The following is a 57671-nucleotide window of genomic DNA, read 5'->3' on the forward strand; positions in this document are numbered from 1 at the left end:
CAAGCGTATGCTGCTGATCGGACATAGCGGCGGCGGCGCGGCAGCGTATCAGGCTGCGAGGATGATGGAGGAATACGGTGAGGATAACGACATACGCATCGTACAGGTCGGATCGCCGAAGACGCCGATTCATCCTAAGCTGCAAGCGCGCGTGAGCTACTTCCATTCCGTTGACGGTACCGGCAAGCTGAACGATCCGATTAGCCGGATCGGAAGCTGGGGAGGCTGGACGGCGGCGGGGCGCGCGATGCCAAGATGGAACCGGTTGAAGTTCGCTCCCGGTTATGTTGAGGGCATTCCAACCGTTGGCGGGCATGCCGATTATTTTCGCCATACTAAGCCCTATACGGACGAGCAAGCGATCTGCAACTTGGACAAAACGATCGACTCCGTCCGGGGATGGTTGAAAGGGTGGCTATGATGCTTTAAACTGATAATCATCAAGAAAGGTTGGAGGTGGTTGTCACTATGGCCAATACGCATACGTATACGAAGCGCGAGGAAGTCGCGAATGCGGTTACGCATGGCATCGGCGCAATCTTAAGCATAGCGGCGCTCGTGCTGCTTATCGTGTTCTCATCGTTGAAGGGGACAGCCATGCACGTCGTTAGCTTCACGATATACGGCTCGGCGATGCTGCTGCTCTATTTGGCGTCAACGCTCGTACATAGCTTCCCGGCAGGGAAGGCGAAGCGGGTATTCGAGGCGCTTGATCATTCATTCATATATGTATTCATTGCCGGTACGTATACGCCAATTCTGTTTCACATCGTGCAAGGCACGCTTGGTTGGGTCTTGTTCGGGATCGTATGGGGCGCTGCGGTAGCCGGCGTTATATTCAAGTCCTTCTTCGCATCGAGGTTTCTGTTCACTTCTACGCTCGTCTATATCGCAATGGGCTGGATCATCGTGTTCGCCTGGAAGCCGTTAACGACGCATTTGGCGCCAGGCGGTGTGCAAATGCTCATAACCGGCGGCTTATTGTACACATTCGGAACCGTGTTCTATATGTGGCGCAGCTTCCCTTATCATCATGCGGTATGGCATCTGTTCGTACTAGGCGGCTCGATCGTCCACTTCTTTGCGATATTGCTTTATGTGTTGCCTGCTTAATTTTAAAAAAACGCATTCTCCGCAATTCAACCAGTTTGCTGGCTGATGGCTTCTGCGGAAATGCGTTTTTTTGTAGCCAAAAAAAATTTATTGCTCAACAGCCGGGCACCAGCCTGGGGGCTCGCTGCAGACCAAGACGGCAAATGCGGGATCTTCTTTCACTAGATCGGCGAAATAACTGGATAAGATATGATTCCCGGATATAGAACCCATTCTGAACGACCGCTTCACTTCGCCTTTGACATGGAGGTAATAATACGTTTGCTTTGTCTTCGGCGATTGATAGACGTGCGGAGGCAAATGCGGGACAATATCGAATTCGTTCTGGAAGCGCCAATGCGTATCGATAATCGTATTATAGGCGCGGACGAATTTCGGATCGCCTACCCTTGGGGCCCCGAACGTATATACGATGGGCGAGCGGATCGCCGTATTGCTTGCTATATCGATGGCTGCGAGCGTTGCGAGCGCACCGCCGAGACTATGCCCGGTAATAAACAGAGGCTTGTCGGCAGGCAGCGTCTGGATGAGCGCAAGCACTTCATTGCGCGTCGACATATAGATGTCGGTGAAGCCCTTATGCGTTTGCCCGGCATTTTTGACAGGGCGGTATACCGTTTGCTGAGCGATGAAGTCGGCAACCCAGTCTTCTGCTGAGCCGCTTCCGCGGAATGCAAGGACGGAAGCTTGCTCGCTCGTCAGTACAAAGCCGAATCGTTCTTCGTTGCTGTCATACGCACTGGCCTTGAATTCTCCAACTAAGCTGTATCCTCTTGGAGCTAGAAATAAGCCATCCGCGTAGTTGTTGAACTGTACATAGGTTTGTCCGCAAACCGCAGCTAGAAACATGGCGGTTCGCAAATCAAGCTCCTGAGCTCTCGTTGACTTACTCATCGTGACTCCCATCGGCATCCCTCCGTTCACTCATTCCGGTCTATCGTTGTTGTATAGTATGAAGCGGAGCTGCAATAGGTACCTGCGGATTTATTGGGTAGGAAAAGAGAAACGTTCATGTTCGATTGGTTGTACATCTTGTGTGCGGCACGTATAATTTAAAATATAGGAAAGAAGCCGTTTACGCTTGACCATATCAATAGGCGAGAGGAGCCATATCGATGACATTGAACATTGGAATCGTCGGCACGGGCTGGTTCGGCCGTATGCATGCCGAGAAGCTGGCGAAGCTTGAGGGCGTTAAGGTGGCCGCATTCACGGCCACTTCACAGGAGAAAGCGGATCAGGAGGCGGCCAAATACGAGGACGCTAGAGGTTATAGCTCTATTCATACGATGTTGGATGACCGCAAGCTGGATGCCGTATACATATGCGTGCCGCCATTCGCGCATGGTGAGATTGAAAGAGCGTTAGTAGAACGGGGCATTCCGTTCCTGGTGGAGAAGCCGCTTGCTGCCGACGAACAGACACCTGCAGAATTGCTTAAGGAAATCGAGAGCAAGAAGCTGATTACGTCTGTCGGCTATCATTTCCGTTATATGGACGGAACGAGCCGTGCGCAAGAACTGCTGCGCGAGCGTACCGTCGGAATGGCTCTCGGCTACTGGATGGGTTCAATGCCAGGAGTAAGTTGGTGGCGTAAGATGGAGGGCTCGGGCGGTCAATTCGTGGAGCAAACTACGCATATCGTTGACTTGCTGCGCTATACGGTTGGCGAAGTAAGCGAAGTGTACGCCGCATATGGCTCGCGCATAATGGCTGATGTCGAGCAAGGCGTTACTGTACCGGATGTAGGCACTGTTACCTTGAAGCTTGTGAACGGGGCTGTGGCAACAATCAGCAACACTTGCGCAATTCCGGCGGGAGACCGGGCAGGTCTTCATATTTATACGAATAAAGGCGTACTAGAGCTTAGCCATGGGGGACTTCTCGATGTCGAGGCTGGACGCAAAACGGAATACGCGAATCGAACGAATCCATACGAGCTCGAGAATGAAGCATTCCTCCACGCGGTAAGGACGGGCGATGTATCGCGCATTCGTTCCACCTATGAGGATGCATGGCTGACGCACCGCGTTACGATAGCGGCGAATCAGTCGGCGCTGACGGGCTTGCCCGTGAAGCTGTAATAAACGATTAAACGAAGAAGAGTCCGGTTAGCTGCGAAGCGCAGCGCCGGACTCTTCTTCGTTATCGTTAAGGGCGTTTCTTGCGGGATCGGCTGAGCGGCGGCTGCGAAGACGGATCGGAAGACAAAGCAGCCAGTTCCTGAACGGTCGAACGGGGCGACTGGCTGCTAGACTTCATCCGATGCCGATTAGAGCGGCTAAGTCGGCTCGGCGGCTCTTGTCCTGTAATGGTCTGAGGCTTGCGGCCGTGAAGCAAATCGCCGGTCCAGCCTTTCTTCCATAACCAGACGTAGATAATCGCCGTGATTACGACGATTATCGTGACCATCAAGGCGAAGCCCCAAGAATCATCCTTCCATGGCAGCTTGATGAAGTTGCTTCCCCAGAGCGAGCCAGCAATCGTAGCGGGCAGGAAGAGGACGGTGAAGATTGTCAGCGTCTTCATGATGTCGTTGCCGCGGAAGTTGGAGATCGCATCGTCCATCGAGATGAGCGTATCGATCTCCAGCGCATAATGCTTGAGCAGCAGTTCGATCCGATCAAGCTTATGCGTAATCCGCTTAAAGCTCTCCGTCTCCATAAGATCGTTCATGAATGCTTCCTTGGCAGCCCCGTGCAGCTCGCGGATAGGAATGAATAGATGGCTCCAATGGAGCAGATCGTATCTCCGTTCGAAAATAATATCGATCAGGCCCGTACGGTTCTCGTTGCGCATCGACGATTCAAGCTCGCCAAGCCTTGCTTCGAAGCCGTCAAGCCCTTCATGGAACGGTTCCAGGATGACGCTCATCATTGCAAACAGTGCTTCCGGGGCTGTATCGCATTCGCCGAGCTTCTTCGTCAATGCATCTGTCTGCAGCCGCAGCGGCAAACGTATATCGTCATGAATGGTAATGAGCCGTCTGCTTGTCAGCCAAAAGTGGAACGGCTGCACATCGTCGGAATGCTCGGATATTTGAAACATAAGCGTGCCATAAATGACCGGACCTTGCTCATGCGTATCCTCTACGATAATTTGGTTCGTCCGCCGCTCTTCACAGACGTCCATCCAATTGGCGCATTCCGGGAACAGCTTCTTCGTTTGCTCTATATGTTGTTCGGCTTCCGATTGCTCTGTTGYAGGTTCGGCAAGCTCTAGCGCGCTCTTATCCAATAAGGCTGTGGCCGTTTGTTTGGCGGAATCCTTGCGGCTCGGCAGAGGCTCCTTCTGTAGTGGACGATGCCCTGCTTGCTGAAGGACATGCCACTCCCAGCCTGAGGGGTAGCGAAGCATCCGATGTATCATCGTTTGGCCTCCTGCTTGTCCGTTTTTTTCCATACTCATTCCTTCATCATAACCTGAACCGCAAGTATGCACAACCTGCCTCGGACAATATGCGAGCAATAGTCAAAATATCCATTCATATGCCAAAATACGACTCAATCCCACCTAAGAGGGGCATAACAAAGATAGCTAAAGCAGCAATGATTCAGGTGCATAGGCAGAATCCTTGCTCAATTCTTGCGAATTAGGAGGTCATGAAACGAAATGGCTAGAAAAATCGGCGTGTTCGAAAGCCAGCAGCAAGTTATTGAAGCAATAGAACAGTTGGAACAGGCAGGGTTCGTTACTGGAGAATTGAAGGTGCTTGCGAAGGATGCGGAGCATTCTAGACGCATCGAGGCGGAGAGCGATGTGCATGCGGACGAGATGCGGGAGCTGGAGGACACGGACGGCAATCGATTCGGGCATGGACTCGGGATTGGAAGCTTGGCAATGGGGGAAGCGGCAGGCTTTGGCGGTGCTGGAACGGTTGCCGCCTATGGGGCAAGCACCTGGGGAACGGGAACGGCGCTCGGCGGATTTCCGGCTGCGCTTGCCGCGTTAACGTTATTCGATACAGACGAGCATTCGAGCTCTCTTCATGCGCTTGGACTTGATGACGAAGAGACCAAAATATGCTCGCAGGCGATAAGCGAGGGCTCTCTCGTACTGATCGTCGAAACGGATGAGAGCAAGTCGTTGCTGGATAAGGACGGCGGTCCAGACTTATCCCGTCTTGGCGCTGCGGAAGCCGTATTTCGCGGCTGCGGCGCATCATTAATTGTGGCCGGCGCTTAATGAAAAAAACCGCTTGATTGGCCGCGTTATGAACGGGGCTAATCAAGCGGTATTTTTAAAATTATAGAATTACACACGACTCAGCGACTCGCGGTCTAGAGCCACGATCTTCGACAGGTCATTGGGGATGCCTTTAATTTGATCGCGCAGCAGGTGGGAGGCTATCATGCTATAGATCGAGCCGTTGCCTCCATATCCGAGGCAGTAGTACACATTTGGCCAAGCCGGATCTTCACCAATAAACGGCAGATTGTCGCGCGACTCCCCGAAGGTCGCATTCCATTCATATTCGACAGGCGCTTCAAGCATTGGGAATAGAGACCGCATCTGATCATAAAGCTTCTCGCTATGTTTTTGTTGCTTTTGCGCATCGTGCAGCGGCTGCTCAATCTCTTCGTCAAGCCCCCCGACTATGACTCGGTTATGATCATCTGTACGCATATACAGATAGGGACGAGCGGTCTCCCATAGGAAGAAATGTTGATGCCAATCAGCAAGGCTTTGCTGAACACCTGTTACGATTGCGAAGGAGCGGTTCAAGCTTGCTTTGATCAACTTGCCTCGGAGCTCTTCCGGTTCATAGCCAATCGCATAGATAACATGCTTCGCTTCGACTTCGTAGCCGTCTGCAGAGCGAAGCAAGTGAGCGCCGTTCTCCAGCGTACGATGGTCTACAATATCGGTATGCTCGTACGCCTGCAAGCCCGCGTCTACAGCATGTCGCGCCAAGGTGCTGACGAATCGGTACGGATTGATTGCCGCATCTCCGTGGGTGACAATGGCCCCTGACTTGCGGAAAGGAAAATGCTTCGCAATCTTGTCGCCATCCCAGAACTCAACATCGAAGCCGTTGTGATGAAGAGCTTCGTATTCCTTTTTCAACTTTGGCAGATCCTGTTCGCTTGAAGCGTAATACAAGCTGCTTCTTCGCTTGAAACCTACGTCGACGGCAAGCTGATTGGCAGTTGAATCAATCTGATCGACAGCTTCCTTGCAGGCTTTGTAAAAAGCAACCGCGTCCTTGTGCCCAATCTGATCGATAAGATCACATAACATGACGTCATTGCAAAATTGCAGCATGCCCGTATTCGCGGATGTACTCCCGCCGGCAATTTCGCCGCGTTCGAGCAAGGCGACGGATAAGCCGCTTTGGACAAGCACATGGCTGCAGATCGAACCCGACATGCCGCCTCCGATAACGGCGACTTCGACTGATATATTTTTGTTAAGCGCAGGCTGCTCCAATGAGTCTCCCATTGTTCCAGGCCAATACAAATGTCCTGTATACAGCTCCTTCATAGATCATCACTCCCGCTCGTAGTATGCCCGAATAATGGCTATTATGATCGACATTAAGTTTGATGAAACAACGCTTGCGCAAGTGTCTTGACTTAGGATTGGCGCATATTTCTCATGGAATCGCGGTAGGCGGTTGGCGATTGACCGTATAGCTTGCGAAATTGCTTGGAAAAATACAAAGCATCCTGAAGGCCGACAGAAGCTGATATTTGCTCAACGGTGAGTTCAGGTCGCTCACGAAGCATATGCCGCGCTTTGTCGATGCGCAGCTTGAGCAGGAAGGTGACCGGTGATACACCTGTCCGCTGCTTGAAGAAGCGGGACAAGTATGCGCGGTTATACCCCAGCGACTCCGCCATTTGCTCGATCGATACAGGGTGCGTGTATTGCGAAGACAAGTAATGGATCATTTGCTGCAGCAGCAAGTCTCCTTGGCCGTGAGCGGTACGAACCGAGTCGTCGCCGCCGGCAGCATGCAGCGCCTTCATATATTCGGCCAGCAGCAGATGCAGATGGCCTGTTGCCGACAGCTGCGCATCAGCTCCGCCGACCTTGAACGTCTGGTAGATGCGTCGGAATAGGAGGGCTGCCCGCTTCCACTTCGCCATGCCGATCACTTGCTGATCTGCTTGGAAGCCCGCCGCGGCAACGAGCTCGGCAGCATGCTCGCCGCTGAAGGCGACCCAGCGATAGCGCCATGGGTTGGCACTATCCGATTCATAGCTGATGAGCTGCTTCGGCTCAATGAGGAACGTATCTCCCGCGGCAAGAGAATGTCTCTTCCCTTCCAATTGGAAGACGCCTTCTCCTTCCAGCACAATATGCATGAGATAGAAGTCGTACACCTTTGGACCAAGCCGGTGGGACGGCTTCGTCTGGCTCTCGCCTGCGAATAATACGTTCAGCCGCGCATGCTCGCCTTGCGCGTGTACCGGGTTGGACGCAACCACATACATTTCTTGCTGCATCTGACTTTACACCTGCTTTACCCATTTAGTTGAAATCCGTAACATATAACGCGTTAAGATCATGATAGCATGTCCGGATAGAGGTACGAAAGTCACATAAATCCATATAAAGAGCACTTCGAGCCATTTTGTTTTCGGGGTAGTTATTTTATACTAAGTTCAGAAACAAACGGTTGACCCGTCAAACCGGCGGCCACGCCGACCCAGCAATAGCTGAACTACATTCGAGGAAAAAGGATCGTGATAGCAAATGGCAAATCTCCAAGCGCTGACACAACAATTTATACAGCAATACGGCGAAGGCAGTAATGAAATCGCAGTATTCCACGCACCGGGCCGCGTCAATCTTATTGGCGAGCATACGGACTACAATGGCGGCTATGTATTTCCGGCGGCATTAACTTTCGGAACGACGCTAATTATCCGCAAGCGCGACGACAACAAGCTCGGTCTGGCAACGACGAACTTCCCGGCATCGAAGCAGTTCTCCATCGATTCGATCGCATACGATGACGCGGACGACTGGATGAACTACCCGAAAGGCATTGTCTATATGCTTCAGCAGAGCGGCGTAACGTTCAAGAACGGCTATGACTTGCTCTACCATGGGGAGATTCCGAACGGGGCAGGCTTGTCCTCCTCGGCTTCCATCGAGGTCGTAACGGCATTCGCCCTGCAAACGTTGGAAGGGCTCGAGATCGACAAGGTGAAAATCGCTCTTCTGTCGCAGAAGTCGGAGAACGAATTCAACGGCGTCAATAGCGGCATAATGGACCAGTTCGCCGTCGCCAACGGCAAAGCGGACCATGCCATTTTGCTTATGTGCGATACGTTGGAATACGAGCTCATCCCGTTCCAACCGGGCGGTTATCAGCTCGTGATCGGCAATACGAACAAACGCCGCGGTCTCGTCGATTCCAAATACAATGAGCGCCGCAGCGAGTGCGATCAAGCTGTAGAAGAGTTGAAGGCGGCTTATCCGGAGCTGACATTGCTCGGACAGCTCAGCCTTGAGCAGTTCAATTCGGCCAAACATTTAATTAAGAGCGACATCGTACGCAATAGAGCGCAGCATGTCGTGGAAGAAATCGACCGCGTGCTTCAATCGATCACGGCGCTTCGCGCCAACGACCTGAAGCAATTCGGACAACTGATGAACGGTTCGCATGATTCGCTTCGCGATCTGTACGAAGTGACGGGACATGAGCTTGACTCGATGGTAGCGGCGGCACGCCAAGTGCCTGGCGTTCTCGGATCGCGTATGACGGGAGCGGGCTTCGGCGGATGTACGGTTTCGCTCGTTCATGAAGACAGCATCGAAGCGTTCAAAGAAGAAGTGGGAAGCAAATATACGGAGGCTACCGGCCTGAAAGCCGACTTCTATGTATGCTCCATCGGCAACGGCGTAGAGCGCTTGGTGTAACGCTATATAAGGTACGGGCAATAACAATTAACGGGCTGTAGAGAGGGGAAATGAACAATGGCAGTATTAGTAACGGGAGGAGCCGGATATATCGGTTCCCACGCAGTAGCGGCATTGCAGGAGCGCGGCGAAGAAATCGTCGTAGTGGACAATCTGCAGCAAGGGCATAAGCAAGCTCTGCTTGGCGGCAAGCTATATGAAGGCGATCTTCGCGACGCGGCATTCCTTGACCGCGTATTCCAAGAGAACGAGATCGATGCGGTCATCCACTTCGCAGCGAACTCGCTGGTCGGCGAAAGTATGAAGGACCCAGGCAAGTACTATCACAATAACGTATTCGGTACGTTGTGCCTGCTTGAGAAGATGAATGAATACAACGTCCGCAAAATCGTATTCTCGTCAACTGCGGCTACTTACGGCGAGCCCGAGAGCGTGCCGATCGACGAGTTCGATCGTACGCTTCCGACGAACGCATACGGCGAAACGAAGCTTGCGATGGAAAAAATGATGAAGTGGTTCGATGTGGCCCACAACATCAAGTTCGTATCGCTGCGCTACTTCAACGCGGCAGGCGCTCATGAGAGCGGCAAGATCGGCGAGGATCACAGTCCGGAGACGCATCTGATTCCTATCGTGCTTCAAGCAGCGCTTGGACAGCGTCCGCATATTTCGGTATTCGGCGAAGACTACGCCACGGAAGACGGAACTTGTATCCGCGACTACATCCATGTAAGCGACTTGGCTGATGCGCATGTGCTTGCCGTAGACCGCCTTCGCAGCGGAGCGGACAGCGCCGTCTACAACCTAGGCAACGGCCAAGGCTTCTCGGTTAAGCAAGTAATCGACATCGCGCGTGCCGTAACGGGCAAAGAGATTCCAGCAGTTATGGAAGCTCGCCGCGCAGGCGATCCTGCCGTGCTCGTCGCTTCGTCGGATCGCGCTCGCAAGGAGCTTGGCTGGAATCCGAAGCGCAATAAGCTCGAAGATATTATTCAAAGCGCTTGGAACTGGCATTTGGCTAATCCTAAGGGCTATAACGACAAGTAATACGTCAGCTATCGCCGTCTCCAGACGGCGATAGCTGTTTCAGATAGAGAAGGGAGCAATACCGTATGACAACCGAACTGCAAGCGCAGGCACCAGCTGTGAGTGCCGAAGATGCGCTGCTGCTTATAGAACGTCTGCTTCAATTCGCGAAGCAGCGGGGCATGATTGAATCGCTTGATGTGCATGCTGGCCGCAACGCCCTGCTGGATCTATTCCAATTCACCGAGCCAATGGAGGGAGAGGTCCCTTCCGAGCAGTTGGAGAGCGCCGTGGAACTGCTCGAGCCGCTGCTTGATTACGGCTATGCCACCCGGTTAATTCCAGACAACACGACGACGTTCCGTGATTTGCTTGACGCGAGAATTATGGGGCTCATCATGCCGCGCGCTTCCGAGGCCGCTGCCGCATTCCAGCGTCTGACTGCAGCGGAAGGCATTAAGGCGGCAACAGACGCCTTCTACCGTCTGAGCATCGATTCGAACTACATTCGAATGGACCGCATTCGCAAGAACAACTACTGGCTTCACCCAACCGAGTACGGAAAGCTGGAAATTACGATCAATCTGTCGAAGCCGGAGAAGGATCCGAAAGAAATTGCGCTGCTTAAGACGCTTCCGCAGTCGAAATATCCGAAGAGCCTGCTCAGCATCGCCAATGTAGGTTATGCCGGCCGTGCCGATCATCCCGCTCGCCAAAACTTGCGAGTCGTGCCGCTCTCGCTTCAAGGAGAGGAATGGTTCTTCCAGTATTCGCCTTATGTGTATTACAACGAGCATAGCATCGTGTTCAAGGGCAAAGATGAGCCGATGGTCATTACGCATACCTCATTCGCGAGACTGCTTGATTTCGTTGAACAGTTCCCGCATTATTTCGTTGGCTCGAACGCCGATTTGCCGATCGTTGGCGGCTCGATTCTTAGCCATGACCATTACCAGGCTGGACGTCACGTGTTCCCTATGGAGGTTGCTCCCGCTGACAGCAGCTTCACCGATCCGAAACATCCGGGTGTAAGCTATAGCATCGTGAGCTGGCCAATGTCGGTCGTTCGTCTGTCTGGCGCCGACAAGACTGAGGTGCACGGCGCAGCTTGCCGCATGCTCGATGAGTGGCGGGGCTATAGCGACGAGGCAGCCGATGTTCGGGCCTTTACGGAGCAGGACGGCGGTGCTCGCATTCCGCACAATACCATCACGCCGATCGCCCGTCTGAGAGATAACGGCGAATATGAGCTTGATCTTGTCCTTCGCAACAACCGTACGAGCGAAGAGCATCCGGACGGCATCTTCCATCCGCATAAGCATCTGCATCACATCAAGAAGGAAAATATCGGACTTATCGAAGTGATGGGGCTTGCGGTTCTTCCGGGACGATTGAAGGAGGAGCTGGAGCAGATCGCTGCTTATTTGACGGGCGAGAGCGACGCTGGTGACGCGGGGCTGAACGAAGCAGCGCACCCGCTGAACAAGCACGCAGCATGGCTGAGAGAGCTTGTAGCGCGGTTCGGAACGGCTTGCACGCCTGAACAGGCGCAACAAATCGTGGAGGCAGAGACCGGCGATAAGTTTCTTGAGGTGCTGAAGGATGCCGGCGTCTTCAAACGGACAGCCGATGGCGCTGCCGCTTTCGAAAGATTCCTTTCTTCTATGGGCTTGCAAAAGGCTTAAACAATATTTGAAGAAGCATGCCAATCTGGTTGCTTCTTCTTTTTCGTTTTGCAAAAACTGACCTTTAATATACAGTTGTCTGTTTAATAATAAATTATTAATTTGTAAACTGCAAAAATTTATGGTATTTTTTATATGAAAAACATTGCTTATTGCATAATTCACTTTGTTGACGTTACTTACAATTTAATCAGGAGGATCGATATGACCGAGAAGATGATTCCGTTAGATGAGTTTTTGGAGCTGAGCACAGACGAGCAAGTAGAGAAGTTGAAACGCTGGAAGATGGATTACACGCTGAAGGACATTCGAGAGGCTTGGAATTTCAAGCATTCCGCTCAATATTATATGCTGTTGAAGAAGCTGCGCATTTACGAACGCGTAGTGAACAAATCCGATAAATTCTATCCTGTTCAGGAGCAATTATTGAACCAAAGCGGTGCAAATGGGGAACGCGGCTGGAGAGGCCAACCGTCTTACCTGCAGGAGACAAGACTGCCTGCCGACAGTTTCGACTATCACTTGAATACGACGCTTAGCGGGCCGCAGCTTGCGGATAAGCTGGAGCGAATTGCTCACTTCCTCAAGGGAGAGCTTAAGGACGTTACGATTAAGCTGTCTATTGTAGCTGCTGAAACGACGGCAGATGAGCAAGAATAGGAAGCGACCACAAAGAACCGAGGCAGTCATGTCATAACTGCGTTCGGTTCTTTTGTCGTTTTCTGTGATATATTGTCTGTTAATGGTATAAAATGTAAGTTAAAAAATGGAGACGTAATAATTAGTTGAAAATAAATGCTATTTGCCCCGCAGTTTGCCTAGCTCAGACACGAGCGCTTCCACTTCGCTAATGCTGAACTTTTCTTTCGATGCGACAACATCATATAGATCTTTAATATCCTCATACTGTTCAACTTTAAAAGAAGAAGCCTGCATCGCGGCTGCGGAAGCCATCTTGAGCTTGGCTTTAATGGTCTCGATCATGAACTCGATGTTTTCTTCGGTTGGGGATTCCAGATTGTTCATCATAATGCCTCCTTCAATTGCTGTGCCGCTCGAATTGCGACACATGTCTTATATAGGTGTTTCCGACATTGTATCATTTTTTGAGACGGGATGCTCATCAATTGAAGCGAAGCCCGAAATTGGATACAATCAATGCAATACCTGAATAGAGGAACGATAGAGTGCGAGGCATTAATATGACAACTGAATTTGACCATAACGAACTTCTTGAATTTTTCCAAAGCATTGCGAAGCATCAGCCTGATCGGAATCGCATCGTATTCGTCTGTATCGGTACCGATCGATCGACGGGCGATGCATTCGGTCCGCTCGTTGGTACGCTGCTTCAAGAGCGCGGTTGGCCGCGAGTCATTGGCACGCTGGCAGAGCCTTGCGACGCGCATTCCGTTTCACAGGCACAGGCTTCTATAGCTGAAAGCGATACGGTAATTGCCGTTGATGCCTGTCTAGGACATCCGAAATCGATTGGAAGCTTCATCGCAGCCGCACGAGCGCTGCAGCCGGGCAAAGCGATAGGCAGACAATTGCCGTCGGTAGGACATTATAGTATTGCCGGCGTCGTGAACATGAATGGCCCGAAAGCGTATTGGAAGCTTCAGACAACGTCGCTGCACCTCGTTATGCAGATGGCTGGCAAGGTAGCCGTAACGGCAGAGCAAGCCTGGAGTCAACCGGGGGCCAGGGCGATAAACGAAGATGATGAAACGATCAAGCTGTCTATTCCATACTAGAAACAAACGTATAAAGGAGCGTGTCTACGATGAGCAACGGAGAAGAACAACAGTTGATTTCGATAGCAAATGCTAAGGTTGAACTGATTAATGGTATTGAGCTTGCTTATTATGACTCTTCCTTGTCGTCTGAGGTTGAAGTTGCCGAGAGTGGCAATGTAATCGTACTGCTGCACGGGTATTGCGGCAGCTCTGCCTATTGGGAACGCGTGGTTGGCGATCTGTCGCGTACGGCGCGCGTTATTGCGCCTGATGCAAGAGGACATGGCTTAAGCGCAGCATCGGACGATGAAGTGTATGCGATGGAGACATATGCAGGCGATGTGGCAGGACTGATGGAGAAGCTGGGTATCGACAAAGCATGTCTGCTCGGTCATTCGCTTGGCGGTTATATTACACTTGCTTTCGCAGAGAAATATGGGGAGCGTTTAAGCGGATTTGGCCTTATCCATTCAACAGCCAAAGAAGACAGTGAGGCGGCTAAGCTTAATCGCGACAAAGCTGCGGCGTCGCTTCAGCAAGACGGAGTTAAGCCATTCGTGGATGGACTCATTCCGAAGCTATTCGCTCCGGAGCATGCCGCGGCTCGACAAGCGGATATCGAGCGCGGCAAGCAGATCGGTTATGCAACCTCGCTTCAAGGCGCGATCGGAACGGCTAGAGGCATGAAGCAGCGTCCGGACCGTACAGAGGTTGTGAAGTCAACGTCCTTGCMGGTGCTGCTTGTTGCGGGAGCTGCCGATGGGGTCATTCCCGCGGAGAGCACGTTCTCGGCTGCTGGCGCGCATGCTGTTCAGCATCTATTGGAGGCATCCGGTCATATGGGAATGGTGGAGCAGCCGGAAGAACTGACTGCGATCATCAGCAAGTTCGCGGATACGTTGAAGAAGTAGGGAGTGAGGGTCATTGTTCCAACGGGATTATTTCATGCGGATGATTGAGCAGATGACAGAGGCTGTCGGTCAGATCCTGCAGCTCAGACGAGAGAGGAAGCAGGAGGAAGCGCTGCTTGTGCTTGATGAGCTGCTCGATAAGCGATTTCGTCTCAGCAGCAAGCTCATTCGATCGTTATCCGATGAGGATTTGGTTCGCATGATGACAACGAACGGTTTGCTTGAGGCGGATCAATTAGGTGCGATTGCAATACTTGTGCGGCAGGAGGCAGAGCTTCATGCCGAACTTGGACGAGAGGACGAGAGCTTCGTGCTGTCGATCAAGGCGCTTCATCTTTTTCTAAGGCTATCGTTAGCGGATACGGAGACAGTCATTGTGAATCCGAACGAACAGATCGCTGAGCTGCTGGAGGAGCTTCTGCCCTACGAGCTTCCGGTGCATACGAAGAAGCTGCTGTCATCTTGGCATGAAGCGGAAGGACGTTATGATCTGGTGGAGAATATGATGCATGAGCTGTTAGATGACAGGGTGCTCTCGGCAGCGGACGCGACAGACATTTATCGCCGCCTGCTGCTGCAGGACGATGAACGGCTTATTGCCGGGGGATTGCCAAGAGCGGAGATTGAGCAAGGACTTCGCGAGCTGAATGACCCATATAAGCTGGGCTGAATAGAGAAATAGTAGGAGTGGATCGACAGCATGACAGAGCAATGGCAGCAACAGATATATGATTGGATCGGCAAGGACGAGCTGATGCAGGCTACGCTGAGCGGTTTGCGCCGCAAGGATGGAAATGCAGCACCTAAGACCGTCATTCGCAAGGTGCAGCTGAAGAGCGGCATGCATTACCAATTTGAATCCCATTTCGCGAGCAAAGTGCTGCATGAGAATGTTGCGGAGGGTCAAGCTGCGGAACGTATAACAGGATTGCTAGAAGAGCAGTACAAACAAGCTCTTATTAAGACTCCTTCCGCTGATTTTCAAATGCTTTTCAACAAGAAAGGCAAGGCGACGATCCTGTCGAATGCTCCGACTGGGGCGGTGAAGCAGGCTAATCTCGATCATAACCGACAGAAGCAGCGCATTATCGAGGAAGGCAACGCTGCACCGTTCCTCGTTGAGCTGGGCATTATGACTCCTGACGGCAAAGTTCATGCGAAGAAACAGGACAAGTACCGTCAGATCAATCGGTTCCTCGAGATGGTGACGGATGTGCTCGATTATTTGCCTAAGGATCGCGAGCTGACGATCGTTGATTTTGGCTGCGGCAAGTCGTATTTGACGTTCGCCTTGTACCATCTGCTTGCAACCCAGCAGAAGCGGAGCATTCAAGTTGTCGGACTTGATCTCAAAGCGGACGTTATCGCATTCTGCAATGAGCTTGCCGGTAAGCTTGGTTATGACAAGCTGCGCTTCCTCGTTGGCGATATTGCAGAGTACGAAGAGCTGCAGTCAGCCGATATGGTCGTTACGCTGCATGCGTGCGACACTGCTACGGATATGGCGCTTGCGAAGGCCGTGAACTGGAATGCTTCTGTCATTATGTCAGTACCTTGCTGCCAGCATGAGCTGTTCCGGCAGATCGACAATGACGTGCTTTCGCCGATTTTGTCGCAAGGCTTGCTGAAGGAGCGATTTGCTGCGCTTGCCACTGATGCCGCAAGAGGAACGCTTCTCGAATCGCTTGGCTACAAGGTTTCGATGCTGGAGTTCGTTGACCCGGAGCATACGCCCAAAAATTTGTTGATCCGTGCCGTGCGCGGAGAGAAGCTCGCCTTCTCGGACAAAAAATGGGAGCAATATGAACAGTTCAAGAGTTTCTTACATGTATCGCCAACTTTGGAGAGAGCGCTGTCTGACCGCTTGCCTGGACGATAAGCCAACTGTAAGCGTTGCACACTTAAATTAGTAGATTGTCGTTCCCAATTAGATTTGATACAATGGAAGAAGATGGCTATTACGATGGATGGGTGAACCGAATTGGGATGGATGTTCTGGATAGACCCGGCAATGTTTCTCATTTTGTTCTGCTTATTTTTTTATGTTTTTTCTTCCAATTCCATTACTGTGCTGCATCGTATTTATTTATTGCTCCACATCATCTTCATGATATGGCCGATATGTCAATTTGTAGCGCAGACTGCCAGTAACTCTGGATATCAGCTTTTGTATTTATCGGGCTCCTATGTTGGTCTCTCTTTGCTTGGCGTCGGTTGGTTCGTATTAACGGTGTTTTCTACAGGCCAATCGTACGTCGTTAGGAAGAGCCGTATATTCATGATGGCTATACCAGCCCTTGTTTCGGTTGCGGCAATCGTAATCAACCCAAGCGGCATGTTTCTTTCCATTAACGATACAATTGAATCCGAGAAGCAGCTTCAGCATGGTCCGCTTTATTGGGTCATGATTGGACAGCTTCTCGTTTATGTGGCTGTTTCATTCGCGATTATGATCTATAAGCTTCGGACTTCTGATTCGAAGAGGTACCGGACGTTAGTTAGAACCGTGTTGATCGGACTGATGACGCAGCTGCTGTTCTCGCTGGCCGACCTATTCGTTAATGTTATGTTCATAGACCACCTGGATCACTATGTGCCTCTAATATCGGTCGGTATGGCGCTTACTGCTATTTATTTGGTTCACGCGATAGGCCGGAACAAAGTGTTGGATATTATCCAAATTGCCCAGCGCGATGTGATCAATACAATGTCGACGGGTATTATCGTCCTGGACGAATTCGAGACGATTATTGAAGTGAATAAGGTCATTAAGCCGATTATCAGGCTGCGCATCGGTGATAAGCTGGACACCGCAATGATTGCTGCCACGTTCAAGGAAGAAGCGGCGAAAGAGTTCGAAGCGTTCTTCAATGAGGTTCGCAACCGTCCAATGGATCGCGTGGAATTCGAGCTGGAGCTGGAGCATGATCGTTTCCGTCACATCATCATTCAGTCGGCTCCGATTTTGGACCAAAGAAGAGCGGCGATCGGCCGAGTGCTTACGTTCCAGGACGTAACGGAACTTAGGCTTCTAGTGGAAGAGTCGAATCGTCATAACGCACAGCTGCATGATCGCAACAGGGACTTAATGCTTATGCAGGACGAGCTGTCTCAGGCGAATAAGAAGCTGGAGCAGATGGCGATCACGGATGGCTTGACCGGCTGCTACAATCGCCGCTACTTGCTTCTGCAATTGGAGCAAGAGGTGCTGATGAACTTGAAGTTCGGCATTTCATTCTCCATTTTCTTGTTCGATTTGGACTACTTTAAATTAATTAATGATAAATACGGTCATCTCGTAGGCGACGAGGTGTTATGCAGCACGGTCAATGCCGTGAAAGGCGCCCTGCGAAAGACCGATATACTTGCGCGATACGGCGGAGAGGAATTCACCGTATACTTGCCGCATACGAATCGCGAGCAGGCAGATCTTATTGCGGAGCTAGTGAAAGAAGCCGTTGAGAGTAACAGAGTACATATTGGAACAGGAGAGCAGTCTATCTCCGTTACGATTAGTATGGGCGTTGTGACCATTGAGCACTTCGAACCATCCGTCATTGAAGATCCGAAAGCTTACTTGAGGGAAATATTAGCTCAAACCGATTCCGCTTTATATGAAGCTAAGTACAGCGGCAGGAACAGAATCGTCAAGCGCAAGCTGGCTTAATCATGTAGTCCGAAGGCAGAGCTTTCGGACTATTGGTCTTTCTTCTTATCGTAGTCAATCTGACCGATTTCTGATAAAATAAAAATCTACTAAGAGCTTTATAACTGTTGAAAGCGGGAACTGGTCGAAATGAGAAAAGTGCAAATTGAACTGGTAAAGCCCGGAGATAAACTGGCAAAACCTATTTTTCAAGAAAATGGAAGCGTACTCTTGGGCGAGGGTATCGAATTGAATGATCGCTATATTGATCGATTGCGCGGTTTGGGCATCGATTTTTTGTTCGTTGAGGACGGGAAGACGGTCGATCTTATCCCCGAGGAAACGGTCAGAGACKAGACGCGCAAGCAAGCGGTCGATGCGATCTACAAAACGATGAACGCCTTCAAGGAGCCTAACAACCTAAAGGGAAGAACGATTGCGCCGGATATGGGACGGACATTCCGCTCTGTGTTCGGGCAGATTATGTCCGATCTTAGCACGCGGCCGAACCTGCTCGTCAATCTGACAAGCATCCACTCCAAAGACAATTATTTATTTCAGCATTCGTTCAATGTTGCTGTTCTTGCCGGGATCATGGGGATTGCCAAAGGATTTAACCGCAATCAGCTTGAGGAACTCGGTATCGGGGCGCTGCTATTCGATATCGGAATGACGAAGGTGCCTGCAAGCATCCTCTCTCGAGAAGGCAGGCTGACGCCCGATGAGCATGCTCTTGTACGGAATCATACAACCGAAGGGTTCGAAATTTTGCGCAAATACCACGACATCTCCATCGTATCGGCACATTGCGCTTTGCAGCACCATGAACGCTTCAACGGTACGGGCTACCCGCGCGGTCTTAAAGGAAACGAGATTCATATGTATGCCCAGATCGTTGGACTAGCTGATACATTCGATGCATTGACTTCGCCTAGGCCGCATCGTAAACGGTATACGTCCAGCGAAGCGATCGAGTTTTTGTTCGCGGCTGGCGGCACATTTTTTGATATCGATTTAATTAAGCTTTTCTGCAAGCATATATCGATTTATCCGGTTGCGACTACGCTGCAGCTTAGCACAGGGCAGATAGGCGTCGTTTCGGTAAATAACGAACTTGCCGTGCACAGGCCTCGCGTTCGGATCATTACGGAAGCGGATGGCACAGAGCCGGCGTCTCCTTACGAGATCGAGTTGAAAGATGAACTGCATATTACGATTGTGAAAGAGCTGTAGCCTTTCGCAAGCAATGAATAAATATAGGTTCTGTCCTCTAGGAGCCTGACCATACGCGCTTCGTCCTCTCTGCATATTTTATTGCATATGGATGCAGAGGAGTGAGAGAAATGGCGAATAGAGTGAGGCCGCCATTTTACGGCGCGAAAGGCAAGAAAAAGGTTATCAAAAGAACGACTGGCGCGACACAGCCGCTCGGACCGTATCTGAATCGGTTGACAGTGCTTTGGGTCGATGGAAATGGCGTGCCGTTCAATACTACGGGATTCAATGCAGCCTTATATCAAGGATCGACGCTCGTGCAGACTGCGTTCTTTGATCGTTTCGGAGTCGTATTCTTCAGTCGCGTTGAGACGCTGACAAGAGTTCCGTATACGGTACAGCTGTATGATAACAGCGGCGTCGTGTTCCGCACGAGGACGATTCCTGCAGGCGTAGAGGCATTTGCGGTTATTGGTTAACATTTGTTTGGAACATGCGAGGGCCTTCCGGGCAGTACGGCAACAGCCGTATACTTGGGAGGCTTTCCGTTTTTTCTTTGAATATGTAGGAGGATTAAGGTAAAATAACGAGTAAAGACCGATAGGGGATGTGCGTGCGTAGATGGCAACATTGCAGCATCATAAGCTCTCCAAGCTGGACTTGCTTAGACGAGTGCTGTTCATTACACTCGGAGCTTCTTTAGTCGCAGTGGGGCTTGAAATTTTTTTGGTTCCTAACCACATTATTGATGGCGGTATTGTGGGCATTTCCATCATCGCCTCTCATTTGACGGAATGGCCGCTCGGACTTTTCTTATTTATTCTTAATCTTCCCTTCTTGTTTCTTGGCTACAAGCAGATTGGCAAGACGTTCGCGATGTCTACCCTATATGGGGTATCGGTTATGTCGATCGGAACGGCGCTTCTTCACCCCGTGCCTCCACTGACTGTTGAGCCCTTTCTTGCCGCCATATTCGGCGGGGTTATTCTCGGCGTTGGCGTCGGCATGGTTATCCGCTTCGGCGGATCGCTCGACGGTACCGAGATTGTAGCGATTGTGTTCAATAAGCAGATTCCCCTCTCCGTCGGCGAAACGGTTATGTTCCTTAACCTATTCATTCTAAGCAGTGCGGGTTTCGTGTTCGGTTGGGATCGGGCGATGTATTCGCTTATTGCCTATTACATTGCTTATAAGATGATCGATATTACGATCGAGGGCTTCGATGAATCGAAAGCGGTATGGATCATTAGCGAGGAATGGAAGGAAATCGGTGACGCGATCATGAACCGTCTTGGCCGAGGCGTTACTTATTTGCACGGAGAAGGCGGCTTCACAGGAGGCAGCAAGCGCGTTATCTTCTGCGTCATCACGCGACTCGAGGAAGCGAAGATGAAGTCGATCGTGAACGAGCTCGATCCTATCGCCTTCCTCGCAGTAGGCAATATCCATGACGTGAAGGGCGGACGGTTCAAGAAACGCGATATTCATTAACAGGCAAGAGGGGCAGCGAAGGAGCGCAAAGCATTGGATGAATTTGCAAGCATTCATCATTGGACTGGGGCGCGGCAGAGCGCCGAGTGGCAGCAGCGGCGAGGCGTCGTGCTTGGGATCGGCGACGATACGGCAATCGTCGACGCCTGGCTGGCAGAGGACGGCGTTGCCGCGCCGAAGCAGATGCTGTTGGCGGTTGACACGATGGTGGAAACCGTCCACTTCAATGATGTGACGATGCGCGAAGAGGACATCGGCTACAAGGCGCTGGCCGCGAATGTCAGCGATATTGCCGCCATGGGCGGCGTGCCGTTGCATGCGCTCGTGTCAGTCAGCGTACCTCGTACATGGGGGCCGGAGCGGATGCGGCGGCTGTATGACGGGTTGTACGCGTGCGCCGAGCGCTACGGGGTTGCCGTGATCGGCGGCGACACGACGTCGGCGCCGGCGCATATGGTTATATCCGTGACCGTGACGGGAACGGTCGAGGCAGCGCTTGCGCTGCGCCGCTCGGGCGCTAAGCCGGGCGACGCCGTATTCGTGACCGGCGCCGTCGGCATGTCGGCGGCCGGTCTGCATGCGCTGCTTGCACAGAGGGAGGATGGCGCTGCGGAAGCTGCGCATCCCGCTATCGTGCAAGCTCACCGAAGGCCGGCGCCGTCCGTAAGGGCTGGCCGGCTGCTTGCCGCGCATGGCTCCTGTCATGCGCTTAACGATGTAAGCGATGGACTCGCCAGCGAAGCGTGGGAGATCGCCGAGGCGTCGGGCGTGCAGATTGTGCTGCGCGAGACGGAGCTGCCGCGAAGCGGCAGTATGGCGGCTTATGCCTCGGAAGCAGGCATAGATCCACTCGATTGGATGCTTTATGGCGGAGAAGATTACGTGTTGCTGGGAACAATAGACAAAGCGTCAGTCAAAGCGACCCTGGATTCATTCCGTCAGGAAGGTATTCCGTTCTTTATCATCGGCGAGGTCGAAGCTGGCGATGCCAAGGTTGATCTAGTGCGCGCCCGCGCAGCGGGCAGCAGTCATAGCAATATACAAGAGAAGAGAGTCGCGCTGGAGAAGCGCGGCTATAATCATTTTGAGCGATAAAAAAAGCAGGTGACATCGATGCAGCAAAGGATAGGACAGGGAAGTTGGCTTGCCCATACCGAGCAAGATACAATCAGGCTGGCGGAACAGCTGGCCGCATGGGCGAACCCAGGTACGATGATCGCGCTGGACGGTGATCTGGGCGCGGGCAAGACGAGATTCTCGCAAGCGTTCGCCAAGGCGATCGGAGTTGACGGCGTTGTGAACAGCCCGACCTTTACCATCATTAAGGAATATATGGGGGAAAGCCTCCCTTTTTATCATATGGATGTATACAGGCTGTCAATGGAAGAGGCGGACGAGCTTGGTTTGGACGATTATTTCTACGGCAGCGGCGTGACGATCGTGGAGTGGGCGAGCTTAATTAAAGAACTGTTGCCGCCGGACAGGCTGGAGCTGTTCATTGAACATACTGGCGAGGAATCTAGACGCATCGCATTAACTGGGTATGGTGAGCTGTATGCAGATTGGTGTGAAGCTTTACTTGAGATAGGAGCAAGCGAATGAGATTGGTACAGCAGGATATGAAATCGATCGAAGGGCCTGTCATTGCGTTGGATACGTCGACGGCATCGATGGCAGCAGCGGTTGTTCTTGGCCATAACGTTCTCGGCGAGATACAGTCGTTAGCAGAACGCAACCACTCCGTCCATGTCGTTACGCATCTGAAGCAGCTGCTGGCAAGCTGCGGCGTGAACGAGCAATCGCTGGCCGGCATTGCGGTAGGCAAAGGACCGGGCTCGTATACGGGTATGCGGATCGCCGTGTCCGTCGCCAAGACGCTCGCATGGGTATGGAATAAGCCGCTTATCGGTGTCTCAAGCCTCGAAGCTGTCGCTTATGGCGCATTACAGCATGTCAGCGAATCATCGCAGGCATTGTTGCCTGCTTCCGGCGAGAAATGGGTGCTCCCAATAATGGACGCGAGGCGCGGACAGGTATACACTGCGGGCTTCCGTATGACTGCAGGCGGTGCTTGGGAGCGATGGGAGAATGATGCTGTTAAGCTTATGCACAATTGGGTGGATGACGTTATTGGACGGGCAACTACGGTGACGCAGCAGTCTTCCTCGCCTGTAAGCCAGATATGGCTGGCCGGCGATCTCTCGCAGCACGAAGCGGAAGCAGAACGTCTGCATCAATTAGGAGCGGCGAATGGAATTGAGATCATTAGGCAGCCCTATGTACTAGAAGGGCGCTGGATTGCTTATCTAGGCCAGCAGCTGTTGGCAGCCGGTGTTACTGATGATGTTCACACCTTCGCTCCTAATTATACGCAGCTTACAGAGGCTGAAGTGAAGCTGAAGGCGAAGCAAGCGGAAGAGGGCGTAAAAGGATGAGTGTAGACGTCAATCAATTAGAATTCCGCTTCATGGCGCTTGCCGACATTGCTGCAATTGTGGCGATTGAGGAAGAGGCATTCTCCAGCCCGTGGACGACTGAGGCGTTCACGAATGAGCTGATGAACAATATGTTCGCCAAGTATATGGTCATGGAATTAAGCGGCGAAATTATTGGTTACGGCGGTATGTGGATCATTATGGATGAGGCGCATGTGACGAATATCGCCGTGCGCGATGACTACCGCGGACAAGGTCTGGGAGATCTTCTGCTTGGAGAGCTTCAGCGGACGGCTGTGTTTTTTGGCGCTGCCAAAATGACGCTGGAGGTTCGGGTGTCGAACGAAATTGCGCAGCGACTATACCGAAAGCACGGTTTCGAGCCTTCCGGCATTCGGCCGCGCTACTATTCGGACAACGACGAGGATGCGCTCATTATGTGGGCGGAGCTCGATCGTGAACGGCTGAAGACAGAGGAGCTGTAACAGTGAGTCATCTAGAGAAAAGAACAAGCCTCGTTTCAGAGGATCAGATTATATTAGCCATAGAGACGAGCTGCGATGAGACATCCGTAGCTGTTATTCGTAACGGCAAACATATATTGTCGAATGTCGTATCGAGCCAAATCGACATACATGAGCGTTTCGGCGGCGTCGTTCCGGAGATTGCTTCCCGTAAGCATGTAGAGTCGATTACTGTCATTATGGAGCAGGCCGTCAAAGAGTCAGGCCTGACGCTAAACGATATTTCGGCGATTGCGGTTACCCAAGGTCCTGGCCTTGTCGGTGCATTGCTCGTTGGAATCGTAGCAGCTAAGACACTTGCGATGGCGCTCGATATTCCGCTTATCGGCACGCATCATATTGCCGGACATATCTACGCCAATGAGCTTGTCGCCGAGATGGTATATCCATGCATGGCGCTTGTCGTATCGGGCGGACATACCGAGCTCGTATTGCTGGAGAGCGAAGGCAGCTTCCGAATGATCGGTCGAACGAGAGACGATGCTGTCGGCGAAGCGTATGACAAGGTGGCGAGAGCTTTGCGTTTGCCTTATCCGGGAGGACCTTATATTGACCGTTTGGCAAGCGAAGCGGAGGAGGCTGTCCCGCTTCCGCGCGCATGGCTTGAAGCAGACAGCTATGACTTTAGCTTCAGCGGTCTCAAGTCCGCCGTGCTTGCTGTCATTAACCAGACGAAGATGAAGGGGCTTGAACTGAACGAAGCAGCGCTTGCCCGCGGCTTCCAAGAGTCCGTCATCGAGGTGTTGGTTACGAAGGCGCTGCGTGCGGTTAATCAATATGGTGCCAAGCAGCTGCTGCTTTGCGGCGGTGTAGCCGCTAATCGCGGCTTGCGAACTTCCTTGCAAGCGAAGTGCGAGGCAGACAATGTACCGCTTCTTATTCCGCCGTTGCCGCTTTGCACGGATAATGCAGCCATGATCGGTGCGGCTGCGAGCCTTAAGCTGAAGCGCGGCGAATACAGCGATCTTGATCTGAAAGCCGATCCGGGCTTGTCACTGGAAGAGTGGTCGGTGGGAGCAAGCTAGCTCATTTTTTCTCCAGATCTGAATTGACAGATAACTTACCGAAGCATATAATAAGCAACAAACCTTTAACAACATATTAACAAACGCAAAGATCAGGATTAGTAAAGTTCATCCGGGATCGTTCGTCAGCCTCTAAGGGCGGCGACAACAGAGAGCTGCGGGGCGGTGTGACGCAGTCGATGGAAACTTGAAACTCACCTGGGAGCGGAACAATGGAAGCGCAGGAACGATGCTTTGCTGCATCGATGTACTCGCGTGTACATCGTTACGGTTAACCTCCGTAATGGGGTGCATGGCGTCAACATCCGGAGTTGACCTATGCTTAAGGTGGATATCCACGCTCGACTAGCAGGTCATGTTGTCGGGGAATGGATGTCAACAAGGGTGGTACCGCGCGGGTTATAATAGCCTGTCGTCTCTTGAATATAGAGACGACAGGCTTTTTTTGTTTTCAACAAAATAAAAATTCAACGCAAGGAACAGGAATAGTAGAACGTAAAGCCGGCAAAGCGCAAGAGAGCTGCGGGGAGGTGCAACGCAGTCGAGGCTTAAGGTTCGAAGCTCGCCTGGGAGCGGAACGTCAGAATCGGATGAAGCGGCATGCGGCTTAACCGAATAGGACGTTACGGCTGGCCGCCGATATCGGGCAACGAGCGGGCTTGGATGCGTACATCCAGCCAATTAGAGTGGTACCACGGCAGCTATTAAGTCTGTCGTCTCTTGTATAGAGACGGCGGGCTTTTTTTGTACCCAAAAATCAACTTTAGGAGGTCATTCTCATGACAAACGAAATGAAAAAAATTCAAATTTTCGATACGACTTTAAGAGACGGCGAGCAATCCCCTGGTGCATCTATAGCACCAGAACGCAAAATCATTATCGCAAGACAATTGGCGAAGATGGGCATCGACGTCATTGAGCCGGGTTTTCCTGTCGCAAGCCCAGGCGAGTTTGCTGCCGTGCAGCAAATATCGAGGGATATGCAAAACGTCGAAATAGCAGGCTTTGCACGCGCCGTTAAGGGAGATATTGACGCTGCGGTTAAGGCGACGCAAGATGCAGCGCGCAGAAGGCTGCATTTGTTCATCTCCTCCTCGGATATCCACCTGAACCATCAGCTGCGCAAATCGCGCGACGAGGTTGTGCAGATTGCCCGTGAAATGGTCGCTTACGGCAAGCAGTTCGTAGACGAGATCGAGTTTTCGGCTATGGACTCAACTCGTTCGGGCCGCGATTTCGTTATCCAACTGGTAGAGGCGGTAATTGCCGAAGGAGCCTCCATTATCAACTTGCCTGATACGCTTGGTTATGCAATGCCGGATGAAGTAACAGAGCTGTTCCAGGCGGTACGGAGGCAAGCCAGAGGCGGCGAGACTGTTAGATACAGCGCGCATAACCATAATGACCTGGGACTGGCGGTTGCCAACAGTATAGCCGCTATCAAAGGCGGAGCAACGCAAATCGAGGTAACCGTCAACGGAATTGGCGAGCGCGCAGGCAACTGCTCGTTAGAGGAATTGGTGATGGCGATTGAGACGCGTAAGGATGCATTGCAGGCTGAGACTAACATCCAGGTCAAAGAAATTTACGAATCCTCGCGGTTGGTTAGCCGCGCAATGAACTTTCCTATAGCCTATAACAAGCCGATTGTCGGCCGCAATGCCTTTCAGCATGAATCGGGCATCCATCAGGACGGTTTGCTGAAAAACCGCAGCACCTATGAAATCATGGAGCCCGAGGCAATGGGTATATCTCGCAATATGATCATACTGGGCAAGCATTCCGGGCGTCATGCCATTAAGCATCGGTTATCGGAATATAACATCATATTGACGGATGTCCAGCTGCAGGATGTGTATGACCGATTCAAAGAGAAAGCCGATGAACAGAAGATCGTTACGGATGCCGAGCTGATTCGTATTGCCGGCGATCTGACGCAGACACAGCCAGACCCATACGTGCTAATTGATTTGCAGGTGCAATCGGGCACGCAGCGGTCGCGTACAGCAACGGTAACGATTCGTGAGAATGAAGGAAGCCAGGAGAACGCCTATATGGCGATTGGTTCAGGGCCGGTCGAGGCTGTTATCCAAGCCATTCAACAGGCTATTCCTGTAGCGTCCGAGTTCGAAGACTTGGAGCTGCATTCGTTATCAACAGGTGAGGATGCGTATGGTGAAGCGGTCGTATCCATCATTCATGAAGGGCAGCGATTCCGCGGTACATCTATTCACAAAGATATCATATTGGCAGCGGCCCAGGCTTATATCTCGGCATGCAATCAAGCGGTCATGACGACAGGCAACAGAACGGTCGCAAGAACTAAGGAGCAGAAAGCGAACTGACGAGGCGAAGGGGGCGTATAGGCATGAAGGAAGTCATTGATTATTACAATAGGTTTGATGAATGGGGGCGGTTGGAAAGAGAACCGCTAGAGCTTCGCATTTATTGGCATTATATGAGCCGCTACCTGCCAGCATCCGGCCATGTTTTTGATAACGGCGCCGGACCAGGACAATATGCGCTTAAGCTGGCTCAGCAAGGTTACGAAGTGACGATCAATGATCTTACGCCTCGACTCGTGGAGCAAGCCCGACAGAAGGCAAAGGAGTTGGAAGTGCTACGTAAGTTCAGAGGTTTCCATTCCTTCAATGCAACCGATCTAACAGGACTAGACGATCAGCAATTTGATGCTTCGCTTATGCTCGGCCCCTTATATCACCTTCAGAGGGAAGAGGATCGTTGTCTGGCTGCAACTGAGCTGCATCGCGTTACGCGAAGCGGCGGCTACGTGTTCGTTGCGATGATGACGAGAACGAGACATGTTATGACATCGCTACTGTATCCGCAGTCTTGGAAGCCGAACGATACGATTGAAGGGATTAGAACTTTTCTTGAGACAGGTGTGTTCAACCATCTTGATCAAGGTCGGTTCACAGGTGCTTACTTCTATAAACTCGAGGAAATTGAGCCCTTCATGCAGGACCATGGCTTCCAATGTGTCAAGCTGGTTGGTTCATCAAGCACGGCCGGTATATTCCAACAAGAGCAACTCGATTATTGGCGTAACCAAGGGGATTATGCGTACGATGAGGCTATAAAGCTAATGGCCGAAATGGCGGGTGAACGGAGTATTCTAGGTCTCTCCCCTCATGTGATGTACATTGGCCGGCGGATATAAAAGGATGTTTTCCCAGCGGACAGGGTTATCCACATAGATAAAGCGAATTGTGCATAACCTTTCAAAGCCTTGGTACAACAACGTTTTCGATGAATTGTAAATGTGGGGTAAACGGGGATAGTTTTTTCACAGCCTTGCTGTGGATAATGTGGATAACGTGGACAATTAAGAAGGGAATTGTTAACAGTTACCGTAGAGTGATATTTTTCGTGAAATTATAATATGTCGAAATAGTCGGTATCGACTGAATTAACTAACAATTTATGCAGATATGTGGATAACTATGTGCATAAGTCTAATGGCGTTCGGTATCCAATTTTGGCCTCTGATTTGCGCATTTGTTGCGGAGCGCAAAATTTTTGCGGAAATTACGAGATAGGTTTTCGGTGAAAAATAGAGATGTATACGTTATCTTAAGAGTATGATTTCTATGAAAACGAGCATCTCAAACTGCGCTTAAGCGTGAATGGAGGCCAATCATAAATGGATACGCAGACAGTCATTCAGGTAAGCTCAATAAGCAAGTATTATGGGTCGAACACAGCGGTTGACAATGTATCGTTTCAAGTGAAGAAAGGTGAGCTGTTCGGGATCGTTGGCACGAATGGAGCCGGTAAAACAACGTTGCTCGAAATGTTGATGGGCTTGCGAATGCCTGATTTGGGCACGATTCACGTGCTCGGACGCGATGTTTTGTTTGAGGCGGATTTGCTGAAAGAGGACATTGGCATTCATCTGCAAAGCACGACGTTGATCGATAAAATGAATGTTCGCGAGGCGCTGGAGCTGTTCCAATCCTTTTACAAACGAAAAAATGATCTCGATTTTATTATAAATCAATTCGGTTTAGAGCCTTATGTTGACAAGATGGTCAAGCGTTTATCTGGCGGCTGGAGGCAGCGTACAGCGCTTGCAATTGCACTTGTTAACGATCCTCATATTATATTTCTCGACGAGCCGACGACCGGGCTTGACCCGGCAGCCAAAAGGGATTATTGGTCGCTTCTGCTTGAACTTAAGCGTCAAGGGAAGACCATCGTGGTAGCTTCACATGATATGGAGGAGCTCCAACGCAATTGCGATCGCATTGCCGTCATGCGCAAAGGGGAATTGGTTGCATGTGATAGCCCGCCGGCTCTTATATCCAACTTGCCGGCTGGTGGAATGACAATGGAGGCCGTATATATGCAGTATGCGGTTGAATATAAGAAAGAACAACAACATCATATTACGGATGACAGCATTAGGGCGCTCAATTTGCTTATGTAAACCTCAAGGAGGGCTTTGCGCACATGGATCATGGCGATCACACCAGTAGTCCGTCAGCCCGCAAGACACAGTTATATCAGAAGAGAATGGAGATGATATCGCGTTTAATGAATCGACCAGATGAGGAGGAGAATGACGAACAAATTAAATTAACAGCCGAAGTTTGCAAAGGGAAGAAGAAGGCAGGGATTAGGGAACGTCTATCGAAATCGATTGGGCTTGAAAAATGGTTAAATGTCGTTTATCGTATGTTTACTTAAGAGATTCATAGTATACTTGGTAATAAATTGTATCTCTCGGAGGCAAGCGAATGGTGAACGGCAATACGTTAATAGAACAGCATATGCGGGCCTTAATCGGGCAATATTTTACGGCGGAACCGCTGTTTCATTATGCACTTCGATTTACGGAGGATAAGCTTAGCGAGACGATTAAGTTCGGTCAGTTGACGCTTCTCCACTATCGCATGTTCGGAGGCGCGGATCCTGTTATCTACCAAGCGGCTGCAGCGGTCGAGCTGTTCATATTAGCATCTGATATATTCGATGATTTGCAGGATCAGGATGCTCCGGGAAGAAGCTGGATGCAAGTGCCGCCGCCGATTGCGATTCACGTCGCTACTTCGCTGTTGACGTTGTCGCAGCAGGCGATGCAGAGCTGCATGCTTGACCCGTCCGTGCGACTAGAGCTCGTTGATCTTATGAACAGACAGCTTCTGCAAGCAGCTAATGGACAGATGCTCGATCTGATGGATCATGCTACGGATGAAGAAACGTATTTGGAGACGGTGAAATTGAAGTCCGCCTCGCTGCTGCTGTTCGCTTGTATGACAGGGGTTATTGCCGCAGGCAAGCCCTGGCAGCCGATTGTGGCCGAATATGCAATTGAGATCGGCATTGCCGCACAAATTCGCAATGATCTGCGAGATTTGCTGAGATGGGACGAGAAAAGCGATTTCTTGCAGCGCAAGCGTACGTTATTAACGATGTACATAATAGAGAGCGTAACCGGCGACGATCAATGGATTGCTGATTACTTCGAAGGCTTGCTCAGCAAGCAAGAAGTAGAACGAAGATCAGAGCTGTTCGAAGAGGCATGCGAACGATCGGGAACGCTGTTATACGGGGCGGTCATGAGTCGTATGCACTATAATCGCTTCGAGGAACTGCTGAACTCCATGCAGGAAATAAGTCCTTGGAAAGCAGAGTTTTTGCACATATTGAACGGTGAAATTGCATAAAAACAAATCACGCAAATGCTCTTTCGGTAAATACGAATCATTTTTGCGTTTTCTGTCGAATCTTTTCCTGTTATATTAGAAGTGTGTAATAAAAAATCGATTTTAATAGAGGAACGGAGGAGTTAAAATGTTGAAAGAAACGATTCGTCAGTTGGCAAGCAGTACAGAAAAAATGTCTATGGTTATGGGTGGACAAATGCAATTAGCGGGTGTTTCCGTAGCTGAACAAAAAGCTCTTTTCGGAGAACTGAAAAACAAAAACGATAAAAAAGAAAACTATCGCTTGTCGTTCTGGGTATAAGAAATAAGATATTCTTGTGCAGGCAATGGGGGAAAGAGCATGAAGTCCTACATACCAAATCGAGTCATATTTCTTCTATTCCTGTTGGTTTTAATAACGATATTATCCTACCTTACCATTATTATCGTTCGCGAACCTTTCATAGGCGCAGAAGTTGTAAAAAACGATGACGGACAATTCGTTGTTAAGCTAGTTGAACCTGCCGGACAAGCCGTGTTCAAGGGAATACGTGCMGGAGATCTCATTATTGAGGTTAATGGCGATCCGGCGGGTCAATACAAGAACGTAATTAAGTTCAATTCGATCGAAATGGCCGACACTGTAATCGTTAAGCATTTGGACGGCAATGTTCAGCGCATGACGTTTACTGGCGGCTGGACAGGGGATCACTCCAACTGGGAGCTTCTCATCCAACTCTACATACCGCTTATTTCTTTTTTGCTTTTCTCCGCATTGTCGATATTTCTATATATGAAGCGTAGAAATGATGGCGCGGCGCTTATGCTTATTTTGTTTTTTGTTGTAATAGGCTTAAGCTATTACTCCTCAGCTGCATCCTATCGAAGCGATCGGGTGGGTATCTCTTTTATTTACCTATTGCTGCCATACGTCTCTATTCTATTTATGTTATTCATGAATAAGTATCTCAGCCGGTTCAAGGTTGTGTTCATAGCCAAGAAACATCTGATTATATTGTCGATAATTGCAGCTGTCATAGCTGCATCCTGCCTCATATATGTATGGACGGATCTGATTTCTCAAGATGCGTTTTTTTATGTGAAAATGTTTTACTTTGGCATCATTTTAGTAGGCAACTTTATTATCGTACTGCAATTAGTACGAAAGTTTTTGTTTTATCGGAATTCAAAGCTTATCTCGCTATTTAAGATTACGCTTATGTCTCATCTTGTTGCCTTTACGCCATTTACTACGATGAATTTGCTTCCGCTTTTTGTCGGTGGAGGTCAAATACTGCCTGCAGCTTTCACAGCGCTCTTTCTGTTTGTCCTTCCAATTGTGTATTTTTATTTGTTGACCTCCAATCAACTATTCGATATCGACTTTATCCTAACAAGGTTTAAATATTATACGTTGCTTGCGATTGTGCCCTCGATGGCCATTGCTGCCGCATTGTTGTTTATCGTGAGCAATACTAGCTACCATTCAACATGGAGCAGCGGATTGGTTATGTTTGTCGTTATCTATACCGGTATGACGTTGTTCTTGTACATGAAGGAACAAATTGACCATCGTTATCGTCCCAAGCTTTTCAAAGCGATGTACAGTTATCAAGATAGTCTTGATCGCTTCTCCCGCAAAATTGCTCGTGTAATGAAGCAAGCCGACTTAGAAGAAATCTTGAAGCAGGAGATCAATGAGCTTCTGCCGGTAAGCGGCATTCATTTCTTGCTCGTCGATTACTCGGAAAACGCCGTATATCCAATAGGCGAAACGCCCGAGGAGCTTATTACGGGAGAGTTTCTGTTAGGGGCGTCATACTCTATGCAGGTTGGCGAGTTGATAGATCTTCCTTACGGACTGGGATTAGTTATCGGACGTCAGCGGACCCGCTATCATATTTTGTGGATCGGCATGAAGACGAATCATACGAGATTCAACTCGGATGAGCTGCGTTGGTTGAAGACGATGTCCAACTACGCAAGCATTGTTTTCGAAAATCTGTATTTAATTGAAGGCTTGATCGAGGATTTGGAATCGGAACTTAAGAAGGAGCATAACACTTCTCCTTGGGTACTGCGCCTCTTATTCTGTCTGTCCGAAAACGAGCGTCGGAAGCTTGCCGCCGATCTGCATGACTCCGCGCTGCAGGATCAGCTTCTATGGTATCGCAAGCTGGAAGCGATTATGATGGATCATCCAATGACGGATACGCTCGAGACGGAGCTGCAGGATATTAAGGAAGGCTTGCTCGACGTTATTCATCAAATTCGGGAAACGTGCAATGAGCTTCGTCCTCCTCTTCTGAAGGAAATGGGGGTTATTGAGGCGGTTGAATCCATTATTGAGCTTACGCAGATGCGCGTAAACTTCGCGGTTGATTTCCGAGCGAAGCCATTCGACCGTCCGCTTAATGAAGAGCAGATTACTGCTATTTACAGAATCGTACAAGAGCTACTACGGAATGCGGGCAAGCACTCCAATGCTAAGCTCATTCGGCTTGAGCTGGAAATGAAGCATGACATGATTTATTTCAGATATAAAGATGATGGAATTGGAATGGATGTCAATCAGATGATTGCGACATTCGAGCATATGGGGCTATCCGGCATCAAAGAGAGAGTGACGAGCCTTGAAGGCGACATCACCTTCCATTCGCAGCGGGGAAGAGGCCTCGAAGTAATTATTTTGATACCGGAGAAAATGACCTCTGGGCTGTCGGAAATGGGGATTTCGCGTGATTCGTATCTTATTAGTTGACGACCATCCTTCTGTAGGCGAAGGGACAAAAACGATGATTGAGCAAGACCCCGACATGGAAGTAACGGTCGTTCTCTCAGCGATAGAAGCGCTTGATATGATTCAAACGAAAAGCTTCGACTTGATTTTGTGCGACTTGAACATGCCGGGAATAAGCGGGCTGGAATTAACGAAGCGGTTAATACAGCAGGATGCTGAACGGAAAGTCATTATTTATACCGGTTATGAGATCGGAACGCACTTTAACTTGTTAATCGAGTCAGGAGTATCTGGGTTTATCTCGAAGACGATATCGAGGGAGCAATTACATAATGCGATTCGTTGTGCGATGCGGGGTGACGCGGTCATTCCAATCTCGCTTCTGAAGCAGCTGCGAAGGAACGAGATTAAGCTTGAACGTCCGGAGCTGTCGATCGAGGATGTATCGATTAATGAGAAGGAGCAAACGATCCTGCACGAGGTTGCGACGGGCGTCAGCAATAAGGAGCTTGCCGCAATGCTGCACGTGAGCCAACGCAACGTTGAATATCAGCTTTCTAAAATATTCGAGAAGCTAAGCGTTCGTTCACGTTCAGAAGCGATCAAAGAGGCGCAACGCTTAGGCTTAATAAGCTTGGAGCAGTATTAAGAAGAAGCCGGTTAGACATGAGTTATTCATGTCCAGCCGGCTTCTTGGTTTGTATGTGGGCTGTGGGTTCAATTATATTCGATAACCATTGCATCGTTTGCTCAGATAATGGATGGCTGAAATGCTGCATGAAACGATTCCTCCGTTTCGTAGCTACATATATTTCTCCCATTCATCATATGCGCTTGATAGAGCGGTCTTGTGCTTCTCAATCTCGGCTTGTATCTCCTGAATGCGAACATAATCGTTAAAAATAGCCGGATCAGCCAACTTCTCTTCCCATTCAGCGATCTGCTGCTCCTCGGAAGCGATATCTTGCTCGAGCTGTTCAAGCTTCCGCTGGCGGCTTCGCTCTTCTCGCTTCGCTTGCTTGTCTGCCTCATACGAGGTAACGGGAGCATTGTCAATTGCTGCCGATTTGGAGGCGTTTGTGGCTTGCTTCGCTAACGCTTCAAGGCGAGCTTCCTCGATCTCGGCTTTTTTCTCTATCATATCGTCATAATTTCCTAGGAAATGATCTGTACCGCTCGGATTTAATTCGACAATTCGCTCGGCCATCTTATTTAGGAAGTAACGGTCATGGGAGATGAATAGCAGCGTGCCTTCGTAATCCATAAGCGCTGCTTCAAGCACCTCTTTACTGAACAAGTCCAAATGGTTGGTAGGCTCATCGAGAATAAGCACATTCGCTTGCGCGAGCATAAGCTTGGCTAGCGAAACTCGTGCCTTCTCTCCGCCGCTTAGTGACGAGACCCGCTTCAATACATCTTCACCGCTGAACAGGAAGTTGCCTAGTACAGTGCGAATACGTGCTTCTTCCATGTGAGAATAGGCGCTCCACACTTCTTCCAAGACGGTGTTGCTTCCGTTCAGACGTGTATGCTCTTGATCGTAATAGCCGATCTTCACGTTTGTCCCCCATCGCACGGTACCGCTGGAAGGCTCGTTCTGTCCGACAAGAACTTTAAGCAATGTTGATTTGCCGATCCCGTTCGGTCCAATCAAGGCAACCGTTTCGCTGCGGGAGAGCTGGAAGGAGACGTTATTGAATAGCGGCTTCGGTTGTCCAGGAAATGTAACCGACAAGCCGCTGACGTCAAGTACGTCCTTGCCGGTCATTCGCTCGATCTCGAAGCTGAAGTGGGCTTTCTTCAAGTCACCCATCGGCTTGTCGAGGCGATCCATCTTTTCCAGTGCTTTGCGTCTGCTCTGCGCTCGCTTTGTCGTAGAAGCCCGTACGATATTTTTTTGTATGAATTGCTCCAACTTGGAAATCTCGTCCTGCTGCTTCTCAAATTGCTTCATATTACTCTCATAATCGGCAGCCTTCAGCTCCATGTAGCGGCTGTAATTGCCTGTATAGCGCTTAGAGACATGCCGCTCGATTTCAATGATGGTCTGGGCGAGCGCATCAAGGAAATAGCGGTCATGGGAGACAACGACAATTGCGCCTGAGTATCCGCGCAGGTAACCCTCAAGCCATGTCAACGTTTCGATGTCCAAGTAGTTCGTTGGTTCATCGAGCATTAGTAGATCAGGTGCTTGCAATAGAATACGGGCAAGCGCGAGCCTCGTCTTCTGTCCGCCGCTTAATGTAGCGATTCGCGTATCAGGCGGAAACTGTCCGAAGCCCATCCCGTGCAGTACGCTGTTAATGCGTGTGTTGATCTCGAATCCGCCTTGCTCGCGGAACCAGTCCGAACGCTTCGCATATCTCTCAAGCGTGTCAGCATATCGCTTCTCATCGTCATGCAAGGCAGGATCGGCAATCTTCACTTCGAGATCGCGCAGCTCCTGCTCAGCCTCCAGCAGGTGAGAGAAGACAGCCCTCATCTCGGCTTCGATGGTTCGATCCGTGTTAAGACCGCTATTTTGCGCTAAGTAACCGATTCTGGTTTCTTTCGCTTTATGAATATCGCCGGAATCGGGAGTGATCTCGCCGGCAATAATTTTTAACAATGTCGACTTGCCTGCACCGTTGACACCGACGAGTCCGATACGTTCGCGCTCCAGCACTTGCATTGAAATATTGGATAGTACGACGTCAACGCCGTAGCTCTTCGTTATATTGGATACTTGCAGCAGCATCTTGAAACCTCCAGCCAATAATTGCATCAGAATTTGTTGCTTGCCATCCTCTCTAGTTTACCATAAATGGGCGCTTCCATTGGCGAAAGTTGTATAAGAGTGGTAAACTAAATTAAATGGAAGCATATGACGGGACATAGAGTAGGTGGTCTGCCCTTATGGAGGATAAGGAACGGAATGGGAAGCAGGCTATCCGCTCGGAAATGACGCGAATACGGAATGGACTAGCCGAGGAAGAGCGGAGAGCTTGGTCGCTCGCGGCTAGCGGACACGCAGCGGCGTATTTGGAAGCGAGCTCGTTGGAAGCGTTTATGGCGTATGTATCCTTCCGCAGCGAATTGGATCTTTCATCTCTTATCGAGTGGGGCTGGGAGAAGGGGATGGAAGTGATCGTTCCCAAGTGTAATACTGCCGATCGCTCCATGACGCTCTATCGACTCAAGAACTGGGATCAATTGAAGCCTGGCGAATATGGAATTATGGAACCGGACCCGCTTGCAGCCGAGGAGCTTAATCCTAAGCGGATGCCGCAGGTCGTCTTTGTACCAGGTATTGCTTTCGATCTGAACGGCGGCAGAATGGGTTACGGAGGCGGCTATTATGATCGGTTTGCTGCGAAGCTATATGATGCTGGGGGAGCTGCTCATCGTGTTCAGTGGATAGGAGCCTCGTTCGAAGCCCAATTGGTAGAGGAATTGATGCTTGAGCCGCATGATATTCGTATGAATGGAATATTGACGCAGCGTCAGCTATATTTGACAATATAGGAAGCAGAAGAGTATGGATAGAAGGAGCGAATAGTGGTGGAGCTGACTCACTTTAACGAACAAGGCCGCGCGCGCATGGTGGATATATCGGATAAGGAAGTTACGGCTCGCTCGGCAACAGCAAGTACGCTGGTGAAGATGAATCCGGACACATTATCGCGCATCAAAGCAGGAACAATCGGCAAAGGCGATGTCCTTGCTGTTGCTCAGGTGGCAGCGGTTATGGCTGCTAAGAAAACATCAGACTGGATACCGATGTGCCATCCGCTTCCGCTAACAGGCGTGAATATTGTATTCACTGATAATGGATCGGATGAGCTTTATATAGAAGGAACAGTTAAGACGACAGGTAAGACAGGCGTTGAGATGGAGGCACTAACTGCAGTATCTGCGGCTGCGCTGACGGTGTACGATATGTGCAAAGCACTTCAGAAGGATATGATAATCGGGCCGACACAGCTCGTTGCGAAGAGCGGCGGCAAGAGCGGCGATTACCGAATATCAACAAACCTGTAATCGGACTTGGGATGGGAGGAATGGCAGATGCGTTGGAAGGTAGCCATACTGACGGCAAGCGACAAAGGTTCGCGCGGGGAACGCGAGGATACGAGCGCACAAGTGATTCGCGAACTTATCGAAGAAGAGCTTGGTGGGGAAATCGTCGATTATCGAATCGTTCCAGATGAGCAGGATGAAATTATGGCCGCTATTATCGAAATGACGGAATATTTCCATGCGGATCTCGTGCTTACGACAGGCGGTACTGGCCTTGCCGCAAGAGATATTACGCCGGAGGCGACGATGAAGGTGATCGATCGTGTCGTGCCGGGACTTGCTGAAGCTATGCGAATGGGCGCTTTGCAGAAGACGAGACGAGCGATGCTCTCGCGAGGTGTATGCGGCATTCGCKGCAACTCCTTAATCGTAAACTTGCCCGGCAGTCCGAAGGGTGTACATGAGAGTTTGATGGCGATTATGGATCAATTGCCGCATGCATTGGACATTTTGTCGGGAAGACTTGGTGATCATAGAGCATGAGCAATACGAACGATAACTTGGAAATAACGACTTCATCTACATCATTGGTTCAATCGACGAGGCTGAGGGAAGTGTCGGTGTACGATGCGATCGGCTTGCGACTTGCGCATGATCTAACGCAGATTATCCCTGGCCAGTTCAAGGGAAGGTTATTCAAGAAAGGCCATCTGGTGACGGAGGCTGATATTCCTAAGCTGCTCGACATTGGCAAAGAGCATATTTACATCATGGAGCTTGGCGATAATGATCTCCATGAGGATGATGCTGCCATACGGATGGCCAAAGCGCTTTACGGTGAAGGAATAGTACTTAATGAGCCGCATGAGGGCAAGGTCAGCATGAAGGCGAGCGCTCAGGGACTTGTTCATATTGATCGTTCAATTGTGGATGCGATTAATCGTCTTGGCGATATCGCGCTGGCTACGGTGAAGACGAATACGGTTGCTGAACCTGGCAGGCAGTTGGCGGCAACGAGAGCGATTCCTCTGTATGTTCCGAAAGCGAAGGTGGAGGAAGTTGAACGAATGGCGGAAGAATACAGGGCAACACATGATGGCGCCGCTCCCATCCGTGTGCGTCCGCTTCGTTCATTAAAGGCGGGATTGCTTACGACGGGCGGAGAAGTGTTCAGTGGACGAATCGAGGACAAATTCGGTCCAGCCGTTAAGAGCAAGCTGGAGGCACTCGGATCAGAAGTTGCAGAACAGCGCTTCGCCCCTGATGATCGACAAATAATTGTCAAGGAAATACACTACTTGCTGGGCAAGCGGTATGATATGATACTAGTAACAGGCGGAATGTCGGTTGATCCAGATGATCGAACGCCAGGCGCGATTAAGGAAGCCGGTGCTCACATTGTCAGCTACGGAACGCCGATGCTGCCAGGCTCCATGCTATTGATCGGCTATTTGGACGACGTGCCGATTATGGGACTGCCAGGCTGCGTTATGCATGATCCTTATACATCATTCGATGTACTGCTGCCTCGTATTCTCGCTGGAGATACGATTGTGCAGGACGACATTGTAGATATGGGGTACGGAGGGCTATACGGCTGTTAAAGCGAGCCTCGCATTGTTTTGCCATACAAAGCTAGGTAATAATTGTGAGATCGCAACTGCTAATTACGTAATTGTATAGGAGGTTTTGGAATGTCAGGCATAGGTGCAACAGGTATTATATTGCTCGTTCTTGTCGCGTTGCTGCTGTTCGGTCCTAACAAGCTGCCAGAGCTTGGACGGGCATTCGGACGGACGCTGCGCGAGTTCAAGGCAGGAGCAAAGGACATCATGGAAGACGATGATCGTAAGGACAAGGATACGAATCGTGTTGAAGTGAATCGGGTAGACAATTTGGAGAAGAACAATAAGCGGCTTCCGGACTGACCGGGCCCGCTTTTTTGTTGAAATATGAAATTAGATAAGCATGATCTAGGCAGTTCTTGCGGAATGGAGGATAAAGCAGATGGGATCGGATCAAAACAGTTCGTCGGAGCAAAAGTCGCGCAAGCAGCTTATTCGTGAAGAAGGGCTTATGCCGCTGCTTGGACATCTCGGCGAACTGCGCAAACGTATCGTATACATACTGATTGCCCTTACGTTAGGACTTGTTGTAGGACTGCTGCTGGCTCAACGGGTCTATAACTTCCTAATGAGCCAGAAGCCTGCGAATACGATATCGCTTCATACGTTCTCGTTATGGGACGGTATCGGCATGTACATGAAGTTTGCTTTCGTAATAGCGTTAATCATTGCGTTGCCGATTATTGCTTACCAGCTATGGGCGTTCGTGAAGCCAGCGCTGCATGAGCATGAGCAGAGATCGACCTTAAAATATGTGCCGTTCGCGCTCATTATGTTTTTGATCGGACTCGCCTTTTCGTACTTTGTTGTATTTCCGCTCGCCTTCAACTTTACAAGAAGCGTATCGGAGCATTTGAATCTGGAAGAAACATATGGCATTGCTCAATACTTTACGTTTATGTTCAACATTCTAATACCGATCTCGTTACTATTCGAGCTGCCGCTCGTCATTATGTTCCTGACAGCGATTCGGCTGCTTAATCCGAAGCGGCTGCGCAAGATGCGCCGCGTCGCTTACTTTATTATGATCTTCATTGGCGTAACCGTGACGCCGCCGGATTTCATTTCGGACGTATTGGTCGCCATACCGTTAATATTGCTGTATGAAGTCAGCGTTATTCTGTCAGGCTTTGTGTATCGCAAGCAACAGGATAAGGATGCAAGATGGGAAGCGGAGTTTGGACAAGGTTAGCTATGATGCCAAAGGGAAGAAGAAGGTGACCAAACCTTCTTCTTTTTTTTATGGTTGACAGAAAATAAATTCGGCAGTATTATTTAAACAGTTGTTTAAAACGAATGTTTAACATAGACAGAGGAGTGGATAGGAATGGGAACAGCAATAAAGGCATTTATGAAACGGCCTACGACGATCGTGGGTATTGTCACAGCTTTGATGTTTCAAATTATTTTTTCGGTCATTTGGATGACCGGCTATAACGGTGTAACGGATCGCGTGGATCAGCTTCGTATTGCGGTTGTTAACGAGGATGCGCAGTTCGGACAGCAGATTGCTGCTAATTTGGTGAAGGAGCTGCCGTTCGACATGGTTCAGCTCGATAATCTCGATGAAGCGAAGGAACAGCTTGACGCACGCGATCTTCAAATGATTGTGTACGTTMCAGCCGACTTCTCGCAGAAAGCTTCTGCGCAAGGCGAGCAGGCTTCGGTGCAATACTTGCTGAATGAGTCGAATCCGGCTCTAATTAAAAGCATTATGAGCGGAGCGGCTGCGCAGATTACTTCGGAGGTCAACACACAAGCCGTGACGGCAGGACTGCAAAATGTACTAGGAAGCTTGAACATGCCACAAGAGCAAGCTACGGCTGCAGCAGCGAGCTTGTCACAACGAGTCGTATCCGATATTCAATCGACAAATGTGGTACAAGGGATGAACAATCAGATGGTTCCGATGATGATGGTTCTTGCATCATACGTGGGTGCGATGATTATGGGGATGAATTTAGAGCAATCCTCGATGGCCGTAAGCGGCCAACTAAGCAGATGGAAACGTTTCGGCGCGCGCAGCATCATTAATATTGCGGCTGCATTCTTCGTATCTCTCGTAGGCGCTTCCCTACTAGTCGCTCTTGGGGGGCAAATCGAACAAGGTTTCCTGCTGCTATGGCTCTTCGAGTTCGTATTCCTGCTTACCTTCATGTTCGTGTCCCAAATGTTCCTGTACTTGTTCGGAATGGCCGGCATGCTGTTCAACATTATGCTGCTATCGGCACAGCTTGTATCGTCCGGAGCGATCGTTCCGCGGGAGCTGCTATCTGATTTCTACACGGGCTTGGGCAGTGCGCTGCCTGCTACCTACGCAGTCGATGGCAATATGAATTTGCTCTTCGGCGGCCCGGCGGTCGGCTCAGATATTATTAGCTTGCTCATTATCGCAGTCATAGCCGTTGCTATTAGCGTTTCCGCGGTGGCGGTTAAACGTCGTCAGCCTGCTCCGCAGCCAACGGCTGCCATTGCAAGCCACAAATAATAATTAGCTAAAGAACAGCTTTGACGGAGGAACGCCATGTCAAACTTGGATAGCGATATAAAAGTAAGAATCTTGCATGCAGCCAAGAAGCTGTTCGCCGAGAACGGCTTCGAGGGTACGTCAGTAAGGCAAATCTGCGAAGCGGCTGGCGCTAATGTAGCGCTTGTATCGTATCATTTTGGAGGCAAGGAGAATGTGTTCGCTGCCTTGTTCGAAAACTTTTTCCCTAATGATAAAATACGCATCTTGCAGGCCGAGCAGATCGAACCGGTCGCTGGCGTCCGGCTGCTTATCCGTGAGGTAACGCTTTACCGCCAGGCCGAGCCCGAGCTCATCCGCATCGTTCAACAGGAGATTGTACTCAACACGCCAAGGATCAAGAAGATTCGTGAGCATGTGATGCCGATGTGGGAACAGTTGCGCATTTGGTTAGAGCAGGGCCGTGAACAAGGCAAGTTCGAATTCCGTTCATTGGATACCGTGCTAATGTCGATTGTCGGTACGCTTCTATTTCACCGCGATAATGAGTATTGGACAGTGCTGCAGGGTCAAGAACGAGACTCTATAGAGATGATGATTGAAGATATGACAGCATTCATTATGAACGGATTGCAATGCCGCTCGGAATAGTACGTTGTCACAATGGAAGCCGCAGACGATGAATACATCGTGATGCGGCTTTTATTTGCTGCAATCCAATTTTGGTAGAGTAGATGGATCGTCGATTAATAGGAAATAGAGTATAATTTAGCACATAACAACTTATTCGTACTTAGACGTGCAGACATAGAGAGAGCAAGGTGATTGCCATGTTAAACCAGGCTGAAAGGAGAGTCGGGTATAGGATGCGAAGCGGCAAAACGATTCACGATGAGGTGGAAGACCGGGATTATTGGCTGGAGCAGCTTGATGCGATTGGAGGCCCTGTGCTGGAGGCGCTGGCAGAACGTCGATTAAAGCTGGCTATGCCGATTGAAACGAGCAGCGGAACGGCGGAATCCGTGTTAGAAAGGGGCAAGTATTCGCATTTGGAGGCGTTTGGCCGCTTGCTGTCCGGTATTGCGCCATGGCTGGAGAACGGAGAGCGATATGGAGCGGAAGGAGAGCTGCGTGAACGTTATGTAGAGCTGTCCAGGGCGGGATTGGATGCGGCAACCGATCCGTTATCGCCCGACTATATGAATTTCGGGGACGGCTTGCAGCCGATCGTCGATGCGGCATTTCTTGCGCAAGCGCTGCTTCGTTCACGTAAGGAGCTATTGGGGGCGCTTGAGCCGCGCGTGAAGAATAATGTTGTTCATGCGCTTAAGCTGACGCGATCAAGGAAACCTGTGTTCAGCAACTGGCTGTTATTCGCGGCTACCATTGAATCAGCGTTATATGCGCTCGGCGAAACCGATTGGGATCATATGCGCGTCGATTACGCGTTGAAGCAGCATGAGCAATGGTATCTAGGCGACGGCGTATATGGAGACGGGCCTGAGTTCCACTTTGATTATTATAACAGCTTCGTGATTCAGCCCATGCTTGTCGATGTCTTGGCCGCCGTGGGCGATACGTATGAAGAGTGGAGCTCGATGCGGGATGCGGTTCATATACGGGCACGTCGATTCGCCGAGGTGCAGGAGCGGTTAATAGCGCCGGACGGTACGTATCCGCCGATTGGCAGATCGCTTGCTTATCGTTTCGGTGCGTTCCACAGTCTTGCGCAGAGTGCTCTGCGCGATGATCTGCCTGCCGGACTCGCTCCAGCCCAAGTTCGCAGTGCGCTAACGGCCGTCATACGGCGTACGTTTGAGCTGCCGGGCAACTTCTCGGAGGAAGGCTGGCTGACCATCGGCTTCTGCGGGCATCAGCCTGGAGTTGGCGAACATTATATTTCCACTGGCAGCGTTTATTTGTGCGCAGCTGTATTTCTCCCGCTTGGCTTGCCTGCCGATCATCCGTTCTGGAGCGGGCTAGCACAGGACTGGACGTCGAGAAAGGCGTGGTCAGGCATGTCTTTTCCAATCGATAAAGCAATCAAATAAATAGCACATTAAATGCGAAGGATTAGGATAAGCTAAGAAGTAGGCTTGCCGACCTTGTCTGTACATAATCAGGACTTATGAATTTATCGCAAAATAGTCTCAAGCACTTGAAATCAGATCTGAAAATGAGTATGATAAAATGGATTGTTAGCACTTCATGCTTACGAGTGCTAACGAAATACCAATAAGCGACAAATTTAGAAGGAGGCTATTTTCAATGATTAAACCTTTGGGTGAACGCGTATTGATCGAACCGATCGCGAAGGAAGAAACGACTGCTAGCGGAATCGTATTGCCGGACTCGGCAAAAGAGAAGCCGCAAGAAGGCAAAGTGGTGGCAGTTGGCAGCGGCACGCTTAAGGACGGCGTTCGCGTTGCATTGGAAGTTAAAGAAGGCGATCGCGTTCTGTTCTCCAAATACGCAGGAACAGAAATCAAATACGAAGGCAAAGAGTATTTGATTATGAAAGAAAGCGACATTCACGCTATTTTTGGATAAGCTGCCCGTAACGCTAAGTTAACCGGGTCACATAGAAGGCAAGTGAGCAAGAAGCAACACTACTTAAACCTATTTCTAGGAGGTCACGAAAACAATGGCTAAAGAGATTAAATTTAGTGAAGACGCACGCCGCGCTATGCTTCGCGGGGTTGACGCGCTTGCGAATGCGGTTAAAGTAACGCTCGGTCCTAAAGGCCGCAACGTTGTTTTGGAGAAAAAATTCGGCAGCCCGCTCATCACGAATGACGGTGTATCCATCGCCAAAGAAATCGAGCTGGAAGACGCGTTCGAGAACATGGGCGCTCAACTGGTTAAAGAAGTAGCTACAAAAACGAATGACGTAGCAGGCGACGGTACAACTACGGCGACTGTTCTTGCACAAGCGATGATTCGCGAAGGCTTGAAAAACGTTACTGCCGGCGCTAACCCTATGGTTATCCGCAAAGGCATCGAGAAAGCCGTTAAAGCTGCTGTTGAAGAGCTGAAAGCAATCTCGAAACCAATCGAAGGCAAACAATCGATCGCGCAAGTTGCTTCGATCTCCTCTGCTGACGAAGAAGTTGGCCAACTGATCGCGGAAGCGATGGAGAAAGTCGGCAACGACGGCGTTATTACGGTAGAAGAGTCGAAAGGCTTCGTAACGGAGCTTGAAGTGGTTGAAGGCATGCAGTTCGACCGCGGTTACGTTTCCCCTTACATGATTACGGATACGGACAAAATGGAAGCGATTCTTGACAACCCGTATATCCTGATCACCGACAAAAAAATCACGAACATTCAAGAGATCCTTCCGGTTCTTGAGAAAGTCGTACAATCCGGCAAGCAATTGCTGATCATTGCTGAAGACGTAGAAGGCGAAGCGCAAGCTACGCTGATCGTCAACAAACTTCGCGGCACTTTCACATGCGTAGCGGTTAAAGCTCCTGGCTTCGGCGACCGCCGCAAAGCGATGCTGCAAGATATCGCGGCTCTTACTGGCGCACAAGTGATTACGGAAGAGCTTGGCCTTGAGCTGAAATCGACGACTGTCGACCAACTCGGTTCCGCTCGTCAGATCCGCATCACAAAAGAAAACACGATCATCGTTGACGGCGCTGGCAACTCGGCCGACATTAAAGCTCGTGTGAGCCAAATCCGTGCTCAACTGGAAGAAACAACTTCCGACTTCGACCGCGAGAAGCTGCAAGAGCGTCTTGCTAAGCTTGCTGGCGGCGTAGCGGTAATCAAAGTCGGCGCAGCTACTGAAACAGAATTGAAAGAGCGCAAGCTTCGCATCGAGGATGCCCTGAACTCCACTCGCGCAGCTGTGGAAGAAGGTATCGTATCGGGCGGCGGTACAGCTCTCGTGAACGTATACAAAGCGGTTGCCGCTGTTCAAGCAGACGGCGACGAGCAAACAGGCGTTAACATCGTGCTTCGTTCCCTTGAGGAGCCAATCCGCACGATCGCAGCGAACGCAGGCCAAGAAGGCTCCGTTATCGTTGAGCGTCTGAAAAACGAGAAAATCGGAGTAGGCTACAACGCTGCTACCGGCGCATGGGTGAACATGTTCGAAGCAGGTATCGTTGACCCTGCCAAAGTAACGCGTTCCGCACTGCAAAACGCAGCTTCCGTTGCGGCTATGTTCTTGACAACTGAAGCGGTTGTCGCTGATAAACCTGAGCCTAAGGGTGCAGGCGGCGGCATGCCAGATATGGGCGGCATGGGCGGTATGGGCGGAATGATGTGATGAAATCATTATCGAAGTAATTCGATGATGAGCGACCGCGTTTAAGCGGTAGATTTCATCGCCGATGGAGCAAAGTGCGCTCCATGCGGTAATAAGGGATTAATCCCTTATGCATCAAGGGTTTTTCGTAAGGAAAACCTCTAAATGGTAACACAAAAGAAGCCTCGTAAGTTCTTTGAACTTGCGGGGCTTCTTTTTTTTGTAAAAATATAAGAAAGTATAAAAATTTTATTTATACAGTGCTTATATTTCATCCGCGAAACGACAGCTTACTCCGCCAAAGGACGGCGATAGCAGTTTACGCTTGTTGGAGGAAGTGTCGTTTTTTAAAACCTAGGTCTCTGATGGGTATGATTCAATCTAATTCTTGCTCTAATACAGGAAGTACTAGACGACGTACTTCATCAGTAGATCGGGTATCCATTAATTGGTTTCTTAGTTCGCCTGCACCTCTAAACCCGCGAACATAGATTTTGAAAAAGCGAAGAAGCGGTTTAAATGATCGCGGTGAGGTTTCTGTTGAATATTTATCGTGAAGATCTAACTGTAAAAGCAGTAGATTGAGAAACTCCTTCGCGCTATGTTCTTTAGGTTCTTTTTCAAAAGCAAATGGATTGGTGAAGATGCCGCGGCCAATCATGACGCCATCAACGCCGTATTGTTCAACTAATTTCAATCCTGTTGCACGGTCAGGAATATCTCCATTTATCGTTAATAACGTATTAGGAGCTATTTCATCGCGTAATTTTTTGATTTCAGGGATTAGTTCCCAGTGCGCCTCTACCTTACTCATTTCTTTCTTTGTCCGAAGGTGAATGGATAGATTGGCAATATCTTGTTTCAATATATGTGATAACCAATCGCGCCACTCTTCAATCTCAAAGTATCCCAATCTTGTTTTAACACTAACGGGTAATCCGCCTGCTTTGGCTGCTTGAATAATTTCTGCCGCAAGTTCAGGATGTTGGATTAAACCAGCACCTTTTCCATTGGATGCGACGTTTTGTACGGGGCACCCCATGTTTAAATCGATACCACGAAAACCAAGCTTTTTCATATCGATACTCATCTGTTCAAACAATGCGGGCTTATTGCCCCAAATATGAGCGACGATCGGCTGCTCATCTTCTGTGAACGTTAGCCGACCACGAGTACTGTCTATTCCTACGGGGTGACAATAACTTTCTGTACTTGTGAATTCCGTGAAAAATACGTCAGGTTTTGCAGCTTCACTAATGACATGACGAAATACCACATCTGTGACATCTTCCATTGGCGCTAATATAAAAAACGGCCTCGGTAAATCAAGCCAAAAATTGTGTTCGTTACTCATATAATCTCCTTTTGTTGCAACATATAATGATGATTTGCTTATTGTAAAGTCCCTTACCCATCATACATAGTATCATTTTTTTACGGTTGATGCACAGAATCATATTGTTCAATAATAAAAATTCCAATTGACTGCGTAATACGTTGCGATTCATTATTATAATGGGGATAGCACAAAAGTTGCCAAGAGAGGAAGGTCGCGATGGAACCGAATATTTTCCGCTATGCGACGAAAGAGCTGTCGCAGGATGCTTTCTTATGTTGGCTATTCGGCCATGCGAGTATGGAAGAAGATCGTGCGCCTAAGCGGATCGCGAGAAAGCTATTGGATGTTATGATAGACAGTTATAACGGCTTGCACCGAGAGCCCTTCATCGCCGAGCAATGGGATCATTACAACGTTAGCATTCAGCAGCAGGTCCAGCAGATCGATATTTTGCTGACCTTTACTTCCAAAGTGAGCGGCCGCCAATTTCAAGTAATGATTGAGGATAAGACGCGAAGCGGCGAACATGGCGACAAGCAGCCGGAGCGCTATGAATTAAAGCTGAGGGAGCAAAATCCGGAGATGGCCGTTTTGCCGGTTTTCTTCAAAACAGGCTATATGACGCCGGCTAAGCTTGAGGAGTTGCGTGAACGAAGGATTGTGACGATCACTTACGAACAGATTCATGATGCTTTTGAGCCTGATATCGATCCAGATAATGTCGTTTTGCAGTCTTGGTGGGACTATTTTTTGGAAGCATATTATTTGCCGATTACTGCCGCATTATCAGTGCCACTCGAAGAGGCTCTTGCCGATTTGCATGATTGGAGCCAAGATCAGACGGAGAAAGAGATTATTTTCGACCGATTGACTGACTATCTTTTCCGGGGAGAAGCTCTCCCTTACATTAGCCGTCGGAATGTAGAGAATGGGAAAGCGCAAATCTTATATGAATTTATTTTTCACCTGCCGTATTGGCATATGGCGAACAAAGAGCTTGAGATTAACCTCTATTTCTCTTGGTACAAGAACCTTACTTTCGAGATGAAGACGATCCCCGTTCCTTACGTCGGAAAAAACAAAATGTCGGAGACGCGTTTGAACCGTTACTTGGACGAGCAGCAAGCAGTCAGGAGCGGAATGGCATGGCCATCCCTTTGGAGCGAAAGTCGTTCCCATCTTCAAATAGGCAGATACAAGCATGKACCGAGGCTTCATACGCTAAACCTAGAAGGACTGAAACAAAAACTGTTGTCCGATATGGCATTCATAGCGGCACAGTTCAACTACACAGAAGCGAATATGCTAACTTCGAAGGAGTGCAGATGAGATGATCGATGTGGAAAAACAGGACAAACTGGTATTGAAAGCCTATCAGCTATATAAGAGCAATACGAAGCCGGATGTAGAAGAACTGGCGAATGTAACGCTGAAGAAGCTCCGTGATGAGATCGACGAATGGGATGGAACGATTGACAATATGAAGTTTTATAGCGGCTACCTTGTTAGCAGAGAGATGGCAGCAATCTCATCTACGGGAATGGCACAAGCAGCTGTCAACACAAATGACTTTCTAGCCGTAATGGCACAACCCGCACAACAAGCTTTGTTTCAAGAACTGTTGCTCGTTCGTAAAAATAATAAAATCATTTCTGAGCGATTGGCAGGCCCGATTGCTGATGTTAGATTCATCTATCGAACGCTTAATTTGAACGCGTTCGCAAGCGGTCAGCCTAAACAATACGTGAACCGATTCGTTGTATCAGTATTTACCGAATGTATGACGACGATAGCCAAAGAAAAGCAGCTTAAAGATACTGCAATTCTTTTAGGCAAGAATCCAAACGGTGTATCAAACGAGAGGCTGCAAATACAAGTTCGCACACTTGTAGATGAGTCGCTTGAACGCCTTCAATTGGACGAGAACTGGAATTTGTTCAATCGAGCTGTCATAGGCTATTATCTTCTAGATGCGGCTAAGGAGCTTGAGCTTAGATAACTAGGCAGGCTAACTGCCCGAGGTGAAGCAGCTTGACTTTCGCAGCACCCGTTCATACACTTACTTAAGTAAATGAAATAAGTTAGCAGGTGCGCAGCGGCAATGAAAATAGATAAAAGCGTTATTAATACGATGAACAAGAGAAATGTACTGTTGGCGATCCGGGCATCGGGACAAATATTCAAGGCGGAAATTGCCCGCAGTACAGGCCTTAGCATTCCAACCGTTATGAAGATAACAGATGAATTGATCGGACGCGGACTCGTGAGAGAGACTGGCAAAGGGGAGAGCAGCGGAGGTAAGCCTCCCCAACTGCTGGAGTTCGTTCAGGATCGCCATTATGTAGTCGGCGTCGACATTGGAACGACGAATATTTTATCCATTCTGATGGATATGTCGGCGAACATTGTGTATAAGCACTCGGTGCCGACTATGGTAAACGATTCACCTGATGCAATTATTGATCGTATCGCGACTTCCATCGAGACACTCATGGCTCAATCAGGGTTTGAGCAGGAAAGCCTGCTCGGCATCGGACTTGGCATGCCTGGACTGCTTGATAAGGAGACTGGCACCGTGCTGTTCTCGCCCGACTTCCATTGGGAGCGGGTCGAGCTGCTGTCCGCGCTTAAAGCTCGGTTTGCGATGCCGATGGTCGTTCATAATGTGACTCATTCCATGGCTATGGCTCAGAAATGGTATGGCTATGGTCGCGATGACGTTAATAGCTTCATCTGCGTTAATCTAGGACATGGCATCGGTTCGGCTTTGTTCCTTGACGGTGAACTGTTCAGTGGAGGTTCGGGCAGCGCAGGTGAACTAGGGCATATGACGATGGAAAAGGACGGTCCCATATGCGTATGCGGCAACCCTGGATGTCTAGAAGCTCTTGCATCGGGCGATGCCATCGCGAGACGCGCTCGAGCGGAGCTCGGCATTCTGGACGATGCGACTATTCGGAAGAAAGCCGATGAAGGCGGGCTGGAAGCGAAGGACGTTTTCGAGGCTGCAGGTCGTCAGAACGAGGCGGCGCAGCGAATCATAGGAGATGCCGCAGAATATATCGGTCTCGCGCTTGCGAAAGTGATTAACCTGCTCGATCCGGAAATGATCGTCCTTGAAGGAGGGCTGTCACGGGCAGGATCAAACTTTATAACCGCTATACATGATAACGCCCAGCGCTACCAAATGAAATATGCCGGTCGCAATACGAGGATTGTTGTGTCTGAGCTTGCAGAGCAATCCGCGGCGATCGGTTCAGCTACTTTCCTTATCAAACGGTTGTTTGATGTTGGGGGAGATCAGACCTTACTATAAGCCTGTGTATGCCCCTCTCCGAGGGGCGTATTTATTTGATTGACACTTAGAGGAGTCGACCCTTATACTTACTTAGTAAAGTTAAGTAAGTATAAGGGCGGTTTATTTTAATAACTAATAAAGGTGGCTATTCGCATGCAATATCGAGCGTTAGGGAATACAGGCTTGAAGGTGTCGGCACTTAGTTTTGGAGCTTCTTCGCTCGGTTCTGTCTTCAAGAACATTGATGAAAAGGAAGGCATTCGTACCGTCCATGAGGCGCTCGATCAAGGCATAAATCTCATTGACGTCTCGCCTTACTATGGGCTTACGAAAGCGGAGACCGTGCTGGGCAAAGCGCTGCAGACCGTGCAGCGGGACCGCTTCATTCTATCGACGAAGGCGGGACGCTACGGGGAGAATGAATTCGATTTCTCGGCAGACCGAATCTTTCGAAGCGTGGAAGAGAGTCTTGCAAGATTGAATACGGACTATATCGACATCCTTCATCTGCATGACATTGAATTCGGCAATCTAGACCAAATCATAGAGGAAAGCATACCAGCGTTGCAGAAGTTAAAGGAACAAGGGAAAATCCGGTTCACCGGCATCACGGGATTCCCGCTCCGTATCTTCCGTTCCGTGCTTGAGCAGACGCAAGTAGACGCTATTATCTCGTACTGCCACTACAGCTTGAACAATAACCGTCTAACGGAGCTTCTACCGCTATTGCAAGCAAAAGGAGTAGGGCTTATCAATGCGTCGCCAATCTCAATGGGACTGTTAAGCAAGCAAGGACCTCCCGATTGGCATCCGGCAACCGAAGAAATCAAGCGCGCCTGCTTAGCTGCAGCGCAGCTATGCCAGGAACGAGGCAAGGACTTGTCCAAGCTGGCTATCCAGTATGCGATCGCTAATCCGGCCATTCCGACGACGCTAGTCGGCACAGCGAACCCGGCCAATATCGTCAAAAATGTATCGTGGGTGAACGAACCGATTGATCTGGATTTGTTCCAGGACGTGCAGCAGCTTCTAAGACCTATTCATAACCTTTCTTGGTAAGCATAAGAGTTACAATAATGAATAACGAAGAAGGTGAAACGTATGCGACTCGACTCGCATCAGCATTTTATCGATTATCGGCCTGAGGATTACCCCTGGATCGGCGAGCAAGAAAGCATCTTGAAGCAAAAGTTTCTGCCCACGGATCTTAAGCCGCTGCTGGATTCCATAACATTCGATGGGGCTATTGCGGTGCAAGCGAGGCAGATGCTGGAAGAGACGGAGTGGCTTCTCACGCTGGCGGATCAGTATGACTATATTAAAGGCGTTGTCGGTTGGGTAGAGCTATGCTCGTCTGATGTTCGTCAGCAGCTCGAAGCATTCAGCAAGAACCCGAAGCTAAGAGGAGTCAGGCATGTTATTCATGACGAACCGGACGATGATTTTATGCTTCGCGATGACTTCTTGCGTGGATTGTCGTTTCTAGGTGAGTATGGTTTGACGTATGACTTGTTGATCTTCGAGAAGCATTTGCCGAATGCGATCCGTTTAGTAGAGCGATTCCCGGAGCAGCCATTCGTTGTTGATCATTTAGCAAAGCCTCGAATTAGCATTGGATCGATAGCAGAGTGGAGCCGGAACATTCAGGCGTTGGCAGCCAACGACAACGTATATTGCAAGCTGTCGGGCATGGTAACTGAAGCGGATATGACGGTGTGGAATCCGGAGCAGTTCAAGCGGTATTTGGACGTCGTGTTCGAAGCATTCGGGCCTGAGCGGCTTATGATTGGATCGGATTGGCCAGTTAGTCTGCTTAGCCGCGATTATCAATCTGTTATGAATATCGTGATTCACTATGCGGATCAATTGTCGGCAGAGGATAGGGAAAAGGTGCTTGGCGGCAACTGCGCGCGATTCTATGGAATTGTATAGGGCTGCGTCGGTCATTTGTTGACAAGGTAGGTTCGCCATACTACAATGGCATCAAATGAAAGGATGTTCGAAGATGGACACTAGTCGCTTGAACACTGTGAAACGTTATCCAACACGCTGCTCCGGACAAATGACAAACGATGAACGTTGTGCGGAGCTTAATCGGGAAGCGTAATCGCTTACGCTTCCCTTCTATCATCGGCAGATAGCATGTATGGAAAAAAAGCGTATGGTCATACGCTTCTTTCGTGATGCTCTCTGCCGGTAATGTAGGATTAAGAAGCTGCTGACGTTTTTGTCGGCAGCTTCTTTGCGTGTAAATATGACATTTTAATAGGAGTGTTCACACTATGCAAATCGATAACAACGTAAATGATAAAGGTTGGCAGCGAAAAATAACATTGTTCCTGACCGCTCAGACGATTTCCTTATTCGGTTCTTCCATGGTTCAATTCGCGATTATTTGGTATATCACTTTGCATACGTCTTCCGGGACGATGCTTATGATCTCAACGGTGTGCGGCTTCTTGCCCCAGATTCTCATCTCGCTGTTCGCGGGAGTGTGGATCGACCGCTATAACCGCAAAACGATGATTATGTTGGCTGATGGTTTAATTGCCATCGCGACACTCCTGCTAGCCTTATTCTTCATGGCAGGATATAACGATATCGCACTGCTCTATCCGGTATTGCTCATTCGTTCGTTCGGGACGGGTATTCAGACACCGGCCGTTCAAGCGATCATTCCGCAGATTGTGCCTAAGGATCGGCTCATGCGGGTAAGCGGCATCAACAGCAGCATATCTTCGATGATGATGTTTCTGTCACCTGCTGCAGGTGCGGCCGTGCTGGCTTTTGCTACAATCGAGACGGCTCTACTCATTGATGTCGCAACGGCAGCGATAGGACTCGTCATCATGCTGAGGATTGCCGTGCCGACGCTTGTGAATGAGTCCAAGGCACGAAGCGCCAGCGGACAAAATATAAAGCAAGGATTCGCGTACTTGAAGGAGCATGCCTATATCCGTCGCTTGCTCGTTTTTTTATTCGCAGTCATGCTGCTCATTAGTCCCGCCGCTTTTCTGACACCGTTAATGGTTAGCCGTTCGTTCGACTCTGAGGTATGGCGTCTATCTGCGAGCGAAATGACTTTTAGCGCAGGTATGCTTATCGGCGGGATCGTCATAGCGACATGGGGCGGCTTCCGCAATCGCATGCTAACGACACTGCTCGCATGCTCGCTGTACGGTTTGCTAATGATTGCACTCGGTACCGCGCCTTATTTTGGTCTGTATTTACTGTTCAATTTGCTGATAGGCATTACATCGCCATCGTTCAATTCGCCACTCACCGTCATGATGCAGGAGAAGGTTGATCCGCAGATGCATGGCCGCGTCTTCAGCTTCATGCAGGTGTCGAATTCTTTCGCGCTTATGCTGGGCATGCTGCTGTTCGGTCCTCTCGGAGATGCTGTGAAAGTGGAGACAATCCTTATTGCAGCTGGCGTTCTAGTTGTTGCATGTGCCGCAGTAGGGTGGCGGTTATTAATTGAACGTGAGAAGTAATGGAGATATGACGCGCAGCACCGCCAGAGGACGTCTATAGCCGTTTCACCTTATTGACATTCGAATCGCAATTCTCTATACTTGTCGTAATCTCATACGTGAATACGTTGAACGAGCGCAGTAGCGGCTTTGTCCCTGTTACAGAAAGCCAGGGGTCGATGGGACCTGGCACACACAGAGATCGCGAAGTACACTCCGGAGTATCTTGGGTAATGCCAAGCGGAATGGTGAACGATACATCACCGAGAGTGGCACGAACGTCTTTGTGGTAATAGGTTCGTGTAATTTGGGTGGTAACGCGGTTAATAATCGTCCCTAGTCTTTTATAGACTAGGGGCGTTTTTTKTTTTTATTGACATTTAACGAAAAAAGGGAGTTGTGTGGCTGTGAACATTATCGACGAACTCGAATGGCGTGACGCCATTAATCAGCAGACAGATGCAGAKGGCTTACGTGAATTAACGAATACGAAGGCGGTATCGCTGTATTGCGGCGTTGACCCGACGGGGGACAGTATGCATATCGGACATTTGATTCCGTTCATGGTGCTGAAGCGATTCCAGCTGGCCGGTCATCGTCCGGTTATTCTGATCGGCGGAGCGACAGGTACGATTGGCGATCCGAGCGGACGGCAGACAGAGCGTTCTTTGCAGACGCTTGAACAGGTACAGGACAACGTGAATGCGCTAAGTGCTCAACTGCGTAAGCTGTTCATCACGGACGGCGACAACGAGATTCGCATGGTGAACAACTACGATTGGACGCATAAACTCAATATCATCGACTTCCTCCGCGACTACGGCAAAAACTTCAACCTCAACACGATGCTGGCGAAGGATGTCGTAGCGAGCAGGCTGGATAGCGGTATCTCGTTCACCGAATTCTCGTACCAAATTCTTCAATCGCTCGATTACTTGCACCTGTACCAACACGAGGATGTGCAACTGCAAATCGGAGGTTCTGATCAATGGGGCAATATTACGAGCGGTCTTGATCTGATCCGCAAGAAGGAAGGCTCGGAGGCGAAGGCGTTCGGCCTTACGATTCCTCTTATGCTTAAGGCGGATGGCACGAAGTTCGGCAAGACGGCAGGCGGAGCCATATGGCTTGACCCGAACAAGACGACACCTTATGAGTTCTACCAGTTCTGGGCGAATACCGATGACCGCGATGTTGTGAAATACTTGAAGTACTTCACGTTCCTCAGCAAAGATGAAATTGAGGCGCTTGCGGAAAAGGTGCAGACCGAACCGCATAAGCGTGATGCGCAGAAGGCGCTTGCGGAAGAGATGACTCGTTTCGTGCACGGCGACGAACTGTTGGACCAAGCAAAGCGTATTACGGCTGCGTTGTTCAGCGGCGATATTCGTTCGCTTACGGCAGACGAGATCGAGCAAGGCTTCAAAGAAATGCCGACGTACGAGGCGAGCGGCGAAGGCGAAGCGAAAAACATCGTGGAGTGGCTCGTAGAGATTGGTATCGAGCCTTCGAAGCGACAATCGCGCGAAGACGTATCGAACGGCGCCATCTCAATGAACGGCGAGAAGATCACCGACCTCGAGTTCGCGGTTTCGTCCGAGCATGCAATCGGCGGGAAATTCATCATTATTCGCAAAGGCAAGAAAAACTACAGCCTTGTTAAACTAACGTAAATTACTTAAAAAAAGCTTCCGAAGGCATGTTATCATGCGCTAAGGAAGCTTTTTTCTTATTGCTGCTTCGACTTAGCAAGCTGCTGCCTAAGCTCGGCGTTTTTCGCCGTCAGTTGCTTCGTTAAGTCTGCTTGCGATGCTTCAAGCTTCGCGGCTTCATCCTTCAGCTTCGTAAGCTGGGTCATTTTGCTGCTTAGGTCGCTGGGCGAAGAGCTCAGCTTACTGTCTTTTTGCAGTTGTTTTATTTTCGCGCTCACTTTTGCAAGTTTCGTTTTATCGTTCGCAAGCTGATTCTGCGTATCGGCAATTTCTCTTTTTAGACGGCTAATAATTGAAGAAGTGAAGCTAATGGACATATGGGCACCTCGTAATCGTAGTGTGTGGCAAATTCTATCTTATCATATAAATCTCCACCTCCTGAAGAAAAGGGCGCACTTGACCTGAACAACTTTGGACAACCGTGAACAAATATGTGCAACTTACCAATTGGCGCAAAAACTTTTTGGCTCTAAATGGCTGTGAACTTGATGTGACTTAGAGCATTTTTGCGGATTGACTTGGAGCGCTAAGTTTAGTGGATGACTTGTGATGCTATATGGTGCTTGGATAAATTGAAATGGCAGGTAAGCTCCTACACGGCATGAAGCGGGTACGCTCCAAAAGCCAGCTCATCTGCTATAGTGTCATTCTAGGCAACTAATTAGCCTTGTACCAAGCGAGCCACCTGTTTAGTTCGATATCAGGCAACTAAAGGGGATTGTTTGGTGAGGTAGTGGCGAATCGGCCGAATTAGTTCGATGAAAGGCAACTATCGAGCTCACAACCGTGAGGCAACGGAGATTAGTTCGACGAAATGCACCTAATGAGCCATATACCCGGCGGTGAGCTCATACACGGCATGAATTTAAAACAAATGCATGACAAATGCCGATTAATCGGATATGATAAGCAACATAATTTCATAGTAGGAACAGGTGCCAATGATCAGTCTCGATTCCGTCGAGCTGTCGATTGGTTAAAAGGGAAGCGAGTGCAAATCTCGCGCGGTCCCGCCGCTGTATAAGAAGAGTTCTTGCAAGATGCCACTGGGAAACCGGGAAGGATGCAAGGGCGATGACGCTTGAGCCAGAATACCTGCCTGTTTCGATATGCCATTCATTCTACGAGCGATAGGAGGATGTTTTTTAGTGTGGGCTTTTTGCTGTGTGCGCTATTAAACCTTTTGCCGATTGCGGCGGAAGGTTTTTTTTGTGCGCGCTGAAAGTATGGTAGACAAGATTTAGTAGAAATCGAAGGACTGGAAAGGAAGTAATGAAAAGATGATCAGGAACAAGTATTTAGCGTGGCTGCTTATCGCAAGCATCCTATTCTCTGTCGTGTTCACGAACGGAGCCAGCATTGCGCTCGCGGCGGAGGATGAATCTGATTCGGCTGCCTATGACGTGCTTGAAAGCATGGTTAGCTCCCAAGATAGCGTCGATGAAGCACTTGCCGATCTAAACGAAGTATTGAGCACCGATGAGGAAGATACGGAGCTGCCCATTATCGAAGTTGTAGGCATAGAAAACAACGCCATCTTAACCAACAGCGAATTAGATTTCGCCGTTACGGTAACGGACAACGTATCGGAAGCGATCACTCCTCAAGTGAAGCTGAATGGGACGGTCATTACGGGAACGGATGGACAATATACGGCGACGCTGATCGCTGGCAACAACACGATTGCGATAACAGCTGATGATGAGGCCGGCAACAAAGCAGAGCAAACCTTTGTCGTTACGTACAAGCAAACGTTCGACGCCCTGCTGGAGCAACAAATCGATGCAAACCTTGCTTATATCCAGAAAACCGTCACGAATCCCGTATTCGGAACGGGGAGCGGGGACTGGTCCGTCCTCTCGCTTGCGCGGGGACAATATGACGTTCCAAACGGATATTACGATATCTACTATAATAATGTAGCCAATAAAGTCACCGAGCTAATGACGGCTAACTCGGGCGTGCTCGACAAGACGAAAAGCACGGAGCATTCCCGCGTTATTCTTGGACTTACATCCGTTGGCCGGGATATAACGGACGTTGCCGGCTTTGACTTGAGAAGCGCGTTAGCAGACTTCGATTACGTCAAGAAGCAAGGCAATAACGGTCCGATATTCGCGCTGATTGCGCTGGACAGTCATGACTATGAAATTCCTGTCGCTCCTGTAGGAAAGACGCAAACGACAAGGGAAAATCTCGTTCAATTTTTGCTCGATAAGGAAATAAAGAAAGGTACCGATCAAGCAGGCGGTTGGGCACTAGGAACGAGCGCAGCCGATGTGGATATGACAGCCATGGCGCTGCAAGCGCTGGTTCCTTATTACGAGACGAACACTAATGTAAAGGGAGCTGCGGATCGAGCGATTGCGTGGTTATCCAAAGCACAAAGCGCGGACGGAGGCT

Annotated in this window: 56 protein-coding genes, 1 riboswitch and 2 other annotated features (2 of these 59 cut by a window edge); of the genes, 48 read left to right on the forward strand and 8 right to left on the reverse strand. The window is 49.7% G+C overall.

The genetic code is table 11. From position 1 onward, the window contains the following. On the forward strand, positions 1-421 hold the 3' portion of the coding sequence (locus AC1DF0_RS24495; protein WP_477575681.1) for a hypothetical protein. The gene continues 281 nt to the left of window position 1, outside the view; only the last 421 of its 702 coding nucleotides appear in the window; the start codon falls outside the window, past its left edge; the stop codon is at positions 419-421. Positions 422-468: 47 nt separating this feature from the next. Continuing rightward, positions 469-1113 carry a PAQR family membrane homeostasis protein TrhA gene (gene trhA / locus AC1DF0_RS24500; protein WP_475824456.1) on the forward strand — a complete coding sequence of 215 codons (645 nt, stop codon included), beginning with the start codon at positions 469-471 and terminating at the stop codon, positions 1111-1113. Positions 1114-1200: 87 nt separating this feature from the next. Here the strand turns inward: trhA and AC1DF0_RS24505 are convergent, their stop codons facing one another. After that, a complete protein-coding gene (locus AC1DF0_RS24505; protein WP_477575682.1) occupies positions 1201-2019 on the reverse strand; it encodes a lipase family protein in 819 nt (272 codons plus the stop codon). A gap of 209 nt (positions 2020-2228) precedes the next feature. Here AC1DF0_RS24505 and AC1DF0_RS24510 point away from each other — a divergent pair, with 209 nt between their 5' ends. Beyond that, positions 2229-3197 (forward strand): Gfo/Idh/MocA family protein, encoded by a 969-nt coding sequence (locus AC1DF0_RS24510; protein WP_477575684.1) that lies wholly within the window; start codon positions 2229-2231, stop codon positions 3195-3197. A 67-nt stretch (positions 3198-3264) separates the two neighbouring features. Here AC1DF0_RS24510 and AC1DF0_RS24515 read toward each other — a convergent pair whose 3' ends face one another. Then, a complete protein-coding gene (locus AC1DF0_RS24515; RefSeq protein WP_477575686.1) occupies positions 3265-4482 on the reverse strand; it encodes a CorA family divalent cation transporter in 1218 nt (405 codons plus the stop codon). Between the two features lie 243 nt (positions 4483-4725). On the opposite strand from AC1DF0_RS24515, the gene AC1DF0_RS24520 reads away from it, so the two are divergent. Beyond that, positions 4726-5298, forward strand: a complete 573-nt coding sequence (locus tag AC1DF0_RS24520; RefSeq protein ID WP_477575688.1) for a hypothetical protein — start codon at positions 4726-4728, stop codon at positions 5296-5298. Positions 5299-5367: 69 nt separating this feature from the next. Here the strand turns inward: AC1DF0_RS24520 and AC1DF0_RS24525 are convergent, their stop codons facing one another. Together AC1DF0_RS24525 and AC1DF0_RS24530 are read right to left on the reverse strand one after the other, a co-directional pair. Next, the gene (locus AC1DF0_RS24525) at positions 5368-6597 is read right to left on the reverse strand and encodes an NAD(P)/FAD-dependent oxidoreductase (RefSeq protein WP_477575690.1); all 1230 of its coding nucleotides are present in this window, start codon (positions 6595-6597) and stop codon (positions 5368-5370) included. A gap of 92 nt (positions 6598-6689) precedes the next feature. After that, positions 6690-7565, reverse strand: coding sequence for an AraC family transcriptional regulator (locus AC1DF0_RS24530; protein WP_477575692.1), 876 nt, complete (start codon positions 7563-7565; stop codon positions 6690-6692). A 250-nt stretch (positions 7566-7815) separates the two neighbouring features. Between AC1DF0_RS24530 and AC1DF0_RS24535 the strand changes: the two genes are divergently transcribed. From AC1DF0_RS24535 to AC1DF0_RS24550, 4 genes are all read left to right on the forward strand, one after another. Then, positions 7816-8988, forward strand: a complete 1173-nt coding sequence (locus AC1DF0_RS24535; protein ID WP_477575694.1) for a galactokinase — start codon at positions 7816-7818, stop codon at positions 8986-8988. A 57-nt stretch (positions 8989-9045) separates the two neighbouring features. Beyond that, positions 9046-10035 carry a UDP-glucose 4-epimerase GalE gene (gene galE, locus AC1DF0_RS24540; protein WP_477575696.1) on the forward strand — a complete coding sequence of 330 codons (990 nt, stop codon included), beginning with the start codon at positions 9046-9048 and terminating at the stop codon, positions 10033-10035. A 65-nt stretch (positions 10036-10100) separates the two neighbouring features. Beyond that, a complete protein-coding gene (locus AC1DF0_RS24545; protein ID WP_477575698.1) occupies positions 10101-11699 on the forward strand; it encodes a UDP-glucose--hexose-1-phosphate uridylyltransferase in 1599 nt (532 codons plus the stop codon). 204 nt (positions 11700-11903) lie between these two features. Beyond that, positions 11904-12359 carry a hypothetical protein gene (locus tag AC1DF0_RS24550; RefSeq protein WP_475824446.1) on the forward strand — a complete coding sequence of 152 codons (456 nt, stop codon included), beginning with the start codon at positions 11904-11906 and terminating at the stop codon, positions 12357-12359. Between the two features lie 138 nt (positions 12360-12497). On the opposite strand, the gene AC1DF0_RS24555 is transcribed toward AC1DF0_RS24550, so the two are convergent. After that, entirely contained in the window at positions 12498-12725 is a 228-nt protein-coding gene (locus tag AC1DF0_RS24555; RefSeq protein WP_442051396.1) for a DUF1128 domain-containing protein, read from the reverse strand. Positions 12726-12901: 176 nt separating this feature from the next. On the opposite strand from AC1DF0_RS24555, the gene yyaC reads away from it, so the two are divergent. The 21 genes from yyaC (at position 12902) to AC1DF0_RS24660 (ending at position 33743) form a co-directional block, all read left to right on the forward strand. Then, positions 12902-13456: a spore protease YyaC gene (gene yyaC / locus AC1DF0_RS24560; protein ID WP_477575700.1), complete on the forward strand. Its 555-nt coding sequence runs from the start codon at positions 12902-12904 to the stop codon at positions 13454-13456. Positions 13457-13485: 29 nt separating this feature from the next. Next, complete coding sequence (locus tag AC1DF0_RS24565; RefSeq protein ID WP_477575702.1) at positions 13486-14349, forward strand: alpha/beta fold hydrolase; 864 nt, start codon at positions 13486-13488, stop codon at positions 14347-14349. Positions 14350-14362: 13 nt separating this feature from the next. Continuing rightward, entirely contained in the window at positions 14363-15019 is a 657-nt protein-coding gene (locus AC1DF0_RS24570; protein ID WP_477575704.1) for a DUF6483 family protein, read from the forward strand. A 30-nt stretch (positions 15020-15049) separates the two neighbouring features. Next, positions 15050-16228: a class I SAM-dependent methyltransferase gene (locus tag AC1DF0_RS24575; protein WP_477575706.1), complete on the forward strand. Its 1179-nt coding sequence runs from the start codon at positions 15050-15052 to the stop codon at positions 16226-16228. A 132-nt stretch (positions 16229-16360) separates the two neighbouring features. Then, positions 16361-18016 carry a histidine kinase N-terminal 7TM domain-containing diguanylate cyclase gene (locus AC1DF0_RS24580; RefSeq protein WP_477575928.1) on the forward strand — a complete coding sequence of 552 codons (1656 nt, stop codon included), beginning with the start codon at positions 16361-16363 and terminating at the stop codon, positions 18014-18016. Between the two features lie 129 nt (positions 18017-18145). Next, positions 18146-19228 carry an HD-GYP domain-containing protein gene (locus AC1DF0_RS24585; RefSeq protein WP_477575708.1) on the forward strand — a complete coding sequence of 361 codons (1083 nt, stop codon included), beginning with the start codon at positions 18146-18148 and terminating at the stop codon, positions 19226-19228. Between the two features lie 110 nt (positions 19229-19338). Next, positions 19339-19689, forward strand: a complete 351-nt coding sequence (locus tag AC1DF0_RS24590) for a hypothetical protein (RefSeq protein WP_442051359.1) — start codon at positions 19339-19341, stop codon at positions 19687-19689. A gap of 142 nt (positions 19690-19831) precedes the next feature. Further along, positions 19832-20701, forward strand: a complete 870-nt coding sequence (locus AC1DF0_RS24595; RefSeq protein ID WP_475824440.1) for a YitT family protein — start codon at positions 19832-19834, stop codon at positions 20699-20701. A 33-nt stretch (positions 20702-20734) separates the two neighbouring features. Beyond that, positions 20735-21796, forward strand: coding sequence for a thiamine-phosphate kinase (thiL, locus tag AC1DF0_RS24600; protein ID WP_477575710.1), 1062 nt, complete (start codon positions 20735-20737; stop codon positions 21794-21796). A gap of 18 nt (positions 21797-21814) precedes the next feature. Then, the gene (tsaE, locus tag AC1DF0_RS24605) at positions 21815-22303 is read left to right on the forward strand and encodes a tRNA (adenosine(37)-N6)-threonylcarbamoyltransferase complex ATPase subunit type 1 TsaE (protein WP_477575712.1); all 489 of its coding nucleotides are present in this window, start codon (positions 21815-21817) and stop codon (positions 22301-22303) included. Next, a complete protein-coding gene (tsaB, locus tag AC1DF0_RS24610) occupies positions 22300-23136 on the forward strand; it encodes a tRNA (adenosine(37)-N6)-threonylcarbamoyltransferase complex dimerization subunit type 1 TsaB (protein WP_477575713.1) in 837 nt (278 codons plus the stop codon). Before tsaE ends, tsaB begins: the two co-directional genes overlap by 4 nt. After that, positions 23133-23621 (forward strand): ribosomal protein S18-alanine N-acetyltransferase, encoded by a 489-nt coding sequence (gene rimI / locus AC1DF0_RS24615; RefSeq protein ID WP_475824436.1) that lies wholly within the window; start codon positions 23133-23135, stop codon positions 23619-23621. Before tsaB ends, rimI begins: the two co-directional genes overlap by 4 nt. A 2-nt stretch (positions 23622-23623) precedes the next feature. Beyond that, a complete protein-coding gene (tsaD, locus tag AC1DF0_RS24620) occupies positions 23624-24685 on the forward strand; it encodes a tRNA (adenosine(37)-N6)-threonylcarbamoyltransferase complex transferase subunit TsaD (RefSeq protein WP_477575714.1) in 1062 nt (353 codons plus the stop codon). A gap of 466 nt (positions 24686-25151) precedes the next feature. Then, positions 25152-25409 (forward strand) — a binding site (T-box leader). A gap of 55 nt (positions 25410-25464) precedes the next feature. Next, positions 25465-27030 carry a 2-isopropylmalate synthase gene (locus AC1DF0_RS24625; RefSeq protein WP_477575716.1) on the forward strand — a complete coding sequence of 522 codons (1566 nt, stop codon included), beginning with the start codon at positions 25465-25467 and terminating at the stop codon, positions 27028-27030. A gap of 23 nt (positions 27031-27053) precedes the next feature. After that, complete coding sequence (locus AC1DF0_RS24630) at positions 27054-27866, forward strand: class I SAM-dependent methyltransferase (protein WP_477575718.1); 813 nt, start codon at positions 27054-27056, stop codon at positions 27864-27866. Between the two features lie 483 nt (positions 27867-28349). After that, a complete protein-coding gene (locus AC1DF0_RS24635) occupies positions 28350-29135 on the forward strand; it encodes an ABC transporter ATP-binding protein (RefSeq protein WP_477575720.1) in 786 nt (261 codons plus the stop codon). A 23-nt stretch (positions 29136-29158) separates the two neighbouring features. Next, positions 29159-29395, forward strand: a complete 237-nt coding sequence (locus AC1DF0_RS24640; RefSeq protein WP_477575722.1) for a hypothetical protein — start codon at positions 29159-29161, stop codon at positions 29393-29395. Between the two features lie 50 nt (positions 29396-29445). Further along, complete coding sequence (locus AC1DF0_RS24645; protein WP_477575724.1) at positions 29446-30375, forward strand: polyprenyl synthetase family protein; 930 nt, start codon at positions 29446-29448, stop codon at positions 30373-30375. 127 nt (positions 30376-30502) lie between these two features. Further along, on the forward strand, positions 30503-30676 hold the full coding sequence (gene comX / locus AC1DF0_RS24650) for a competence pheromone ComX (RefSeq protein ID WP_442051348.1): 174 nt from the start codon (positions 30503-30505) through the stop codon (positions 30674-30676). 39 nt (positions 30677-30715) lie between these two features. Continuing rightward, positions 30716-33115, forward strand: coding sequence for a sensor histidine kinase (locus AC1DF0_RS24655; protein ID WP_477575726.1), 2400 nt, complete (start codon positions 30716-30718; stop codon positions 33113-33115). Continuing rightward, a complete protein-coding gene (locus AC1DF0_RS24660; RefSeq protein ID WP_442052064.1) occupies positions 33093-33743 on the forward strand; it encodes a response regulator transcription factor in 651 nt (216 codons plus the stop codon). The genes AC1DF0_RS24655 and AC1DF0_RS24660 overlap by 23 nt, the downstream gene beginning before the upstream one ends. Before the next feature lie 153 nt (positions 33744-33896). On the opposite strand, the gene AC1DF0_RS24665 is transcribed toward AC1DF0_RS24660, so the two are convergent. Then, positions 33897-35831 (reverse strand): ABC transporter ATP-binding protein, encoded by a 1935-nt coding sequence (locus AC1DF0_RS24665; RefSeq protein ID WP_477575729.1) that lies wholly within the window; start codon positions 35829-35831, stop codon positions 33897-33899. 158 nt (positions 35832-35989) lie between these two features. Here AC1DF0_RS24665 and AC1DF0_RS24670 point away from each other — a divergent pair, with 158 nt between their 5' ends. From AC1DF0_RS24670 to groL, 11 genes are all read left to right on the forward strand, one after another. After that, positions 35990-36598 carry a 5-formyltetrahydrofolate cyclo-ligase gene (locus AC1DF0_RS24670; RefSeq protein WP_477575731.1) on the forward strand — a complete coding sequence of 203 codons (609 nt, stop codon included), beginning with the start codon at positions 35990-35992 and terminating at the stop codon, positions 36596-36598. A gap of 36 nt (positions 36599-36634) precedes the next feature. Beyond that, positions 36635-37114, forward strand: coding sequence for a cyclic pyranopterin monophosphate synthase MoaC (moaC, locus tag AC1DF0_RS24675; protein ID WP_477575931.1), 480 nt, complete (start codon positions 36635-36637; stop codon positions 37112-37114). 27 nt (positions 37115-37141) lie between these two features. Beyond that, on the forward strand, positions 37142-37636 hold the full coding sequence (locus tag AC1DF0_RS24680) for a MogA/MoaB family molybdenum cofactor biosynthesis protein (RefSeq protein ID WP_477575733.1): 495 nt from the start codon (positions 37142-37144) through the stop codon (positions 37634-37636). Continuing rightward, entirely contained in the window at positions 37633-38697 is a 1065-nt protein-coding gene (locus tag AC1DF0_RS24685; RefSeq protein WP_477575735.1) for a molybdopterin-binding protein, read from the forward strand. Before AC1DF0_RS24680 ends, AC1DF0_RS24685 begins: the two co-directional genes overlap by 4 nt. 90 nt (positions 38698-38787) lie before the next feature. Further along, positions 38788-39021 carry a twin-arginine translocase TatA/TatE family subunit gene (locus AC1DF0_RS24690; RefSeq protein WP_337100962.1) on the forward strand — a complete coding sequence of 78 codons (234 nt, stop codon included), beginning with the start codon at positions 38788-38790 and terminating at the stop codon, positions 39019-39021. Positions 39022-39100: 79 nt separating this feature from the next. Next, on the forward strand, positions 39101-39910 hold the full coding sequence (gene tatC, locus AC1DF0_RS24695; RefSeq protein ID WP_477575737.1) for a twin-arginine translocase subunit TatC: 810 nt from the start codon (positions 39101-39103) through the stop codon (positions 39908-39910). Between the two features lie 135 nt (positions 39911-40045). Further along, entirely contained in the window at positions 40046-41206 is a 1161-nt protein-coding gene (locus AC1DF0_RS24700) for a YhgE/Pip domain-containing protein (RefSeq protein ID WP_477575740.1), read from the forward strand. Positions 41207-41242: 36 nt separating this feature from the next. After that, on the forward strand, positions 41243-41836 hold the full coding sequence (locus AC1DF0_RS24705) for a TetR family transcriptional regulator (protein ID WP_477575742.1): 594 nt from the start codon (positions 41243-41245) through the stop codon (positions 41834-41836). A 215-nt stretch (positions 41837-42051) separates the two neighbouring features. Next, the gene (locus AC1DF0_RS24710) at positions 42052-43236 is read left to right on the forward strand and encodes a DUF2264 domain-containing protein (protein WP_477575744.1); all 1185 of its coding nucleotides are present in this window, start codon (positions 42052-42054) and stop codon (positions 43234-43236) included. Positions 43237-43453: 217 nt separating this feature from the next. Then, positions 43454-43735 carry a co-chaperone GroES gene (gene groES, locus AC1DF0_RS24715; RefSeq protein WP_042170723.1) on the forward strand — a complete coding sequence of 94 codons (282 nt, stop codon included), beginning with the start codon at positions 43454-43456 and terminating at the stop codon, positions 43733-43735. 94 nt (positions 43736-43829) lie between these two features. Further along, positions 43830-45464, forward strand: a complete 1635-nt coding sequence (groL, locus tag AC1DF0_RS24720; protein ID WP_477575746.1) for a chaperonin GroEL — start codon at positions 43830-43832, stop codon at positions 45462-45464. A gap of 355 nt (positions 45465-45819) precedes the next feature. Here groL and AC1DF0_RS24725 read toward each other — a convergent pair whose 3' ends face one another. Then, positions 45820-46797 (reverse strand): tRNA dihydrouridine synthase, encoded by a 978-nt coding sequence (locus AC1DF0_RS24725; protein ID WP_477575748.1) that lies wholly within the window; start codon positions 46795-46797, stop codon positions 45820-45822. A gap of 201 nt (positions 46798-46998) precedes the next feature. Between AC1DF0_RS24725 and AC1DF0_RS24730 the strand changes: the two genes are divergently transcribed. The 7 genes from AC1DF0_RS24730 to tyrS all read left to right on the forward strand — a co-directional run bounded on the left by AC1DF0_RS24730 (position 46999) and on the right by tyrS (position 55229). Next, positions 46999-48111: a hypothetical protein gene (locus tag AC1DF0_RS24730; RefSeq protein ID WP_477575750.1), complete on the forward strand. Its 1113-nt coding sequence runs from the start codon at positions 46999-47001 to the stop codon at positions 48109-48111. A 1-nt stretch (position 48112) separates the two neighbouring features. Continuing rightward, positions 48113-48781: a hypothetical protein gene (locus tag AC1DF0_RS24735; protein WP_477575752.1), complete on the forward strand. Its 669-nt coding sequence runs from the start codon at positions 48113-48115 to the stop codon at positions 48779-48781. A 102-nt stretch (positions 48782-48883) separates the two neighbouring features. Further along, a complete protein-coding gene (locus AC1DF0_RS24740; protein ID WP_477575754.1) occupies positions 48884-50098 on the forward strand; it encodes an ROK family transcriptional regulator in 1215 nt (404 codons plus the stop codon). A 135-nt stretch (positions 50099-50233) separates the two neighbouring features. Then, complete coding sequence (locus AC1DF0_RS24745; RefSeq protein WP_477575756.1) at positions 50234-51139, forward strand: aldo/keto reductase; 906 nt, start codon at positions 50234-50236, stop codon at positions 51137-51139. A 42-nt stretch (positions 51140-51181) separates the two neighbouring features. Continuing rightward, positions 51182-52012, forward strand: coding sequence for an amidohydrolase family protein (locus AC1DF0_RS24750; protein ID WP_477575758.1), 831 nt, complete (start codon positions 51182-51184; stop codon positions 52010-52012). 350 nt (positions 52013-52362) lie between these two features. Further along, entirely contained in the window at positions 52363-53577 is a 1215-nt protein-coding gene (locus tag AC1DF0_RS24755) for an MFS transporter (RefSeq protein WP_477575760.1), read from the forward strand. Between the two features lie 98 nt (positions 53578-53675). Then, positions 53676-53897: a binding site (T-box leader), on the forward strand. 66 nt (positions 53898-53963) lie between these two features. Further along, the gene (gene tyrS, locus AC1DF0_RS24760; protein ID WP_477575762.1) at positions 53964-55229 is read left to right on the forward strand and encodes a tyrosine--tRNA ligase; all 1266 of its coding nucleotides are present in this window, start codon (positions 53964-53966) and stop codon (positions 55227-55229) included. Positions 55230-55285: 56 nt separating this feature from the next. Here tyrS and AC1DF0_RS24765 read toward each other — a convergent pair whose 3' ends face one another. Then, complete coding sequence (locus AC1DF0_RS24765; RefSeq protein ID WP_477575764.1) at positions 55286-55585, reverse strand: hypothetical protein; 300 nt, start codon at positions 55583-55585, stop codon at positions 55286-55288. A gap of 599 nt (positions 55586-56184) precedes the next feature. After that, positions 56185-56385, forward strand: a riboswitch (cobalamin riboswitch). Between the two features lie 163 nt (positions 56386-56548). Here AC1DF0_RS24765 and AC1DF0_RS24770 point away from each other — a divergent pair. Next, positions 56549-57671: the 5' end (the start) of an S-layer homology domain-containing protein gene (locus AC1DF0_RS24770; protein WP_477575766.1), read on the forward strand. The gene runs 4652 nt beyond the window's last position; 1123 of the gene's 5775 nt are visible here — the first part of the coding sequence; its start codon is at positions 56549-56551; its stop codon lies beyond the right edge, outside the window.

The organism is Paenibacillus sp. 05T425, assembly GCF_056396205.1.

Excerpts from the sequence above, each read along its gene's own strand:
- rimI (WP_475824436.1), top strand. The coding sequence starts at position 23,133 with ATGAGTGTAGACGTCAATCAATTAGAATTCCGCTTCATGGCGCTTGCC.
- tsaE (WP_477575712.1), top strand. The coding sequence starts at position 21,815 with ATGCAGCAAAGGATAGGACAGGGAAGTTGGCTTGCCCATACCGAGCAA.
- AC1DF0_RS24575 (WP_477575706.1), top strand. The coding sequence starts at position 15,050 with ATGACAGAGCAATGGCAGCAACAGATATATGATTGGATCGGCAAGGAC.
- AC1DF0_RS24545 (WP_477575698.1), top strand. The coding sequence starts at position 10,101 with ATGACAACCGAACTGCAAGCGCAGGCACCAGCTGTGAGTGCCGAAGAT.
- AC1DF0_RS24765 (WP_477575764.1), bottom strand. The coding sequence starts at position 55,585 with ATGTCCATTAGCTTCACTTCTTCAATTATTAGCCGTCTAAAAAGAGAA.
- galE (WP_477575696.1), top strand. The coding sequence starts at position 9,046 with ATGGCAGTATTAGTAACGGGAGGAGCCGGATATATCGGTTCCCACGCA.
- AC1DF0_RS24690 (WP_337100962.1), top strand. The coding sequence starts at position 38,788 with ATGTCAGGCATAGGTGCAACAGGTATTATATTGCTCGTTCTTGTCGCG.
- AC1DF0_RS24745 (WP_477575756.1), top strand. The coding sequence starts at position 50,234 with ATGCAATATCGAGCGTTAGGGAATACAGGCTTGAAGGTGTCGGCACTT.
- AC1DF0_RS24555 (WP_442051396.1), bottom strand. The coding sequence starts at position 12,725 with ATGAACAATCTGGAATCCCCAACCGAAGAAAACATCGAGTTCATGATC.
- groES (WP_042170723.1), top strand. The coding sequence starts at position 43,454 with ATGATTAAACCTTTGGGTGAACGCGTATTGATCGAACCGATCGCGAAG.
- AC1DF0_RS24740 (WP_477575754.1), top strand. The coding sequence starts at position 48,884 with ATGAAAATAGATAAAAGCGTTATTAATACGATGAACAAGAGAAATGTA.
- AC1DF0_RS24530 (WP_477575692.1), bottom strand. The coding sequence starts at position 7,565 with ATGCAGCAAGAAATGTATGTGGTTGCGTCCAACCCGGTACACGCGCAA.
- AC1DF0_RS24580 (WP_477575928.1), top strand. The coding sequence starts at position 16,361 with ATGTTTCTCATTTTGTTCTGCTTATTTTTTTATGTTTTTTCTTCCAAT.
- trhA (WP_475824456.1), top strand. The coding sequence starts at position 469 with ATGGCCAATACGCATACGTATACGAAGCGCGAGGAAGTCGCGAATGCG.
- AC1DF0_RS24630 (WP_477575718.1), top strand. The coding sequence starts at position 27,054 with ATGAAGGAAGTCATTGATTATTACAATAGGTTTGATGAATGGGGGCGG.
- AC1DF0_RS24550 (WP_475824446.1), top strand. The coding sequence starts at position 11,904 with ATGACCGAGAAGATGATTCCGTTAGATGAGTTTTTGGAGCTGAGCACA.
- AC1DF0_RS24750 (WP_477575758.1), top strand. The coding sequence starts at position 51,182 with ATGCGACTCGACTCGCATCAGCATTTTATCGATTATCGGCCTGAGGAT.
- tsaB (WP_477575713.1), top strand. The coding sequence starts at position 22,300 with ATGAGATTGGTACAGCAGGATATGAAATCGATCGAAGGGCCTGTCATT.
- AC1DF0_RS24725 (WP_477575748.1), bottom strand. The coding sequence starts at position 46,797 with ATGAGTAACGAACACAATTTTTGGCTTGATTTACCGAGGCCGTTTTTT.
- tatC (WP_477575737.1), top strand. The coding sequence starts at position 39,101 with ATGGGATCGGATCAAAACAGTTCGTCGGAGCAAAAGTCGCGCAAGCAG.
- yyaC (WP_477575700.1), top strand. The coding sequence starts at position 12,902 with ATGACAACTGAATTTGACCATAACGAACTTCTTGAATTTTTCCAAAGC.
- AC1DF0_RS24625 (WP_477575716.1), top strand. The coding sequence starts at position 25,465 with ATGACAAACGAAATGAAAAAAATTCAAATTTTCGATACGACTTTAAGA.
- AC1DF0_RS24595 (WP_475824440.1), top strand. The coding sequence starts at position 19,832 with ATGGCAACATTGCAGCATCATAAGCTCTCCAAGCTGGACTTGCTTAGA.
- AC1DF0_RS24735 (WP_477575752.1), top strand. The coding sequence starts at position 48,113 with ATGATCGATGTGGAAAAACAGGACAAACTGGTATTGAAAGCCTATCAG.
- AC1DF0_RS24705 (WP_477575742.1), top strand. The coding sequence starts at position 41,243 with ATGTCAAACTTGGATAGCGATATAAAAGTAAGAATCTTGCATGCAGCC.
- AC1DF0_RS24520 (WP_477575688.1), top strand. The coding sequence starts at position 4,726 with ATGGCTAGAAAAATCGGCGTGTTCGAAAGCCAGCAGCAAGTTATTGAA.
- AC1DF0_RS24685 (WP_477575735.1), top strand. The coding sequence starts at position 37,633 with ATGAGCAATACGAACGATAACTTGGAAATAACGACTTCATCTACATCA.
- AC1DF0_RS24710 (WP_477575744.1), top strand. The coding sequence starts at position 42,052 with ATGCGAAGCGGCAAAACGATTCACGATGAGGTGGAAGACCGGGATTAT.
- AC1DF0_RS24670 (WP_477575731.1), top strand. The coding sequence starts at position 35,990 with ATGGAGGATAAGGAACGGAATGGGAAGCAGGCTATCCGCTCGGAAATG.
- AC1DF0_RS24525 (WP_477575690.1), bottom strand. The coding sequence starts at position 6,597 with ATGAAGGAGCTGTATACAGGACATTTGTATTGGCCTGGAACAATGGGA.
- AC1DF0_RS24665 (WP_477575729.1), bottom strand. The coding sequence starts at position 35,831 with ATGCTGCTGCAAGTATCCAATATAACGAAGAGCTACGGCGTTGACGTC.
- AC1DF0_RS24640 (WP_477575722.1), top strand. The coding sequence starts at position 29,159 with ATGGATCATGGCGATCACACCAGTAGTCCGTCAGCCCGCAAGACACAG.
- AC1DF0_RS24635 (WP_477575720.1), top strand. The coding sequence starts at position 28,350 with ATGGATACGCAGACAGTCATTCAGGTAAGCTCAATAAGCAAGTATTAT.
- AC1DF0_RS24535 (WP_477575694.1), top strand. The coding sequence starts at position 7,816 with ATGGCAAATCTCCAAGCGCTGACACAACAATTTATACAGCAATACGGC.
- AC1DF0_RS24505 (WP_477575682.1), bottom strand. The coding sequence starts at position 2,019 with ATGGGAGTCACGATGAGTAAGTCAACGAGAGCTCAGGAGCTTGATTTG.
- AC1DF0_RS24510 (WP_477575684.1), top strand. The coding sequence starts at position 2,229 with ATGACATTGAACATTGGAATCGTCGGCACGGGCTGGTTCGGCCGTATG.
- AC1DF0_RS24755 (WP_477575760.1), top strand. The coding sequence starts at position 52,363 with ATGCAAATCGATAACAACGTAAATGATAAAGGTTGGCAGCGAAAAATA.
- comX (WP_442051348.1), top strand. The coding sequence starts at position 30,503 with ATGTTGAAAGAAACGATTCGTCAGTTGGCAAGCAGTACAGAAAAAATG.
- groL (WP_477575746.1), top strand. The coding sequence starts at position 43,830 with ATGGCTAAAGAGATTAAATTTAGTGAAGACGCACGCCGCGCTATGCTT.
- AC1DF0_RS24645 (WP_477575724.1), top strand. The coding sequence starts at position 29,446 with ATGGTGAACGGCAATACGTTAATAGAACAGCATATGCGGGCCTTAATC.
- AC1DF0_RS24590 (WP_442051359.1), top strand. The coding sequence starts at position 19,339 with ATGGCGAATAGAGTGAGGCCGCCATTTTACGGCGCGAAAGGCAAGAAA.